Origin of the sequence: Serratia sp. root2, assembly GCF_031931805.1 — a bacterium.
Taxonomy (GTDB): domain Bacteria; phylum Pseudomonadota; class Gammaproteobacteria; order Enterobacterales; family Enterobacteriaceae; genus Serratia; species Serratia inhibens.
Window position 1 is genome coordinate 456,353 of sequence record NZ_JAUJXB010000001.1, and the last position, 56,088, is coordinate 512,440.

Genomic DNA, 56,088 nt, shown 5'->3' on the forward strand with positions numbered 1-56,088 from the left:
TCGTTACCCAATCCGGATCGCTCAGCAGGGCGCGGCCCACAGCGATGAGATCAAACTCTTCACGCTCCATGCGTTCGATGAGCCGCTCCAGGCTTGCAGGAGCCGATCCCTTTCCGGCGAAAGCATGGGTAACATCGTTATCCAGGCCAACCGAGCCCACGCTAATCGTCGCGGCTCCGGTCACTTTTTTCGCCCAACCCGCACAGTTCAGGCCGTTTTCACCGTCAATCTCAGGGAATTCCGGCTCCCAGAAACGCCGTTGCGAACAGTGCAGGATGTCGACGCCGGCCTCAACCAGCGGCAATAACCATGCTTCCATCGCTGCCGGGGTTTCGGCAATTCGTACCCCGTAGTCCTGCTGCTTCCACTGGCTAACACGCATGATAATCGGAAAATCAGGACCGACGGCATGGCGAACAGCAGAGACAATCTCACTGGCAAAGCGCGTACGTTCTTTGATGGTGGGGCCACCGTAGCGATCGGTACGCAGATTGGTGCCGGCCCAGAAGAACTGGTCGATCAAAAATCCATGAGCGCCATGGATTTCGACCGTGTCGAAGCCCAGACGTTTGGCATCTGCCGCCGCCTTTACGAACGCCGAAACCGTATCAGCGATATCTTCTTCGTTCATTGCCACGCCGCGCGGGTCTCCGGGCGCATCGAAACCTGACGGGCTTTCCACAGGGGCATCCGGTTCCCAGCCGTTGATATAACGCGCTGCACCGGTATGCCAGATCTGTGGCGCCATGCGGCCACCCGCATGATGTACGGCGTCAATCACGTTTTTCCAGCCAGCCAGTGCCGCTTCTCCGTGGAAAAAAGGGATGCCGGAATCGTTTCGTGACGCCGGGCGATCAACGACGGTGCCTTCCGAAAGGATCAGACCAACACCCCCCTCTGCGCGACGCCGGTAGTAGGCCGCATTTGCTTCTCCCGGTATACCGTCCGGTGCAAAAAGTCGCGTCATGGGCGCCATTACGATCCGGTTTTTCACTTGAAGAGAACGCACGGAAAAAGGACTGAAAAGAATACTGGATGTATTTTGAGACATACAAATTAACTCCATTGTGTTGGGAGCTCTATTAGGTATATTTTATATACCTGATGTCAATTAGGCACCTTGAGTAGCCTAGGTATACCAAAGGAAACCCCGCATGCTGACTTTACACCCACAGTGCTTCTCGTCGGATTGCCCAAGCCGGGCATTGTTCGATCAAATCGCAGACAAATGGTCGATGATGGTTCTGGCTGTCGTTGATGATGAACCACAGCGCTTCAACGCCATCAGACGTCGTCTTGAGGGCGTTTCACAGAAGGCCCTGACGCAATGCCTGCGGCGGCTGGAACGTAATGGACTGATCTCGCGACAGGTTATCTCTTTCTCGCCGGTGGCCGTGCAATACGAAATTACGCAACTGGGCCGAACCTTGCAGAAACCCTTTCGTGAACTGCACCTATGGACGCTCGATAAATTGCCTGAAGTCGAAGCCGCCAGACTGCAGTTTGACCAGGCTGCCGGGATGAAGTGAAAAGGGGGGAATCAGCGTTTGTCGTTTAAGTGAAATGCCGGCGCTATCCATTCCCGTTCCTGAACGGCGGGAAGTAGGAGCCCCGGTATCATTGATGCTGCCTATTCAGGTTGTTCCATCAGAACCTGGATGGGTAATCTCGTTTTTTGGCCATGCCGACATCGCAATATCAATGAGCTGTGAAAGCGTCTGTCGGCTTGCTCCGGCGGAGGGGAGATTCACAACGGACTGCAGTATTCCGAAGTAATGCCAGGCCAACAGGTCCAGATCGGCATTCGGCCCGATTTCACCCGTCCGTTGCCCCTTCGCCAGAAGGTTTGACAATACCTGCCGCTGTTGGCAAATCCCCGAGTTCATCGTCATTTTCCCCGCGGCTGTAAGGTCTGCTTGCTCGGTGAGGCTGCGAGACAGCAGGCAACCCTTGGGGTTATCTATACCAGCGCTATCCGGGAGAAATTCACGCAGCAATGCATCCACGCTGGCTCTGGAGGACTCGGATTGAATCGAATTCATGCGCGTCAGGACGCGGTCCGTATACAGTTTGAGACACTCGTTGAATAGCCCGTCCTTATCCCCAAATCGCTGATAAAGGCTGGACCGGGAAAGACCTGTTGCTTCAGTGAGATCGCTGATGGATGCGTTCGCATAACCATGCCCCCAGAAAACACCTATCGCTGCATTCAGCACGGCGCTTTCGTCGTATTGCGGTTTACCGCTCATAAATCCTCCGTTGACAATCTGGAATGATCGTACCAGGATAGTTGGACTGATCGTTCCAGCATATAATAAGGATTCATCATGCTTAATCAATCGAATACTCAAGTGCCTAAACTTCGCATCGCTGTAGCGGGGGCGACAGGTCGGGTCGGTTCGCACTTGGTCAATACGCTTGCGGCAGACCCAGTGGAGGTGATTTCACTCACGCGGCAGAAGACAGCTGAAAATATTTCCGACAAGGTATCCTCTGTTGTTGTGGATTTTGATAAGCCCTCAACGTTAGAAACGGGGCTGGCAGGTGTCGATAAGCTTTTTATTGCCCAGGGTACGTCCCCCCAGCAGGTTGCTAATGAGATAGCACTCATTGACGCTGCGGTAAAAACAGGCGTGCGGCATATCGTTAAACTTTCGGTGATGGGGCCGGCGACCCCCCTTAACCCTTTTGCATGGCATGCAATAATAGAGGCTCATCTGGCCCAACAACCCGTGGCCTCAACCCTATTGAGACCGACCACTTTCATGGATGTACTCAAGCGTGCAGGAAGTCAGGTCGCTGCTGGAACCTGGGCTGGTGCGGCAGGTCACGGGCGTGTCAATCTGATTGACACTCGGGATGTCGCCGATGTGGCACGCGTTGCGCTACTTGAAAAGGTTGCAGATAACTCCCAACGCGCTTATCACCTGACGGGGCCGCGCAATTGGACAATGCATGAGGTTGCAGAAAAATTGTCCCCTCTTTTAGGCCGTACGGTCACCTATATTGACCGCTCGCCCGATGAACAGCGCGCTGCATTACTTGCGGGCGGTTTTTCATCATTTGTCACTGAACTGCTTGTTGGACTGGATCGCGTTTTCAACCATTCGGTTCTGATTGAGCGAACTCTGACGGTCGAAGCATTAACGGGATCGCCTCCGCGCTCATTGTCAGATTGGCTTCAGGAAAATATCGCGTTTTTCAAAGGCTAGATACAGGTCATCCTCAAGTTGAAAGGTTTTGGTCAGGTCATTTCTCGCACGCAAAAGAGCAAAAAGCCCGCTCAGGTTTCCCTGAGCGAGCTCTTCTAAAATCTCTCTTCTGTCAGTTAAAATCGCACTTGATATATATTTGTCAGTAAATTCGTTCAGCATCCATAGTACAAATCACTCATAGCACGCAATGAATGATCATTCATTCACTGATGTACTATGATTCACCTTTTATCAGTAAAACTTCTGAAGGCTAAAAACCTGACTGTAATGCAATGATTTTAAGACTATTAAGTAAAGGCAGGTAATGTATGACTAAGAAAACTCTTCGACTCTCTTTTCCCCAGTGGCAGGGAGGAAACAATCCTCCTTATCACCTCGGCTCCCTTCTGCTTTCCTTCCTTTCGCCGGAAGCCAGAGGCCCCGTCGAAACAGTTCCGGTCGCTTTACCGGGTGCTGAACCTCTGAATGAGGTGGACGGCATAACTGCCAAACCTCAGCTCCTCAGGCAGCTTGGCGATGCAACTGCCCTGATTGAAAAGCATGACCCCGATACCGTTGTCGTTTTGGGCGGAGACTGCCTGGTTTCTCTCGCCCCTTTTGCGCACCTGCTGAATAAATATGGTGAAAAACTCGGCGTGCTCTGGATTGACTCACATCCTGACGTGCAAACGACAGAACAGTATTCAAATGCCCATGCACATGTACTTGGGGCATTGATAGGTACCGGTGACAAAGATTTAGTCAGTCATGTTCGGCACAAATTATCACCGTCGAAAATTATGATTGCTGGCATTCATGACCCGCTGGATTATGAGCGTGACTACCTGGCCAGCCATCAGATAGCAACCTCCGGCCCGGAGCAGATCAAAGCTGGAGGCGGTGAGGTTATGGAATGGATTGCTAAAGAGAAAATCGAATATCTGGCCATCCATCTTGATCTTGACGTACTGGATCCGGCGCTGTTCCGCTCGGTTCTGTTTGCACAACCCGGCAGAGGTGAACATGATTTTGGTGATGTTGCTGAAGGGAAACTGACCATTGAGGATGTGCTTAAGCTGATTAATCAGGCCACGTCTGAAGCAGAAGCTGTCGGGCTGACCATAGCTGAACATATGCCGTGGGATATGATTAATCTTAAGAATTTGCTCAGCGCCTTACCGCTTATGAAGTAATTGGATAAAACCAATTCCAGGGCAGGTAATTGCTGATCTGGCTCGCGGTTTTAAAGCGGGTTAAAATCCGCTTTTCAATGTTGAACCAAGGTGATCATGTTAAAAGATACGGATACCTACCATAAGCTGATTACCGCTTCCGCCGCTTGTTTTGCTGAAAAAGGCTTTAGTGCAACCAGCGTACGTGAAATTTCCACCCGGGCCGGTATCAGTCAGGGTGCGATGTATACTTATTTTAAAAGCAAGAATGAGCTTATTGAGGCTATCGTGCTGGAAGAGCAAAACTCTGCCCTGACCGCGCATGATGTGCCTTATACCTGCTCGCACTTTGACAGAATTTGCACACAAGTTGCCTCCTGTATCAGCGATGTGGGGTACCCGGTTACGCATCTTTTGTGGGTAGAAATCATGGCTGAGTCATCACGTAATCAGGAACTGAAGAAAACCTTTATCTCCAGCGATAAGATTATGCGGCAAGGCATTGCGGCGATCATTGAGAAAGGAATTGCGGCAGGAGAGTTTCGCCGGGATATCAATACTGAAGAGATCACCATCATCTTGTTTGCTTTTATTGACGGACTAATCGCCCGTAAGGCTATCAACCCGGCGTTTTCCTTAATAAAAGATATTCCGACCTTCCGTGAGCTGATAGCGAAAATACTCATGTGATTTAACCTACAGCCTTTGCGACTAAGATCCCTTTCCTTATCGCTGAATCGCTGAGGTCCGCTTTTCGCTCATAGCCGCCGGTCAAAAAACCAAAAAGCCCACTTAAGTTTCCCTAAGTGGGCTTTTCCAATATGGCTCCTCTGGTCGGGAACGCCATTGCCACTAATTGTCTGATAACTAATAAAACATCCCGCCTGTCAAGATCACCCAAATGGCCGTCATTGGTCCTGCATCGGTGTTAGGCTCCGCTTGGACTGGCGCTTGCGGCTATCTCGGAGGCCCGCGCCAGTGCTGCTGGTGAAGCTGTGGTGTCTGATTCAGCCGATATCGACTTTCATGGCGATGTCCCAGCTGCCGGCGCCATTCTTGGCCAGGCCGATCATCATCAGGCCGAGCGACTCCAGTGTCTGGGCCATTTGCAGACCGCCGACATCGAACGGACGCAACCCGAGGCTTTCGAGAAAGGTCGATACGTGTGCCTTCGCCTGCGGATCGTCGGCTGCGATGAACGCGTCGAGGCGTCCACCTTTGGCCAGTACGTGGCCGAAGAGGGTATTGAACGCCTTCACGACATGCGCGTTGGCGGGGAGGAGCTTGGCGATCTCCTGTGCCGCGGAACTGCCGTGGGGAGTGACGAGGCCCGAGAGGCCGGGGGCAACCGGGTTCGTGATGTCGATGATCACCTTGTTGCCGAGCGTTTCGCCAAAGTCGGCCACCACCGCTGCAACGCTGCTGTACGGCACGGCGAGAATGACGATGTCGCCCGCCGGCGCCGCGCCGTACGTCCCTGTGGTCGCTCCGGCTGCCAGCTGGTCGGCCAGCGCCTGGGCCTTGGCAGTGTCGCGGCCGATCACCTCAAGGGTATGTCCAGCCGTGGCGGTACGCTTGGCGATAGCCGTGGCCATACCGCCTGATCCTATGATGCTGATAGTGCTCATATGCAGATTCCTCGTGAGTTGGGGTACTGCCCGTAATCGCTAAACGGGCCCCCCGGTTGATATGTCGTGTGCGTCGAGCCTCCCGCATCATCCCTGATGCCATCGCCGGGTCGGCAACGTCTTTGCCCGAACGGGCAGGGCATTGCGACACTGCCGTCTGCCAGGCTCGTTGCGATCCGGATCCCTGTCCCGGCTCAGCTCAACGGGCAGGGAAGTAATGGCCGTTGTCCAAATCGGCGAGCAACCCGGGCTGGGCGGGTTCCCAGCCGAGGGTCTGGCGGGTGATGAGGCTGGACGCCGGGAGGTTCAGCGTGACCAGATTCGCGAGGAACCCAAAGTATCCCGGCAGCATGAGTGTATCGATGGGAATGCTCACCGCGGGCAGGCCCAGACGGCTGCCAATGGCCTCGGCGATCTCGCGGAACGGGATACCCTCGCTTTCGAGCCCATGCCAGGTCTTGCCGGCCGGACCCTTCTCCAGCGCCAGGCGGAACAGCGAGGCGAGGTCGCGGGCATGCACGGCCGGCCACAGGTTTGCGCCGTCTCCAGGGTAGCCGATGACCCCCTTCTCCTTGGCGAGCCCAATCAGCAGCGGGAGGAACCCGGTATTGTCGGTCGTGCTGTGCGCGATAGTCGGGATCCGCACGATCGAGGATCGTACGCCGCGCTCCGCAAGGCCGATTACCGCGAGTTCCACGACGTTACGAACCCGCAGGGAACCCTTGTACGCATCGCCGCCGGGAAGGGCCGGGTCCTCTTCAGTCGCCGGTCGGTCGAGGAAGCTGGCCCCGGGTGCCGTCCAGCCCAGGTTCGTAGGCGAGCCAATGCTGCCCGAAACGACCAGCGGTTTTCCGGTTCCGGCCAATGCCTCGCCGTACGCGAGCATGACCTGGAGCTCTGCTGCGGCCACGGCGTCAATCCCGCCCGCGGGAAGCAGGTCTTGTCTGTGCGCGACGTGGATGACGCCATCGGACGCAGCCGCAGCCGCCTTGAGCCCATCCAGGTCGGAAATATCCCCGCGACGCACCTTGGCGCCGAGCGCGGACACCGCAGCGGCGGATTTATCCGACCTGGCCAGGCCGGTGACCTCGTGGCCGGCGGCGATAAGTTCGGGAATGATGTACGAGCCGATATGGCCGGTCCCGCCAGTGACTAAAACGTGCATGATATTTTCCTTTTAGGTGCGATATGAGTGGTGGTGCCGTGCGTTTAACCGAGAAGGCTGACGCCGATCGAGAAGTTGGCGTGCTTGATGGAGTGGGTCATGAGGCCCAGACACAGCATGCAGGCGTGCTCCAGCGTCCGGGCCATGAACAGCGGCCCGGTATCCAGCGGGCGCAGCCCGAGGCTCGCAATGAACGCCGAGGCGCGTGCCTTCGCCTGCGCGTTGTCCCCGGCGATGAACACGTCCAGCAGCTGACCTTTGACTGAACCAACGGCCAGCACGTGGGAAAATTGGGTGTTGAATGCCTTGACGATATCCGCATCGGCAGGGGCGGCCCTGGCGATCTCCAGCGCGCCGAAACTGCCTTCAGATGTCAGGAAGCCCGAGAAATCAGGTTTGATGGGATTGGTGATGTCGATAAGAAGCTTGCCCGCCAGCTTTTCGCCGTACTGCTTCAGCACGTCGAGAACGGCGGAGTAGGGAACCGCCAGGATGACGATATCCCCGGCCGGGATGGCGCCGAAGGTTCCCGTCGTCGCACCGGCTCCGATCTTCCCTGCCAGCGCCCGCGCCTTGGCAGCGTCGCGGCTCATTACCTCGACGATATGTCCGGCCCTGGCGGCAAGACCGCCGATCGCCGCCGCCATGCCGCCGGAGCCGATGATGCTGATAGTGCTCATGTGCAATTTCCTTACGGATAGGGGGTTAATCATTCATGGATTGCAGGTGCGATCCCACAACCGGACTCAACGTACAGGTCATGCTAGTCTTGTCACTTGCAATAAACAAGTAAAATTACTTGTAAAAAACAAGTGAGAAAAAGAGAGGGGTTTGCTTGCGATAGGCAAGCGATGTAAGATCTCGCCATGAAAACGACGAATAAAGAAATTCGGTCCCATTGCGCGGTAAATTACGGCGTGGAGATCTTTGGCGACCGGTGGTCGCTCTTGATCATTCGCGACATCGTTTTTACCGGTAAGAAGACCTATGGCGAGTTTATGAAATCGGAAGAGGGCATCGCGACCAATGTCCTGGCGTCCCGCCTTGCCTTTCTTGAGCAGCAGGGTGTTCTTGCGAGGGCGCCCAGCCCCGACGACGGGCGCAAGGATTTATATACGCTGACCGAGAAAGGCCTCGACCTCATTCCTGTCATGCTTAACATCGTCCTTTGGAGCGCGAAGCACGATTCGAAGTCGTACGTGCTGCATCGCAAGGAGTGGGTTGATCGATTAAGTCGAAACCCCGTGGAAGTGAGCGAAGAGGTGAAGGTGCTGGTTCGTAATGGCGGATGTATGTTTCCCGCTGGCAACGAATGAGCAAGAGGGCAAACGTGCCCTGTCACGCGTTCAGCTGTCCATACGAAGGAAGTAAAATGCTTTTGCCAGATTTGAGCTTTACAAAAACAGTATATCAATCGTCATTTCAAGAATGAGTCGTCAGCTGTTTGTTTCCCTGGATGGGCCTAAGGGAGCAGGTAAAACCACACTGTTGGAAGCCATTACGAAAGTACTCAGGGCAGACAACAAGAAGGTGATCCGACTTTGCGAGAAAAAAAGCGATCCCTACAGGGGGGAAACAATGGCCCTCGTTAACAAGCTCGCCAGAAATCCCACCCTGGATTTGGAATTGGAAGTTTGTGAGCGCTTTGCTGATAGCCGTGCCTGGATTTCCCGGCACGTGCTGACTAAACAGCCACCGGACAGCATTATCTTGATGGATCGCTGGTACCCGTCGGATGCCGCGTTTCGCCGGATGGTTCCATTTGCAGAGATTTTACAGCTTAACATTGAGCGAAACGTGCGAACGCCAGACCTGCATGTCGGGGTTGTTACTGCGCCTGATATTTCATGGGCGAGGGCCGCGGCCCGACCGCGAGGGTTAAGTAGTACTGTGATTTATAAGCTGGAAGAGCATGTTGCTTGTACCAAGGCATTCGAGCGAGAAATTGCAAATCACGGCTGGGTTTTATGCCGTAATGAAGGAACTCTCGAAGACGCAACGATGCAGGTGATTGCTGAGATCTACAAAGTGCTTGGATGCCCTATAGGCATCGGTTTTGCGAACAGAGCTTCCGCCGCATGCCGCCAGTAATGACGACCACGTATTCCGTCACTCTCCACTCCAGAGTGATCCTCAGATTTATGTGGCGTCTACAGAATCGATACTACTCAGTATCTTTCGGTCTTTGACTCGGGAAAATAAAACTCAGTGTTCTGACCTGCCACAGCTTATGGCAGAACTCCGGCACCGCCATATCCAGCTCGACCTGCTTCAGGGCAAAGAAAATCTGTTCTTCGGTAAATCGTGACTTTTTCATCGGCCCTACATCCGTTTCGGGGGGCATTTGTCATGCCGGAATTCTGTAATAAATGGGGCAGGATTTTGGGGTAGGGTCATGCACCACATCCTCGTCATAGGCAGTTTTGTGCCAGGAGCGGACGTTGACAAGGCGACCTAGTCACAGTGAATGCGTGGAAGATATATAATTTGAGGGCGCGATAACGGGTCTACTTGCGAAGAATCACTGTTGCTGGGTATGCTTCACTGAAGCATGTATCGGTGTCGAGCATATTGATGAATAGTATAGTAATATCAGGAGTAGAACGTAAAAAATGCATTTAAAAAAAAGGTATAGAAATGGGCGATTATTCACTTCTTGTTGGAAATGGTATAAATAATATTACAAATGGAAACTCTTGGCTTGATGTGCTAAATAATCTAGGGGAAACATATGGAATCAAGATTGACACACAAGAAAAACCATTTCCACTAGCCTATGAGGAGATTTATTTTAATATTTTAAATAAAAGCCAAAATGGGTTTTTAGAAAATGAAATAAAAAATTACATTGCATCAAAAATAAACAAAATAAAGCCAAATGAAATTCACCATAAAATAATAAAACTAGAGTGTGATAATATTTTAACAACAAATTATGACTTGACATTTGAATATTGTTTGGATGACAGTATCAGGCCTGAAGACTTAAAAAATGAAGGTAAAATAAAATAGAGCAAATACAATATCTTCAGGCATTACAAGGTGAAAAACAAAAAAGTATGGCATATACATGGAGCATTGAATAACCCAAACTCAATAATTCTTGGCTATGAGCACTACAGCGGTTATTTGCAAAGCATGCGGGGTTATACAACTACCGGAAGCCAGTATTCCAATGAGTCGTTCAACAAACCACTTACAAAACGGTTGAAAGAAAATGATGTTGGTAATAGTTGGATCGATGATTTTTTTACTAAGGATGTATATGTCTTAGGCTTAAGTTTGGATTTTGTTGAGATTGACCTTTGGTGGTTGCTTACATTCAGAGAAAGAAGTCGACTTACAAAGAAAATAAAATTACAACATGAAATAACATATTACATCCCTGATCATTTTTATGGTGATCCTGCTTCCAAATCAAAAGTCGATCTTTTGAAAAGTGTTGGAGTTAAAGTTAATCATGAGTTCGGAGCAGTGTTCAAAGGGAATGAGGAAAAGTATTATCTCGATATAATCAATGACATTTATAATAAAACCAATAGATAATATTTTATCTGTAAAGAGAACGGTCAAAGAAAAATATTCTTTGACCGTTGATATGAGCTTTTAGTCCGCTCTTCGCTCATGAGGGACAATCATACTTAAATCTCCCACATTGCAGGATATTTGAGCATGAACACGTCACCGTGGAACAAAGACCGTATCATCGGACAAAAAAGACCGCTTCAGATATCTCATATCTGGGGGATTCGAATTAGACTTGAATTGGAAGGCAAAACGCGCGATTTAGCCCTGTTCAACATGGCCTTAGACAGTAAACTCAGGGGCTGTGATCTGGTAAACCTCAAAGTATCAGATGTTGCATATGGCAGTTCTGTTTCGAGCAGAGCAACGGTGTTACAACAGAAAACCGGTATCCCCGTCCAATTTGAGATAACCAAAGGGACAAGAGAAGCAGTTGCAGCGCTAATAAAGCTGGGCAATCTGCACAGTAAAGAGTACTTGTTCCAATATAGGGTCGGTTCTTGCCAACACATTTCAACCCGGCAATACAACCGTATTTTTCATAGATGGGTAGGAAAGCTTGGTCTCGAAGATTCGCTGTACAGCACACATTCCATGCGAAGAACAAAACCTTACCTGATATACAAGAAGACCAAGAATCTCCGGGTCATCCAACTTCTGTTAGGTCATAAGAAACTGGAAAGCACTGTGCGTTATCTGGGCATTGAAGTCGATGATGCGTTAGAGATCTCTGAGTCGATTGAAGTCTAAGGTTGTCAGGGCTGCAACAGCAGCCTTGTGCCAGAGCGGACCGTCGAACAAAGAAATCTATCGGCTTTTGATACGCGCCTTAGAACTGATGCTTACTTGCAAAAACTGGACTGACCCCGCCCCGGTAGACGAGCCTGCCCTATAGTTTAAGCATAGGAAGAGCGTATGGGCACACCACGATTTACACCTGAATTTAAGGAAGAAGCCGTCCGTCAAATTGTTGAACGCGACTACTTCAAATAACGAATACGGTCTTCAATCTTCTGGATCGCGTTGAGTGCTTCATGACCTAGCTCCTCTTCGTCGCAAAGGCTGCGTAAACGTTGCAGGTCATCGGCGTCACCAAATTGCCCAATCACTTGAATGGAAAAGGAAGCTATGCTCGCCAGATCATTCATTAACCCGTGTTCGTGGTACGTTTTCTGCGACTCATGGTTGGTCAATGCATCGCGGCAGATAGCTAGGGCTGTTTTCGGATAGCGCGTCGCAACGTTAACTCTTGCACCATCCGTAGACAACATTCGTGATGTTGAAGACCATAGTGCTCCGGCACTTGCCGTAGCGGAGTAAGTCAGTAACGTAGTCCGCGCATTAAGAGTCTGAGGCGAGGACTCGAGTTCACCATTGTTCAGCTTGCAAGCCCAGTAAGTTAACTCCCCGCAGGCCTGCATAGCTTCATCGATATCGACAGGTGATGTCGTATTGGTAGGAAGTGGAAGGCCCAAAATCCCCATCGCTTCGTGCGCTGCAAAAAAAACTTCGACAGCATCTTGCGGCATGACCGACCTTTTGGCTGGCAACGTAAGCCATGGTTCAATAGCCTCGGAAACTGCTGGGTCACCGAATTTTGCGAGCTGACTAATTAGAGTACTGACAAACAAAACATACTCGGTACTCGCCCCTTTGAGTGACTTGAAGAGGAACTGCTGTTTCTGATCCCTGGCGAGATTGTTTATCTCTTCCCAATAAATGCTGTCATAGGGGTGATCGAACTGTCGAGAGAAGATATTCCATGCTCGCGTCTCGGACTGCGTTCCTGACTCGGAGAACACACTTTCGAGCTCCTTTAAGACCACCGCTCTGTAGTTTTCTTCTTCGGCATCTAGTCCACCTAAACCCTTAAGCGCATCCAAAATCAAAGAGTTCATAAATATGCCCAATTTGTCTATGGAATCTTCTAGTGCCAAGATCATCTTTGCCTTGACGGAATCATCCACATTATTTAAGTGGACACAAAAGTCTATCGTGTCTAGCTGAAGGTGGTAGGGCAAGCTTTTCAGATGTTCAAGAAGATTCAACACACATGGCGCTGCCCATGATGCTTGCTTCGTGAACTTGGTGATTCCGAGAAGGACGTAGAATTCGCTATGCGTGCTCGCTTCCTTCCATGATTTTTTCAGAGCTTTATCAAATTCGCTCTCTGGACTATGGCGAAAACTAAGGCCGCCACTATGAACGAAGGACACAAGCTGCGAAAGCGCGATCTTATGATTAAACACATAGGCTTGGCTAAATGTCTCGTGCCGAAGTGGCACCTTTTTGGCTATTGCTTCTTCATAGAGATCACGATTGGCTTCGGCAATTTTCTCGTCCATGACGCGACATGCTGTCATGATTTGCTCTAAGTAGACACCCTGCATTAAAAGCCAGCCGATAGCGGGAAGAAAAACTTCGAATTTCGAGAGGATTGGCCGATTAACGCCAGTTTCAATTGAACAGCTATGCCATCCCTCGCCATTTAGTAGGAAGCGCAGTTCAGAAATCTCTGCGATCATTTCGGCAATTATCACATCGAGCTTTGCTTTTACAATACGTCTCGCGGTATCTCCACACTCTCCCCGCACGCAAGACTCAAGGATGCCCCGATCAGTTGTCTTCTCCAAAATATCCCTTAGCGTCGAATCGTCTTCCATCGCGCCGACAATAAGAGTCTTAGAACCGTTGAATCGAGGAGATCGTAGAAAAGCTTGCACACGCTCAGAGTCTGTGCGCGCTACACGAATCGCAGATTCCGCTATGAAGGCATTGAAAAACATTTCATGAGAGAAACTAAGTCTGTGACCGCGCTGTAGCACAAGCCGTGAGTCAAGGATCGCGTGCCGAGTTGTGTCTGTCACGCTTGTTGCATCGCAAAATCTGTCGAACTCTCGAATGGACATACTAAACGCAGTTTGAGAGATTAGTTCTTCTGCAAACCCGGAAAGAGCCCTAATTCCCGCAGTTGCGAAACTGCCTAGGCGCATCCTGGCGACCGTGTCGAATAGAACAAACGTACTTGCCCCGGCAGGCAAAGATGTGGCCGCCTGCCCAATGAGTTCCGCTTCAAGCCCAGAGAGTGCTATCTCAAGTAGAGCTTGGCAGTTCATGAAGTTTTCATCTTCTTGGCTAAGTTTTGCGATCTGTGACTTCAGTGCATGTTGCGGCGGGCGGACTTGAATCTCTTCGATGGGCAAAAGCTCTTGTCTAGCCAATGCACCTTGTGAGGTGATAATGACGCCGGCACCATAGCGTAGTGAAAACGCTTGAATACTGCGTGTCAAAGCAATTTGCAAATGCTCTGGGCATTCGTTGTAGCCATCAATAAACAGGACAATATGCCTTACAAGGAGACGACTTGCTCTCAGTACATCGCGCACGGAAGCGCCGAGTAACATAAGCTCGGCATCAATTATTTTCTGAAGCTTGCCCTCGAAGTCTTTGCCTTGGATGTGGATAGGCAGTAAACCAGCCTGCATACATTCTGTGGCGATACGTGCACTCAGCAAGGACTTTCCACATCCTGATGGCCCCCTGATCAGAAGCGCAGATTGCGATGACATAGCCTTCTTTAGAATATTTGATGCCGAAATCAGTTTGTCATCAAGGAGGTATTGGTCTTGTAACAGTCGTGCACCAGTTGGCCCATGATACTCCAAGAAAGCGGATTCATAACAAGACACTGTTCGCTCCGATATGAGCACAGTTTCATCAATTGCTGCATCTATTCCCGATACGCCTTCAAGGTTTAAATGGGCTGCGAGTGCTTGGCATTGATCTTCACTTAGCAAGGCTCCTGATATTGAACCGAGAGCAATCTTGATCGCATCCAGTCCGCCAGATTTCACCTTGAAGTCACTCGGTGGCAATGAGGAGCCAGATGGAATCGCTGGCGTAATGGCTAATAAGGCGTTGGGATACCCGGAAAGAGTGCCGAATAACTCGACCATTGAATCACGCAATGCATTTTTGGCATCCAACGCTTGAGTGTACCCGTTGCGTAGCTTTCGGCTACCGTACGGTCCGACTTGCGTCCAGCGGCCGTTCACACCTCCCTTGATGGGCAGTGTGTATCCCTTAGCTTCAATAACGAGAGTAGTTGTGGCGGAAAAGACTGCAACATCAACCTGACGCCCGTTAACGTTGAAGTTGGCGAATATGTAGGCCCATCCAGTGCCCTTTTCTAGAACATCGCAAACGGTGACCAAGACATCGCGATCCGAGGCGTGTTCTATCCGTTCCCCGATAAATAGCCGAATGCCGTTCCCATAGTGACGTGCTGTACTCATAAGGTTGAATTACCTGTACGACGCGCTAAATATCGACATAGCACTCCACTCACCCCGACCATCAATTCCGCTTCTTCAAACTCAGGGGGCTTTTTTTCCATGAGATGCCTGCCGAAGTTGGAGGAGTAGGCCCATGCCTTCTCTACGATCTGATCTACAGGCTTGGGAAAAAGCCCGGGATTTCGCTGGATCAATTGACCAAGCGTGTCCTTACTTCCTATAACGTCTCGCGCCACGCATTCCAGAGCAGCCATCGCATGCTGGATCGCTCCACTAATTTCAGGTTGAGGCCTACGTGATAGATCCTGCAGAGCCTCGTGTAGCTCATATGCTGCGGTCGTGCGATGCTGCTGGGAGAGTAGTAATTGTCCTTCTTTCACTGCTATCTCGAAGGCTTCAGTACCTCGCATTTGAATCTTTTGATCGAGAAGCTGCCAACCGATGCCGGCCACCCTAAAATAGCTGTTAACTTCTCCCGAAAAGTCACTGCCCTTGTAAAGAGACTTTTCAGCCAAATGCTCAATGAAATCGTAGACCTCGAACCATTCAAGCTCGTCCATCAGGATTCTGACTTCGTCATCAATATTCGGATACTCTGACCAGTTGCTCTTATCTGGAGTTTTATAAAGGATGCCGCACAACCTATGACGAAGTTCGCTGGGGGCGAATCCACATCGGTATGCGATAGACACGATCGCTGCTCTCAGCGATTCTGGTGCTTCGTGTCTGATGCTGATTTCTGCGTCAGGTCTTGAATAACCCTGTCGCCTGGAAAATGAGTCCATAGTTCCCCCTTAACCGTACGCCCCAAGCTACCATATTACCTTTTAAATTTCTCAGCTGCTGAATCTGGTTTTCGCCGTATCCGGCTGATAATCATGCTGTTCACATTACTATCAAGCTAAGGACATTTTGTGACCTAGCATGATTTTCGCTACTCGCTGTTTGGTGCGCGTTGAGATGTTCGTCCTCGCCACACGCCTTAATTTACAGAGCAGAGTTCGAGGACGGATTTAAGCTTGATGTGTTAGGCAAAGGTCGGTATCACGTTTTCATTCTTGGCTAGCGAATATTGTGCAAAGCGATTCGCGTGGCAGAGACGCAAGGAAGTATTTCGTTTATTATATTTTTGTATTGACTTGTGGCTTTGGTTGCAAGATCGATTGGTGCAGCTACACCAAGGTGATCGGATGCAATTAAAAAGCCTGTTTTCCTTACGTAAGTATTTTGAATCAAACATGTTTTCATAAAAATTTCTCATGCTGAAATTATAATTAATTACTTCTATTGCAGGTGAAAAAATAGGATGCCAATAACCTTCAATCAGGCCTTAACTGCAGAGTGCGAGTTTTCAGAATGGACAATCAGTAATAAAAGTCGAGCTAAGCTGATTGAAGTGATTGCCTATTTATATTTACGGCAGGAAGAAAATGCTCAGAGAGTAATTGATGCTCTAGAGCCGCGACGGCGGGTTTCGAAAGGCAGGGTCGCCGAGAGTGTCGTGAGAAAACTGACGGCTCCGCGTGCTGAAGACGTCGAGCTACTCCAGTCAGGAACCGCAACTGAGAGGAAGGCAGCAAGTAAACGAATCAAAACGTCTATTATTCACCGGGACGGGCTTCTATTCCAGTATATCTCTTGGGTTGCCGCGCGGTTAGAGCTTCCAAACGGCTATATGACGTCACCCCACGTTCGGCAGGCGGATAAAGGTTTTGACGGCTTCATCATCGAACTAGATAAAAGTGTGCGTGAGATCAAACGAATTGTGCTCTGTGAGGACAAGGCTTCGAAATCGCCGCGCAACCTTATCACCTCTAGCGTGTGGCCCGAAATAGAAACACTTCGGCGTGGTGATCGCGATGATGAGATCCTAGCCGAGCTCGTAACATTGTTGAAGAGTGTCCCAGGTATCGACGCAGAAGAGGCAGTGGATGAAATTTTCTGGGAAGGTGCTCGCGAGTTCAGAGTCGCTGTAGCGACTGGTGAGAATCGGCGCAGAGCTGGGAGTTTTTTACACATCATAGCCGGTTTTAAAACGGTCGCTGGTGGTGAACTTGAAGCTCGAATGGCTGGCGTTCTGGCCTTCAAGGATGTGCGCACGGGTTTGGATCTTCTCGCCAGAGAGGTGGCTGCCAAAGTCGAGGAAATCGCCAATGTTTGACCCTAGTTCCCGCGCTCTTTTGCGACAGGCCCCTGATCTGCCTGGCCTTGATCCTGAAACGCTAGACGAGCTATTGACGGCTGCCCACATAGAACTAGCGACGGTGCGCCTTCTGTCTCGCGAAGGTGAACCTGAGGCTATAAGCGAGGTACTCGACCAAGTTCGACGCCTTGCTTCGACCTTCGAAGCCTATGTCGTACTCAATCTTCGACCTGAGCAAACGCGCGCTGCGGCTTTTGTCGCCGCGAGTGCTCATCAAATATTGAGCCGCATTCGAGAGAGAGCAATGGATCGCCCAACCGTTGTTTCGAGTGATGCAATAGGATCATCAATTTCAGCGACGCTTTTATTCCTGATTGCTGGTCGGGCAGCGGATGCGGCGGAAGTCGCGAGTCAACTCCGGGCTAAGGGCGAACGCCGGGCGGTGCGACGAACCCTGATCCTGAGCCTGCGGGAATTGGCAACTGGTAATCTCACGACGCTGATAGAGCGCGATCTTGAGGAAGACAACATTGCAATGCGAGATAGTCGTGAAGTAGCCACTGACCTTCTTTTAAGGGAATGTGCTTATGTGGTCCAGGGACTTGGACAGGAGGCGCGTGGTAGCGCTGTGTCCGACACTGATATACTCTCAAGGCTCAAGCGTGTTCTCCACTTGTCGGAGGCCTCAGCGGTAGAGATTAACGCAGCGTTGGAAGGGAAAGTTCATCATCAATTTGCCGGTCCGCATCATTTGGCTACTTTGTTGAGTCGGCTTATTGATGGAGTGCAGGCTGCGATGCTGATTCGACTGCCAGCGCCATCAGGAGCGCGACCAAAGGCATGGTCCGACTGGCTTCTGTCTCAGACACAATCTCGCCTTTTTTGTGGATTAATCATCTGAAAGCTATCGGGACAGGTTATCTGAACCGTGGCAGGTCTATGGTTATGACGTCGCCGACTGGTTCGGGAAAAACTACGCTATCCGTCCTGAAAATCGCAGCAACTCTATGTGCGGGCGAGAGCGTCGTTTACCTGGCTCCTACTCACGCGCTCGTTGATCAAGTCGAGACTGATCTCTCAGCACAAATCGGTGACTTAGAGGTGGTGAGCATCGTTGAAGACGTTGCACTCGAAGAGCTTGGGGAAAAGCTGCCACCATTCTCCGTCATGACACCTGAGCGTTGCCTTGCCCTCCTTGGTTTCGCGCCTGAGCTTTTTGACAAGGTCGGTCTCCTTGTATTCGATGAGTTTCACCTCATTAGTGCAGATGATCCCGCGACTTCATTGAAAATCAGTACACGCGCCATTGATTCGATGTTGGCGCTCCTGACGTTTCTCCGCCATCGTAAGGAAGCAGACCTACTACTACTGTCAGCTATGGTCGCTGACGGTGCGGAAATCGCACGTTGGTTGCGATCTGTAACGGGAAGGCAGGTTGAGTCGTTCGACGATCCTTGGAAGCCAACTCGACAGCTTCGTTCTTGCGTCATCTATGACCGCTCTGACGTGCGTGAGGCCGTACAAGTTGCATCAAAGGCAAAGACCAAAGCTGCAAGGAATCGGATTTACGCACAACCTCTTGGACTCTTTTCCCTGATTTCTGGGTGGCATCCTAAAAGGCCAGAGAAGCTGGTAATACAGGCGCTCACGGATCAAAGGCCGTCGCTTCTTAAAAATGCCAAAGGAAAATTGACATCAAACAGAAACGAAGTCGCTGCGCGAATAGCGGCAGACTATGCAGCCATAGGAAAGCGGGTGATTGTGTTCTGCAACGATACCAAAGCGTGCGGGAGCGTTGCAGGCCAGATCAATGAACTACTGGCGCCGGCCACCATCGCTCTGGATGTGACGCAGGAGGAAATGCGTAAATCAGTTATCAGGGATATTGGAGCGGCCGAAGCTACATTTGACCCTATGGGGAGCAGGGCTGCAGTTCATCATGGTGACTTGCTACCATTGGAACGGCGGCTGACCGAAAGCGTTTTTCGGGCTCGTAGGGATACTGATAGTGAGGACCTAGGACTTGATGTGGTCGCCGCAACATCCACAATTGCGCAGGGACTTAATCTGCCGTGTGATGTTGTGATTCTTGCTGGAACCGATAGAAGTGCGGTTGATGATCCCAGCGGGAACCCTCGTGCGGACTTACGTCCTCACGAGATACTTAATGCGCTCGGGAGGGCTGGTCGTGCGGCGTATGCCGCAACCGGCTTGGCAATCGTTGTTCCTGCAACACCTATCTGTGTGGAAATAGATAACCTCTCCCTTCCGTCGGATGGAATTATGAAGATCATTTTCTCGGAACAGGATGCCTGTGAAGAGGTATATGATCCGATAGAGTTACTTCTTGACCGGATCGAAATATCCGCTAATTCGGATCCTAAAGTGCAGTCAATTATCCGGCGTATGTCTGCTGTCACCACAACAGGAGAGAGCGGCTTCGACGATATCGTTTGCCGTTCATTAGGTTTTTTTCGGCGTAAGGAAACTAATGCTTTGCGAGCTGACCAGTGGCTCGAACATCGTCGAATAGCTCTCAAGGCTGCTGAGGAACAACTGGAAGACCCCCTCGTTCTCGATTGGCAACGGGAAATTGCTATCCGTAATGGTGTTCCACCAAAGCTGATCGAAAGATTGGTTGCAGCGTTTGATACAGCGCCAGTTGAAAAGACGGCGACAGAGCACTGGATCAACTGGCTACTGGATATAGTTACTGACCATCCTTTAGATTTAACAATTTTCGTCAGACAAACTGCTCTTGAATCCGTTTTTGGCCGTTCTTACACGAATACAACAAAACCCAGAGCTTCTTCTAAAAGAATATTGAGAGCACTCAAAACATTGGTATCAATGTGGTGCGCAGGGCGAACACTTATCGAGATTGAAGATTGGCTCCTAGTGTTCATTCGAAAGCACGAGGGAGAGGTAAAGCAGCAAGCAAACCAATCCACTACAGCACAACGGGCTCGCCGATTTGCTATACGCATTGCGCCTGATATTGGCTTTCTCTGCGGCGTGCTTGGACAGATAGCCGCTTACAAGGCCGCTGAACAAGGCGTGCCTATGCCTCCCGTGATTGAAATGCTTCCGCAGATGGTGAGGGCCGGTGACTATGATCGTCATCATATGGCTTTAAGACAAATGACCAAAATTGCCTCGCGAGTTGGAACCTTTGAAACGTATATCTCACTGCGTGACTCATTCAAAGCTGGAGCTTCCGCAGAAATGGATGTTGTTAGAGAGGAGGTTCAAGCCGCAATCTTGCTCCAGGCATTTACGGATTTGGATGATGAAGAGTAGGGTTTTGGGTCAGGGTCACCGGCGGTCATGACAATTGCGAACTTCCGCTCCTCGCTCATAACCGCCGGTCAAAAACTCCATAAAGCAAAAAGCCCGCTCAGGTTTCCCTGAGCGGGCTTCTCTAATATGGCTCCTCTGACTGGACTCGAACCAGTGACATACGGATTAACAGTCCGCCGTTCTACCGACTGAACTACAGAGGAATCGTGTGAACGGGGCGAATAATAGCGGCGTGGCCCGGGCTTGTAAAGCGTGAAAACGTCTCACCGTTCCGTTTGCTGCAAGATTATTCAACCTGCTGCTTTTTATCGCTTTTATTGGTGCAGTGCTGCACAACGGCCCACGGCGGGCCGCGAGATGCCTTATGGTGGTGCAAGCCTGCGTCATCGGCCGCCGGTTGCGTGGCGGCGTCAGGTCGCGCAAATATCATTTTTTCTTATTTTTCCTTCGATTAGTTAGCGCTTTCTCTTATTCCGTTACGCTGGCCCGGATTTTGCAGTTCTGTTGTCAACATGGCTTTGCCATACGCAGTTCAGCGGCTCGACGGAGGCAATATGAATCTCAGACGTCTAAAATATTTCGTGAAAATCGTCGATATCGGCAGCCTGACCCAGGCGGCGGAGGTGCTGCATATCGCGCAACCCGCACTCAGCCAACAGTTGGCGACGCTTGAAGGGGAGCTGAAGCAGCAATTGCTGATCCGCACCAAGCGCGGTGTGCTGCCTACCGAGGCCGGCAATATTCTCTATGCCCACGCCCAAACCATTTTGCGCCAGTGCGAACAGGCGCAAAGCGCGGTCATCGGCGCAGGCCAGGCGGTGAGCGGGCAGGTTTCCGTCGGGTTGGCGCCGGGCAGCATGGCTGCGCAACTGGCGCTGCCGTTGTTGCAGGCGGTGCGCGATCGTCATCCGGGGATTTTACTCAGCCTGAACGAAAATATCGGTTCGATGCTGGCCGGGCAGGTGGCGAGCCAGAGCCTGGATATGGCGGTGATCTACGGCGCTAAAATGCCCGACGGCCTGCAGGCCACGGCGCTGATGAAGGAAGATCTGTATCTGGTGGCGACGCGTGCGGTGCCAAGCCCCGGTAACAGCGTCGATCTGTTGGACGTGGCGCGGCTGAATCTGTTCCTGCCGCGCGAAGGCGATGTGGTGCGCACGCAGGTCGACGAAGCGATGGCGCTTCGCAAGCTGGCCGCCAACGTGATTGGCGAAATCGAATCCCCCGGCACGCTGAGCGCGGCCATCGCCAGCGGTCTGGGCGCGACCATTCTGCCGGAATCCGTTGCGCGGGCGATGATTGGCCCGGCCAAGGCGTGGATGGCGCGTATCGCCGCCCCGGCGCTGAGCGTGCCGCTTTCACTGTGCATTTCCAGCCAGCAATCGCTTTCCGCCCCGGCGTTGGTGGTGAAGGATATCTTGCTGTCGATTGCCGTTGGTCGCAGCCAGGAAAAACGCACGCTGGCGCTGGTGCAATAAGGCATTTAAAAAGGCCCACGCGCGGTGGGCCTGAAAGGCAGGTCAGCGGAACGGTGGCTCGTTGAAGGTGCGCAGCTTGCGCGAATGCAGCTTGTCGCCTTCGGCGCGCAACAGATCGATGGCGCAAATGCCGATCTGCAAATGTTCCGAGATCGCCCCCTCATAGAAGCGGTTGGCCTGGCCCGGCAGCTTGATCTCGCCGTGCAGCGGCTTGTCGGAAACGCACAGCAGCGTGCCGTAAGGCACCCGGAAGCGGTAACCCTGCGCCGCGATGGTGGCGCTTTCCATATCCACCGCCACCGCGCGGCTGAGGTTAAAGCGCAGCGCCGAGGCGGAGTAGCGCAGTTCCCAGTTGCGGTCGTCAGTGGTCACCACGGTGCCGGTGCGCAGGCGCTGTTTCACTTCTTCGCCCGGCATGCCGCTGACCATTTTGGTGGCGTCATACAGCGCGCGTTGCACTTCGGCGATGCTCGGGATCGGGATATCCGGCGGCAGCACCGCGTCCAGCACGTGATCGTCACGCAGGTAGGCATGGGCCAGCACGTAGTCGCCAATCGACTGGCTTTCGCGCAGCCCGCCACAGTGGCCAATCATCAGCCAGGCGCTGGGGCGCAGCACCGCCAGATGGTCGCAAATGGTTTTGGCGTTGGATGGGCCGACGCCGATGTTGATCAGCGTAATGCCCTGGCCGTTGCGGGAAATCAGGTGGTAGGCCGGCATCTGGTGGTTTTTCCAGGCCAGATCGGACACCGCCTGTTCCGGCGCGGTGGTTTCCGGGGTGATGTAGATGCCGCCGGCGCTGGACAGCGCAATATAAGGGCTGTCCGGGTTGGCTATCTCGGCGCAGGCCCAGCGGACAAATTCATCTACATAGCGGGTGTAATTGGTGAACAGCACGAAGGGCTGGAAATGCTCCACCGGAGTGCCGGTATAGTGCCGCAGCCGCGCCAGCGAGAAATCGGCCCGCAGCGCGTCGAAGTGCGACAGCGGGAAGGTGCTGGTGGCATTGAACAGGCCGTCGGCGGTTTCATCGCCGATTTGCGCCAGCTCGGTGGTGGGAAAATGCTGCGCGAGACTGGCGCTCATCGAGCGATCCAGCATCAGGTTAGAGCCGTCAATCACATACGGAAAAGGGATCTCCTGCTGCGAAGGCGCCACTTCGATATGGGCGGCGTAGTCGTGCTCCAGCATCGCCAGTTGCTCGGCCAAATAGCTGCGAAACAGCTGCGGGCGGGTAATAGTGGTGGTGTAGCGGCCGGTATGGGTAAAACGGCCGAAAGCGCGGGTTTTGCTCTGGCCGGTTTTTTTGCCGTCCCAACTTACGCGCAGCTCGGGGTAGACGAACAGCCCAGCGGCGCGGGTTTGTATGTCGGGCACGCTGCCGTGGCTGATAAAATCGCCCACCGCCTGGCGCAGCGCGGTCACTGAAGCGTCATACAGCGCTTCCAACTGGTCGATCGCCTGAGCGGGGGTGAGGCCGGTGCCGGATTGGTGACTACTCATTCTCTCTCCTTGGTTCTCCCGTCCCTGCGGCGGGAGGCATGCGGATATCAATTCACCGCAACAGGTTAGCTGAAGATGGGCGCAAAAGCTTTGCCGAAATAGAACCGGGGAAAAGTAAAGCGCAGCGGCAGGGCTACCGCTGCGGCGTTGCGATCAGGAGGCCGGCTCGGCCTGTTCCACCTTTAGCGAAACCAGGCCAATGCCGCGTTTTTTCGGGGTAAAGCCGCCGCTGGCACCTTCCTGAGGTTCGGTCGGGGCCGGTGGCGTGATACTGATGTTTTGCGCGCCGCCGGGGTTGTTGAAGCGCAGGGTGACGGTGGTGTCCTGTTCGCCGAGCGACACGAACTGCTCTTGGTCGCCCACGCGCACCGAGATTGGCGCGCCGACGTTTTTGCCGTAGGCGCGGGCGCGCAGCACCAGATCGAAGGTCGGCGGCAGCGGGGCGAGATAGTCGATGTTGACCGCCGGCGCGAGGTTGGCGTCCGACCAGCGGCCCCAGTCCTCGACGCTGGACACGCCGGTGATTGCCTTCACCTGCTGCGGCATGCCCGGCAGCATAAAGGCGATGGCGTCCGCCTGATATTTAACGTTGGCGTCGTCCACCTTCAGTTTCTCGACGGCGTTCTGGTAGGCGGCAACGCTGTCCGCCGCCGGCTCGGTAAAGCTGACTTTGCCGCGGTAGCTGCTGCCCTTGGCCTGCACGATATGCGGCGGAGCGGCCAGATTGCCGGAGGCCACGCAGGTGTCGGTGCTCAGCGCCAGTTCGGGCGCCCACACCCGGCCAATCTCATAGCATTTATCTACCCAGACAAACTTTTCACCCGCACCCAGGCCGGCGAGCTGCTTTTTCAGCGGTGTGGAAAGATAGACGTTAAACATGGGTTCGATTTTATTGTCCGTCACCTTGAGGATAAACGGCACCTTGAAGGTGATGCCGGAGAAGGTGAAGCTGTTGCGCTGGGCATCCAGCTGGTAGTCGGAAATGCTGTTCGGGAAGCCCCATTGCTTCACCACCGCCGGTTTCCAGCCGTTGATTTTTTCTTCGATATTCAGGAAGACGGTAGCCAGCGTGGGGCTGGACAGGCTGCTGCGGCCGAGGCCGATATAGTTGTCGCCGCCCATCACGTCCAGCACAGTGGCGCCGTTGTCCAGCGTGCTGCGCTTTTCGTTATGCTGCGCGCTTTGCGGCTGCCGGCCGTCGATGATAAAGAACAGATTACGGCGTTTTTGCTTGGTCAGAATATCGTAGGCGGTGTTGTTCATCGCCAGATGATCGGAGGACACCACGATCACGGTGTTTTTGAAATACGCCGACCCTTTGATTTTGTCGATCAGGGCCGCGATATGCTGCTGGCTACAGGCCACCGCGCTCAGCGAACGGTTCTCTTTGTTCTGCCAACTGTAGGATTTTTTACTGCAACCGGCGGAGATAAAGCCATCCGGATGGTGGGTGTCCACGGTCAGCGCAAACAGCGAGAACTTTTTATTCTGCTGCGACAGTTCGACGAACTTGTCGAAAACCACGTCCAGCACGGTATCGTCGTACCAGCCCCAGTCATTCTTGTAACCCGGATCGCGGACCTGCTCGCGTAATTCCTTGTAGCCGTAAGCGTGGTCAAAACCGTGCGATCTCAGGAAGGTGTCTTTCCCGGCGAAGGCCAGTTCGGCCCCCTGATAGAAATAATTGTCGTAGCCGGCGGCTTTCAGCACGTCGCCCAGGCAGATGTTTTCCGGGTAAAAGGTAGAAACGGCGCTGGAGGCGTTGCCGTCGAACGGGGCAAACAGCGGAATGCCGCACTGCGAAGCCACCATGCCGGCAATGGTATAGCCGGTGCCCGGCAACTGCTGGGTATTGCTGAAGTCGATGCCGTTTTCTCGGTGCTGATTCAGCTCGTCGGCGAGGTCGGGAAAGAGTTCCGGGTCGAAATAGGTGCGCTCAAGGCTTTCGGCATAGATGTACACCAGGTTCGGCGCTTTGCCCTGCAGGCTCTTTTTCGGCGCTTTGTAGTAGGTGTAAAAATCGGCGGTGTCGCCGGTGATCTGGCTTCTGAGCAGCAGCGAAATATCCTGAAAAGCCGGGGTGGTGCCGACGGAGAACAGCGCCAGCAGCACGGCGAGCACGCTGTAAACCACGCTGCTGCTTTTCGCTTTGTGGCGCACCAGGCTCCAGGCCAGCACGGCGAAAATCAGTGCCAGCACCGCCAACAGGCCAATAAACGGCAGCACGTATTTGCTGACGCCGGCCCCTTTCATGCTGCTGGTGAGGGTGTAGATCACCGCATCGGTGATGCCGTCGCCGGTAAAATAGTTACTGGCGATCAGAATAACGTTGAGGATCAGATAGCTGCCCAGCAGGATCAGCAAAATGGAAAGCCACCAGCGGTTGGCGGCGGCCTTGTTCCGGTAGATCAAAATTGAGGCTAAAAAAAGTGCAAACGAGACTAATGCTGAAACCATCCACCGTACCCTGTCTGATTAAAAAGAAAATCTTAACTGTCCTGGCAAAGGCTGCCGATCCTGCCGCAGCGCGAAAGAGGAAGGGTATAGCGCATTGAACGCGGCAGGGTCAATGCGCGTTTGCACAGCGGGGTGGCCGCCAGGCGTGAATGAACAATTTTGTGACAATATTGTGACCCTGGTCACTACTGAGAGGCGTGGGTCGCTGAAATATTGCTCACCGGGCATTTGGCTCTACCATTAATGAATGGCGCTGATTGCAGACCGGCGAGGCGCATTAACCTGTTCAGGAGAAAACATGCAGAGCATTTCCGCCACCGTACTCGATGATTTGGCACCGCAGGGCGTGCTGCGCGCGGCGATCAATTTAGGTAATCCGGTGCTGGCGCAATGGGGGCCGGATGGGGAACCGCAAGGCGTGTCGGTCACGCTGGCCGGCGCGCTGGCGCATGAGCTGGGCGTGGCGCTGGAGTTGGTGACCTATGATGCGGCGGGCAAAGTTTTTGCCGCGTTGGAAACCGCCGCCTGGGATGTCGCCTTTATGGCCATCGAGCCGGTGCGGGCGGAGCAAATCGCCTTCAGTGCGCCTTACGTCATTATTGAAGGCACCTATCTGGTGGCGCAGGAGGCGCCTTATCGGCAGGTTGCCGAGCTCGACAGGCCTGGCATACGCATTGCGGTGGGCCAGGGCGCGGCCTATGACCTGTATCTTTCGCGCACCTTGAAGCAGGCGCAGCTGGTGCGCGCGGAAACCTCGCCTGCGGCGATCACCTTATTCTTCGAGCAGGGATTGGACGCCGCTGCGGGCGTGCGTCAACCGCTGCTTGCCGCCGCTGCGGCGAACCCGGGTTACCGGGTGCTGGACGGGCATTTTACCGCAATTCATCAGGCGATGGCGGTGCCGCGCGGTAAAGAGCAGGGGGCGGCGTATGTGCGCTGTTTTGTGGAAAGATGCAAAGCCAGCGGGTTGGTGCAGCAGGCACTGAAACGCAGCGGGCAGGGAGAGGTGACGGTGGCGCCTGCGGCGTGAGGCGGTTGGCAACGGTTTTTTGTGGTTCAAGGGTAGGGGCGCTGCATACAGCGCCCTTGCGGATAACCCTTAATGCAGTTCCACGGCGTATTGTTCTACCGGGGTGATTTTCTTGATCAGCTTATTGTCGAACAGGAATTGTTCGTAAGCCTGGTAGCGCGCAGTGTCCAGCCTGGCCGGATCGGTGGCGAACAGCGGCAAGCTCGCCTGCCACGCCTGCTTGTTCAGTTCGGTGTTCAGCTCCGGATGGGTTTTGGCGAATGCCAGCCAGGTTTCCTGTGGGTGAGCCTGCAGGTAATCGTTGCCTTTTTTCAGCGCAGCGAGAAATTTCCTGATCTTCGGTTCGGCTAGCGCGTCGCGGTTGGCGACGATGATCAGTTCGTCATAGGCCGGCACGCCGTAGTCCTCGACGTTGAACACCACCGGATTTTTCCCCTGCAGTTTCAGCTCCAGCGCTTCGATGTTGCGATAACCGCCGATCACCGCGTCGACCTGGCCCGCCAGCAGGGCGCTGGTCAGTTGGAAATTGACGTTAATCAGCGTCATGTCGTTCGGGTCGATATGCGCATGTTTGGCCATGGTTGCCAGCGTGGCCTGTTCGATGCCGCTGACGGAATAGCCGATTTTTTTGCCTTTGAGATCCGCCGGCGAGGCGATGCTTTTATCCAGCGTCATCAGGGTATTGAGCGGCGAGTTAATCAGGGTGCCCACGCGCACCAGCGGCAGGCCCTGATCGGCGAAGAAGTGCAGTTGCGGCTGATAGGTGATGGCGAGGTCGGCCTGTTTTGCCGCCACCAGGCGCGGCGGCAGCGCCGGATCGGAAGGGGGCACAATCTTGACCTCGAGGCCTTCGGCCTGGAAGGCGCCAATCTGCTCGGCCACCATGATGGGCGCGTGGTCGGGATTGATATACCAGTCGAGCACCAGCGTCAGTTTTTCGGCGGCGGCAGCGTGGCCGGCCAAAGCGGCGCTGAGCATCAGCCCGCAAAAGGTTTGCTTGATCATTTTTTACCCCAGTCGTTAAAAAGTTATCAGTCGTTTTCAGGCGCCCAGTCGATCAGGCGCAGCAGCAGCGCATCCACCGTCACCCACAACAAGACGGTCATCAGCACCAGAATAAACAGCGCGGCAAAACAGACGTCGGTCTGCATGCGCGCGTTGGCGTTCAGCATCACGTAGCCCAGCCCTTCCGCCGAGCCGACCCATTCGCCGATAATCGCGCCGATGGGCGCGACGGCGGCGGCCATGCGCAACCCGGAGCCAAAGGCCGGCAGCGCCGCCATCAGCCGCACATGCCGCAGTTGCGCCCAGGGGGAAGCGCTCATGGTGCGGGCCAGATCGAGATAATCGTTATTGACCCGGCGCAGCCCATCAAAGAACGCGGAGGTGACCGGGAAGAAAATCACCAGTACCGCCATCGCCACTTTGGCGCTCATGCCGAAGCCGAACCACAGCACCAGCAGCGGCGCCAGCGCAAACACCGGTATCGCCTGGCTGGTCAGCACCAGCGGCATCAGCCAGCGTTGCAACCGGGGCGAATAGATCATGCACAGCGCCAGCACGGCGCCGAGCAACACCCCAATCCCCAGCCCGCAGGCAATCTCCGAGGCGGTGATCAGCGTGTGATAGGCGAGGTAGGCGCGCCCGCTCCACAATGCCTGCGCTACCGCAGAGGGCGAAGGCAGCAAAAAAGCGGGAATATCACCCAACGTGATGAGCCACCACAGCAGCAGCAAACCGGCGAACACCGTCAGGCTGCGGCGTACCCGCGACAGGCGATTTTCAATGGGCGGCGTCATTCGGCGGCCCTCATCAGTTGCTGCAACAGCTCGCCCTGGCTTTTCAGCAGATGGGGATCGTCCGGCGCGCGAGGCGGCAGGCCGCTGATGACATGCGTATCGTCAATGCCGGCGGGGTAGCGGGAAAGCACCAGCAGGCGATGGCTTAGCCGGCAGGCCTCCATAGGATCATGGGTAATCAGCAGCACGGTATGCTGTGCCAGCAGTTCGGCCGCCAGGGTTTGGATCATGGCGCGGGTGATGGCGTCCAGCGCCGAGAAGGGTTCGTCCATCAGCACAATCGGCTGGCGTTCATACAGCGTGCGTGCGATGGCGGCGCGCTGGCGCATGCCGCCGGACAACGCCGAGGGCAGGGCTTTGGCGTAACCGCTCAGCCCCACGCGTTCGAGCAGATGCCCGGCCCATTCCCGGTCGGCTTTTTCACCGCGTAGCCGCGCACCGAGGCTGATATTTTCGGCGATGGTCAGCCACGGATAGAGCAGGTCTTTTTGCCCCATATAGGCGATGCGGCCGGCTATCGGCAGGCCATCGCTGCCGATCACCTCGCCGGCGGTGGGCAGCATCAGACCGGCTATAATCTTCAGCAGGCTGGTTTTGCCTGCGCCGCTGGCACCGAGCAGGGCGACAACGCTGCCGCCGGCAATATCGAAACTCAGCCGATCGAAAATCACCTGCCGGCCAAAGCGCAGGCTGAGATCCCGCACCTGAATGCCGGGCGGCGCGATGCGGTCACTCATGAGGCGTTCAGCCCCATCTGCCAGAAGGCGGACTCCAGCCGGGTGGCGGTGGTGAAAATCGCCGCAAGCTCGGTAAAGCGGCTTTCCGCGCCGCGCTGGTGGCCCACGGTTTCCAGCAGATCGAGGGCCGCCTGCACGCCGGCCAGGTAGCTTTTATCGCCATAGTTGCGGATCCACGAGGCGTAAGGATTGCCCTCCATCACCGTCGCCGGGTCCTCAAGCAGGCGCAGGCCAATCTCGGCATAGCCTGCGACGCAGGGCATCAGCGCGGCCAGCAGATCCAGCGCGTCGCCAGAGTGGCCGATATCGAGCACATAGCGGGTGTAGTTCAGGGTTTCCGTCGCCTCGGGTTCGGCGGCAATCTCGGGTTCGCCCAGCCCCCAATCGGCGCAGTAAGCCAGATGCAAAGGCAGCTCGGCGACGATGGCATTGAGCGAAGCGGTGGCCGCGCGCATCTCCGGCAGCGTGCGCAGCTTGCTCACCAGCAGGGCGTAGGCGCGGGCGAAGTGGATCAGGAACAGATAATCCTGGGTCAGATAGCGGCGGAATGCGGATTCGGGCAGCGTGCCGGCGGCCAGTTGCCGAATAAAAGGATGAGCAACGTAGTCCTGCCAGTCCGCGCCTGCCTGTTGGCGCAGCCGTCCGTAAAGACCGTTATCGAAAAGGGGAGTAAACATGGGACCTCCAAAAGTGAGTGGAGATCCGGGCGCGCTGAGGTATGAACAGGCAATGACCGAGAGAGTGATTGCCGACCCGTCCCTTCGCTGGCATGACCCAGATCAGGTTCAAAGGGTTCGGCTTGCGCCATCTCAGCCCGTAACAGGACACCCCTCGGAGGAGCCTGTTATACGATATTTGCTTTTTGATTACAATGCTTGGGCGAGGTGGAACGGCGGGGCGGCAATCGGTTCGTTTAGTGCGGTCCGCGACGATTTTTCTGGCACCGGCGGCGGCATTTTTGCACTGTAATCCGGTAATGTTGACTCTGAGGAACACTCCCCATGAAGAAGATCGGCTTTCTCTCTTTTGGTCACTGGACGCCTTCGGCGCAGTCCGGTACCCGTTCGGCGGCGGATGCGCTGCTGCAATCCATCGATCTTGCGGTCGCCGCAGAGGAGCTCGGGGCGGACGGCGCCTATTTCCGCGTGCATCATTTCGCCCGCCAGCTCAGCTCCCCGTTCCCGCTGCTGGCCGCCGTCGGTGCCAAAACCCAACGCATAGAGATCGGTACCGGCGTGATTGATATGCGCTATGAAAATCCGCTTTATATGGTTGAAGACGCCGGGGCCGCCGATCTGATTTCGGGCGGGCGGCTGCAACTCGGCATCAGCCGCGGCTCGCCCGAGCAGGTTATCGAAGGCTGGCGCTATTTTGGCTATACGCCCGCAGAAGGCGAAACCGAGGCCGATATGGCCCGTCGCCACACCGAGGTGCTGCTCGATGCGCTGCGCGGTGAGGGCTTTGCCGAGCCGAACCCGCAGCCGATGTTCCCTAATCCGCCGGGCCTGTTGCGCATCGAGCCTTTCTCCGCCGGCCTGCGCGACCGCATCTGGTGGGGCGCCAGCTCCAACGCCACGGCGGTATGGGCGGCAAACCTGGGGATGAACCTGCAAAGCTCGACGCTGAAAAACGACGAAACCGGCGAGCCCTTCCACATTCAACAGGCCAACCAGATCCGCGCTTACCGCGCCGCCTGGAAGGACGCGGGGCACCCGCGTGAACCGCGCGTGTCGGTAAGCCGCAGCATCTTTGCGCTGATGAACCAGCAGGACCGCAGCTACTTCGGCGGCAGCGGCAAGGAAGGCGATCAGGTCGGGTATATCGACCAGCAAACCCGGGCGATTTTCGGCCGCAGCTACGCCGCCGAGCCGGAAGAGCTGATCAAACAGCTGGCGCAGGACGAAGCCATTGCCGAAGCGGACACCCTGCTGTTAACCGTGCCTAACCAGTTGGGCGTCGATTACAACGCGCACGTGATTGAGTCGATCCTCACCCATGTCGCCCCGGCGCTGGGCTGGCGTTGATGGTTCAAAAATAAAGGAGGCCAGGCATGTCTCGTATTTTCATTACCGGCTCGGCGGACGGGCTGGGGCGCGCGGCGGCGGAAACCCTGCTGGGCGAAGGGCATCAGGTGATCGTTCATGCGCGTGAGCCAGGCAGGCTCCACGGCGTGCGCGATTTGCTGGACCGCGGCGCGCTGGCGGTCACCGGCGATTTGTCCGATCTGCAGCAGACCCGAGAGGTGGCCGAACAGGTAAACCGCATCGGGCGTCCGGATGCCGTCATTCACAATGCCGGTGTCTTCACCGGGCCGCAGGTGCTGGCGGTCAACGTGATAGCACCTTATTTGTTGACGGCGCTCATCGCTCGCCCGGCGCGTTTGGTGTATTTGAGCAGCAGCATGCATTTTGACGGTCGCGCGGCGCTCGAAAAAGTGGACTGGCGTGGGCGCACCCCCGTCTCCTATTCGGACAGCAAACTGTGGGTGACGGCGCTCGCCGCCGCCGTGGCCCGCCGTTGGCCGGGCGTGGTCAGCAGCGCGGTCGATCCCGGCTGGGTGCCGACCAAGATGGGCGGCGAAAACGCCCCCGGCGATCTGCGGTTAGGCCACCTGACGCAGGAATGGTTGGTTACCGGCGAAGATGCACAGACCGGCGTTTCCGGCGGTTATTGGCATCACCAGCGCCGTCTGGAGCCACATACCGCCGCGCGCGATCCGGCTTTTCAGGATGCGCTGCTGGCGGAGCTTGAACGCGTGACGGGCGTTGCGTTGGCGACGCCCTGAGCGGAAAACCGATGGCGGCCAGGGTGGCATGAAATGCGCGTTATTGACTTATTTTGCTAAAATTGTATTTTAAGGCCATGCATACATTCCTGATTATCGTCCCCGAAGGGGGCATGCTGTTTGAGTCGGCGGGTATCGCCGACATCCTGATGCAGGCCAACCGCCTGAGGCCCAACGACGCTCCGCTCTATCGGATCGAGGTCGCCACCACGCAATCTCATCGGGTGGTGCATGGGTCGTCCGGATTGAATTTGCTGGCCGATCACCGTCTTGCCGATCTCGACCCTGAACAGAAACGTGACACTGTCATTGTTACCGGAAAGGGGGCGACCGAGGAAGAAGGCGCGTTTGTCGCAGGCTGGCTCCGCCGCGCAGCGCCCAACGCACGCCGCATTGCTTCCGTTTGCGGCGGGGCCTTGCTGCTTGCCGAGGCCGGTTTGCTCGAAGGACGCCGGGCGACGACGCACTGGCGCTTGCTGGATACCCTGCAATCTCGTTTCCCGAAGGTGAAGGTTGAAAACGGGCCGATCTACGTTCAGGACGGGCCCGTCTGGACCTCCGGCGGCGTCAGCTCCGGTTTCGATCTCACCCTGGCGCTGGTTGAAGAGGATTACGGTTTTATTCAGGCGCGCGAAGTGGCGCAAGACCTGGTGATGTTTCTCCGTCGCCCCGGCGGCCAGTTGCAGTTCAGCCGCTATCCGTTGAATCAGGCCAAAACGCCTGGCCCGATCCGCGATCTCCAGTCCTGGATCCTGGAAAACCTGGACGGTGATCTTTCCGTTGAGAAACTGGCCGAAAGGGTCGCCATGAGCCCGCGAAACTTTACGCGCGTCTTCACCCGCGAGACCGGCATCTCCCCCGCTAAATTCGTTGAAGAAGGGCGTTTGCATACCGCCAGGCAGCGTCTGGAGCAGAGCGCGGAGGGCATTGAGCATATCGCCGTGACCACCGGCTTCGGCAATGGCCTCAACCTGCGGCGCGTGTTCGAAAGAAACCTGCAGCTGACGCCGACCGAGTACCGCGATCGTTTTCACTCCCGCAATTTGGCTTAAATTGATCTATAAACGTCATTTACGCCATGTGTCTCTCCCGGCTAGATTGGCAGGCAGAGACAATAACGAAGGGGTAGATCATGGTCAAAGTAGGCATTAACGGTTTTGGCAGAATCGGGCGCAATGTTTTACGCGCGGCATTAGGGCGCAGTGACTTTCAGGTTGTCGCGATCAACGATTTGACCGACAGCAAAACCCTGGCGCATCTGCTGAAATACGATTCGCTGTCAGGCACCTTGGCCGCCAGCGTCGAGGCCGGTGAAAACCAGCTGCTGCTGGATGGCAGGCCGATTCATGTTTTCTCTGAAAGAGATCCGGGCGCAATTCCCTGGAAAAGCGTCGGCGTTGACATCGTGATCGAAGCGACGGGCTTTTTTACCGACAAAAGCCAGGCTGAAGTGCACATCACGAAAGGCGGCGCCAAGCGCGTTATCATCTCGGCGCCGGCCAAAAACGACGACATCACCATCGTGATGGGCGTTAACCACCAGGATTACGATCCGGCCAGACATCGGGTGGTCAGTAACGGCAGTTGCACCACCAACGGGCTGGCGCCCGCCGCGCAGGTGTTGCATCACACCTTCGGCATTGAATACGGCTTGATGAACACCACCCACGCCTACACCAATAGCCAGGCGCTGCACGATCAGCCGGAAAAAGATTTACGCGGCGCGCGGGCCGCCGCTCAGTCGATTGTGCCTTACTCCAGCGGCGCGGCCAAAGCGCTCGGCAAGGTGATCCCGGAGCTGGATGGCCGTCTGACCGGCTATTCGCTGCGGGTGCCTGTTCCTGTGGTGTCTATCGTTGATTTAACGGTGACGTTGAAACGCGAAGCGACCAGCGACGAGATCAACGCCGCCTTCCGCCAGGCGGCGGAGTCGGGGCCGCTCAAGGGGATCCTTGGCTACAGCGACGAACCTTTGGTGTCGAGCGATTATAAAGGTGATCCGCGTTCGTCCATTATCGACGGGCTGTCTACCTTGGTCATCGGCGGCAAGCTGGTCAAGATCCTCGCCTGGTACGACAACGAATGGGGCTTCTCTAACCGCCTGGTCGATCTCGCGTTGCTGATGGAAAAACGCGGATTGTAGCCGGTTGCCGGAGCAGGGGCGCAGCCTGTTGCGCCTGCCCGGTCAGACGCCAGAAAATCGTCCCCAGTGGGGACGATTTTTTTCAGCGCAGCATCACAACCGCGCGATACGCATTAACCCGTCTTTGGCCCCAGGGGCCACCGCCAGCACCGGCGCACCGCGCAACAACTGTTCCCCTTGCGCGTTAAACGGATGCGTCCAGCCGCCGGCCTCGTTCACCAGGCAATAACCCGCCAGACAATCCCAGGCGTGCATATAAGGTTCGTAATAGCCGACCAGTCGCCCAGCGGCGACCCATGCCAACATCATGGCACCGGAACCGTTGCGGAAGAAATTGCCGCCGACCGCCGTGATCTCGGCGGCGATTTCACCGACGCGTTCAGGCGCCACATAGCTGTTGGCGCCAAACCCGGTGATGTGGTTTTGCAAGGTACGTGCCGGATCCACATGCAGCGGTTTGCCATTGAGCGTGGCGCCCGCGCCTTGCGCGGCGACGAAGCACTCCTGTTGGCAGGGCGCCATGATCACGCCGATCACCGGCTCGCCCTGATAAATGACGGCAATGGACACGCACCAGTTCGGCATGCCGTTGACGAAGGGGCTGGTGCCGTCAATCGGATCGACCACCCAGTGATAACCCGAACCGCCGGGTTGCAGGCCGAACTCTTCACCGAGAAAACCGTCGTCCGGGAACGCCTGAGCGATCTGCCCGCGGATCAGCAGCTCGACCTCACGATCGGCGATCGACACCACGTCCTGCGCATCGCGTTTGGTTTCAATCACCAGGCTTTCGCGACGGTTGAAATAGTCCAGCGCCTTGGCTCCCGCCTCGCGCGCCACCCGTTCGGCCAGCGCCAGGCGCTGGGAGATTTGTTCGTTCATAGCAGATCCTTAATGTTGCGGGCCTTCACTGGGCAATCAGCGCCAGCCCCTGAGGTTTGAAATCAATGGCCACGCGTGTGGCCGGCGCCAGTTGGCGTTCCATCTGCACATCGACGATAAACAGGGCGCCGAGGTCGGTTTTCACTTCATACTCGATATGGTCACCGAGCCAGGTGCTGTGGGTCACCTCGCCGTTCAATGCGCCGGTCTGCTCCGCATGCAGAGTAATAAACTGCGGCCGTACGGACAGTTGCGCGGCGCCGGGGCGCGCTTTGGCACCCGGCACCCGATACTGGCGGCTGCCGAGGCTGATCAACGCCTCGCCGCCATCCACCCGTTCAATGTCGCACGGCAGGATATTGGCCTCGCCCATAAAGTCGGCGATAAATACCGATGCGGGCGAGTGATAAAGTTCTTGCGGCGCACCCTGCTGGGCAATATGCCCTTCTTTCATGACGATAATCTTATCGGACACCGCCAGCGCCTCTTCCTGATCGTGGGTCACGTACACCGCAGTGAACCCGAGGCGCTGTTGCAAATCGCGGATCTCGGTGCGCACGCGGCGCCGCAGCCGCTCGTCAAGATTGGATAAGGGCTCATCGAGCAGCAGCACCTGCGGCTCCAGCACCAGCGCGCGCGCCACCGCGATGCGTTGCTGCTGGCCGCCGGACAGCTCGGCGGGCAGGCGCCTGCCCATGTTTTCCAGCCCGACCAGCTTCAGTCCTTCGTGCGCCCGATCCTGTGCCTCTTTGCGCGACAGCTTGCTGGCGAGCAGGCCGTACATGACGTTGTCCAGCGCGGTCATGTGCGGGAACAGCGCATAGGATTGAAACACCATCGCCACGTCGCGTTCGTTGGCGGGCAGATGGGTCACCTCTTTGCCGCCGATCAGGATGCGCCCGGAAGTCGGGTGCTCCAGGCCGGCCAGCAGGCGCAGAGTCGTGGTTTTACCGCAGCCCGAGGGGCCGAGCAGCGTCACCAGCGTGCCAGGCTCGACGGTAAGCGAGAGGCCGGGCAGGGCGGTGAAGTCGGCAAACTGTTTGGTGACGTTTTCAAACACCACCGAGCCGGAACGAATGGCAGTCATACGGCTGTCTCCTGTTGTAAGGCCGGCGGCGATGCTACCGGCGGTGTGGCGATACGGGATACGCGGCGCAGGCGACGTTCGCCGACCAGTACCTGGAAAGTGAGGATCACCGCCAGCATCACCACGATAAGCACGGAGGAGTAGGCGATAGCCACGCCGTATTCCCCGTTTTCGACCAGCCCGACGATGTAGGAGGTGGCCATGTTGTACTGGGCGCTGACCAGAAAAATCACCGCGCTGATGGAGGTAATCGCCCGCACGAAGGCATAGACCAGGGCTGCGCTGATGGCGGGTTTCAACAGCGGTAAAATCACCTTGCGCAGAGTGCGGAAGCTGCCGGCGCGCAGCGTCAGCGACGCCTCATCCAGGCTGCGGTCCAGTTGGCTCATGGCGGCGATGCCACCGCGCACGCCAACCGGCATGTTGCGGAACACAAAGCAGGCAACCAGGATCAGGGCGGTACCGGTGATTTCCAGCGGCGGCAGGTTATAAGCCATGATGTAACTGACGCCGATCACCGTGCCGGGGATGGCAAAGCTGAGCATCAGCATAAACTCGAAGGTCTGGCGGCCGGCAAACTTTTGCCGCACGATCAGCCAGGCGGTGAGCAGGCCGACGATGGCCGTGAGCGGCGCGGCGATCAGCGCGATCTCCAGGGTGGTCCAGAACGAGTTCCAGGCGACGCCGGTCCAGAGTATCTGGCCACCGTTCCACTGGAAGCCGAATGCACGGGTGTAATGCGCCAGAGTCAGGCTGTTGTCCAGCCCCCACGACTGAACGAAACCGCCGATTAAAATCATGCCGTAAACCACCAGCGTGAACAGACCCCAGGGGATCACCAGCCCGTAGACGCCATAGCGCAGCCCGCGCGGCAGGCCGCAGTGCATGCCGGAGTCGCCTTTGCCGGTAACGGTGGCGAAGCTTTTGCCTGCCAGCCACAGGCGCTGCAACACAAAAGCGCTGAGGGTAAAGCACAGCAGGATGATCGCCAGCACCGCCGCGCGGCTCGGATCGTTTTGCGCCCCCACCACCGAGAAGAAGATCTCGGTCGAGAGCACGCCGTGGCTGCCGCCGAGCACCATCGGGTTACCGAAATCCGCCATGCTTTCGATAAAACTGATCAGGAAAGCATTGGCCAGACCTGGTGCCATCAGCGGCAGCGAAACGTAACGGAAGGTGCGCCAGCGGTTGGCGCGCAGCGTTTGCGAGGCTTCTTCCAGAGAAGGGCTGACACCTTCCACCACGCCAATCAGCACCAAAAAGGCGATGGGGGTAAAAGAAAGCACCTGGGCAATCCAGATCCCGGTCAGGCCATACAGCCAACGCCCCGGCTCGATGCCGAACAGGGTGGAAAGCAGCTCGGTGACGATGCCGGAGCGGCCAAACAGCAGCATCAGCGCCAGGCCAATGACGAACGGCGGCGTGATGATCGGCAGCACGCTGAGCAGGCGCAGTCCTTTCTTGAACGGCAGCGGCGTGCGGGTAGCGGCCAGCGCAAAGGCCAGGCCGAGCAGCGTCGACCCGCCTGCGGTCATCAGCGCCAGCCACAGGGTGCGCCAGGCGGTGCCGCAACTGCCGCCGTTCAGGCAACCGAGGCTCCAGATCGCCGGATCCTGCATATTGGCGATCAGGCCGTCCGGTTTAAATGCGCCGTCTGCGTCCTGCATCGAGGCGACGAACATGCTCATTACCGGATAAAGCACGAAGGTGCTGACCAACGCGACCAGCAGCACAATCGAGGACACCACAAAGGCGTCGCCTTTCAGCACGCCACGCTCGGCCAGCCCAAAAGAGAACAGCAGCAAAAATGCGGTGAGCAACGCAATAGCGCCGGCGCCAAAGGCGGGTTGGCCGTCGCCGAGTGCGCCAAGCAGCCGCTCGCTCCATTGCCAGTTCCAGCCGCTGTAACCGATGGCGTGGCCTTCAAACAGCAGGAAGACGATGCCGGTGGCGGCGGCAGACATCAGTAACTGCGAGCGCAGCCGGCCCACCTGCAGCAGGCGGCCCAGCGAACAAACCAGCAGCAACAGCAGCGCAATAGCCAGCCACGGGCGTTGAAAAACCAGGATTTGCCACAGCGCGGGGGCGCTTTCGCGATCCTGCCACAGCGTATTCAGCCAACTGAAGTCGAAGAATCCGGCTTCCTGGCTGTACCAGGGCAGCAGCAGCAATGCGAGCGCGCCCAGCACAAGAGCCACGTCTACGCGGCGGTTTTGAGCATTCATCGTAACCTCGATCGTTCATGATTCCTTCTCTGCATGCCGTGCGGGCGCGGCCTGCCACGCCCGGTTTACCGGCAACTGCAGAAAGTGCGAGAGGGAATGGACGGGAATTACTGTGCGCCGGCACCGATCTCTTTATCCCAGCGGCTGAGCAGCTCTTTGCGTTTTTCCGTGGCGCCGTAGGTTTTAAAGTCGTAGTCGATCAGTTTGATGTTCTCGAAGCGCGGCGCATACTCGGAGATCGCCGCTTCGCGGTTCGACGGCAGTTGGAAGGATTTGGCGTCTTTCATGTGCGACTGAGCTTCGGCGCCGAGCGCCCAGTCGTACCACAGCTTGGCATTGGCGAGGTTACGCGCGCCTTTGACAATCGACATCGAACCGATTTCAAACCCGGTGCCCTCGCAGGGGGCGATGGCTTTCACCGGGAAACCATCGACCTGCATCGCCACCGCATCGTGCATAAAGACGATACCCACGGTCGTTTCGCCGCGGGCCGCCGCTTTAACCGGTGCGGAGCCCGATTTGGTGTATTGCGAGATATTGGCGTTGAGTTTTTTCAGGTAATCGAAGGCCTTGTCTTCCCCCATGATCTGCACCAGCGTGGCGAGGGTGTTGTAGGCGGTGCCGGAGGAGTTCGGGTTGGCCATCTGGATCTCGCCCTTGTAGGACGGATCCAGCAGATCGGCCCAGCAGGCGGGGACCTTGAGTTTTTTCTCCGCCAGCAACCTGGTGTTGTAGCCCCAGCCCAGCGCGCCGGCGTAGACGCCCACGGTACGGTAGTCGGCACTCTCCGCCTGCTTGCGTGCCCAGTCGTGCTGTTGGTCAAGCAGCGGCGATTTATAGGGCTGGGTCAAGCCTTCGTTGGCGGCCTGCATATGGGGATCGCCGGTGCCCGCCCACCAAATGTCGGTGCGCGGGTTACGCGCTTCGGTTCGGATGCGTGCATAGGCTTCTCCGGCGGACAGGCGCACCATGCTGACGTTGACATCCGGGTGCTGTTTCTCGAAGAGCGTGGTCATCTGTTCGCAGACCACGACATCGGCGGAGCAGATCATATTCAGTTTTCCGGCGGCGTGGGCCGGCAGGGCCGAGAGCGCGGAGCCGGCGGCGAGGACCGCCATCAGGGTGACTCTATGCATGGTGTTCTCCTGGTTTTGTGTAGGGTGGCGATACGTTGTCGCCATTTTTTTGCACGTGCGTGCAAATAACTAGAGGATAAAAATTGTGCTGTCAATTGCGATATAGAACAATTCAACCTATTCGTCACAAAAATGAAACAAATTTTCTGCAATAAATTTGCACAGCTTTGCAAAGTGCGGCAAACTTTCTTTGGGCACGTAACGGACGGATGTGACGATGGCGGTAGACAAGGCAATGATCAGTGCCAAAGACGTAGCGGAGTTGGCCGGGGTGTCCCGTTCGGCGGTGTCGCGCACCTATACGCCCGGGGCCAGCGTCTCGGCGGCGACCCGCGAAAGGGTGATGCGGGCGGCGGAACAGCTGGGCTACCACGTTAATCACTTGGCGCGGGGATTGGTGCGCAATCGCAGCGGCATTGTCTGCCTGATCGTGTCCGAACTGGCGACGCCTTACCGGGCCAGCCTGGTGCGATTGCTGACCCAGCATTTGCAGGAGGCGGGAAAAATCGCCATGTTGATTAACACCGATCGTTCTGACGACAGCGTGTCCCAGGCGTTGCAGCAGGCGATCAACTTCCGCGCCGATGCGTCCTTTGTGCTCTCCGGCATGCCGGACAGCGCCATCGCCCGCCTGTGCCACCGGCATGGCCAGCGGCTGGTGCTGATTAACCGCAATGATGTGCTACCGGGTTCGCTCAGCATCAATCTGGATAACGAAGAAGCGGCCGGCAAGGTGGTGATGGCGTTTGCCCGCGCCGGTTGCCGGCGGATCGCCTTTGCCAACTCGCTGGCGGGTACGCCAAGCCTGATGGCGCGCGAGCGCGGTTTTCTCCTGGCGGCGGAAGCGGCGGGGTTGGCGGTGAGCGTCGAGCGCTTTGGCACTACCTCGTATGAGAGCGGACAAATTCTGGCGCACCGGCTGTTAACCCGTCGGGAGCGGCCCGATGCGGTGTTTTGCGTCACCGATCTGCTGGCCTGCGGTTTTATGGATGAGGCGCGCCATCGCTTTGCGCTGCGTATTCCGGAAGATCTTTGCGTGGCCGGGTTCGATGATATCCCGCAGGCGGGCTGGTCATCCTATAACCTCACCACCTTTACCCAACCGGTAGAGCAGTTCGCTCGGGAAGCGGTTGCATGGCTGGTGGCGGAGGAAGAGAACGAAGAAAATATAGCGCCCGCGCTGGGGCAGGAAATACCGGGCGAAACGCGCATGTATCATGCCGATTTTGTGTGGCGCGGCACCCTTCGCGGCGGCTGAGAGCGGCGCGATGATCCCCCGCTCAGCTTCAGTTCCAGACATGTTTTGCGATTTTCGGGCTTTCGGCGTCAGGTCATCGTGGTAGCCATCGGCCCATGCCGCTGTGCTGACCAGCCTTGCAGCCAGACCCGAGGATACCCGCGTAACATCCCGCTTCGGCCATCGATGGCCTGCAGCTCATACCAGGACGAGAGAAAGCCTGTCAGTCCGTCTGATCCTGCTCGGCAAATTGTCGCAACCCGGAAGGGTCGATGACGGTGATGGCGCGATAGCCGATTTCAACCCAGCCTGCCTCGACAAAGCGTTGAAGAGCGTTGTTGACCTGTTTCCGAGAGGTATTGGTGATGATGCTGAGATTTTCTTGCGATACGGACATGGGCGCCGTGGTCGACCAGGACATGCGATGCAGCGCGGAGGCGATCCTGGCGCTGACATTCTTTTTCTGCAGGCTATGCACAATTTTCAGCAGCGAATCGGACGCGATAATCGAAATAACGCCGAACGCGCGAATATAGCTCGGATCCGCGAGCGCCATCTGCTCCATGGTTTTCAGCGGGACGTGCATCAACCAGGTTTCACTTTTCACCACCAACTCTATCCGGCGGGGTTGCCCCGTCATGAAACAGTCTTCGCCCGTCCACCCACCCGGCACGGCAATGTGGATCAGGCGCGGTGTCGAATCGAGCGGGGCGGTGTTCACGATGACTGTCCCCGCGACAAGCCCATAAATACCGCCCGCCGGGTCGCCAGGCCGAAAGATGACTTGTCCCGGTTCGTACTTCAGGAGCTGCGCCTTTTGCAGTAAACCTTCCCTGAAATTTTCGGGCATCTGCGCCAGCCAACCGCGTTCACAGATGATGCGTTCGGCGTTTGCACGGGTCATGTATTTCACTTTTTCCCACCCAATGGAGCTGTTTGACACAATTTTATATAAGAAAAATCTGTATTAAAAGTGGCTCGGGAAAAATAGCGATGGATAACAGGGATAAAGCCGTCTCCGGGCGGGATCAATTTTCATGTCATCAGGGGGTTAAATGTCATATCTATCCACGGCCAGTATCGTCGCACTCGCGTTGGCAACATTGGGGAGCGCCAGTGCGCAATCATCTTCCGGTGATAGGGTATTGGTCGGTGTCGATAATTTTGTCCGCGCCGAGTCCGATCTTTATATGGGCAATATGGTGGCGGACGGCGGATTGGGGCGCTTTGTGCATAGCCGCGAACCGGTTGCCATTGACGCGCAGAGTGTCATCCGCATGAATCGGGACACGTTGTACTCGAGTGCGGTGTTCGATCTCGATGCCGGCCCGGTCACGATCACCTTGCCGGAGGCCGGTAACCGATTCATGTCGATGCTGGTGGTCAATGAAGACCACTACGTGCCCGCCGTCTTTTACGGCGCCGGCCGTCATAGGTTGACGAAGGAGGAGGTCGGCACGCGGTATGTTTTTGTCGCTATCCGTACGCTCGTCGATCCTGCCGATCGCAAAGACGTTGAACAGGTGCATGCGCTACAGGATGCCATCAAGGTCAGCCAGGCTCAGGCAGGGGAATTCGTCGTACCGAAATGGGATCCGGCGAGCCAGAAAAAGATGCGCGATGCCCTGCTGGTTCTCGGCGATACGCTCCCCGACTACAACCAGGCCTTTGGTACCAAGAGCACGGTCGATCCCATACAGCATCTGATCGCAACGGCGTCCGGATGGGGGGGGAATCCGAGCAAGGACGCCATTTATCTCGGCGGCGTGATGCCGAAGAATGATGGGAAAACCGTTTATCGGCTCAAGGTCGGGCATGTTCCGGTTAAGAGTTTTTGGTCAGTGAGCGTGTATAACGCCAAGGGTTACTTCGAGAAAAACCCGTATGACGCCTATTCGCTAAATAACCTTACCGCCAAAAAAAGTGACGATGGTTCGATTGCGATCCAATTTGGGGGTTGCGACGGCAAGATTGCTAATTGTCTGCCGACGATGCCCGGTTGGAACTACACGGTCAGGCTTTATCAGCCTGGCGACGAAATCCTGAAGGGTCAATGGCATTTTCCGCAGCCGCAGTGATCCGCCTGGCGTTTTCCCGGACATACTTTTTTACTTTTTCTCCCCTGATTGTGTCGTTTGACACAATCAGGGGTAAGAAAAATCTGTATTAAAAATACTTCAGGGAGAAACAGAGATGGGCAACAGGGATAAAGCCGTCTCTGGACATGACATTCGGCAATGACTGGGGCGGGAAGTGAGGGCGTGTTTTCACCCTCTCTTTTGTTTCAATCGCCCCCTTTGGCTTGCCGAATTGCACTTTGCGGCAGCGGGTGCGAAGACATAACGCATTTTCCAGCTGTGCGAGGGCTTTTAAACAGGCTCTCGCGCACCGGGGTGTTTTGCGCCCTTTTTCGGGCAAGGGAGGATATCTGCAGGCATAGGATTGGCTATGCCATGACTGAAAAAATGAAAAGTCATTAGTCGAAACCTATTTCCGGTCAGGGGAATGGCTGGCGGGAATATAAGTCGTAAGCATGCCGATGATTCAGGATAAAAACGAAAATAGAGAAAGGAACAAGGATATATGACAAGCAAAAAAAACGGGATTTATAAATCGTTCAGGCTTCCTGCCTTTGCGCTGATGGCGACGCTGCCGTTGTCCGTACAGGCCGCCCCCGATGCGAGCCCGAGCATGACATTGGGCGGTGGGGTAGCGGTGAGCCCGCTGTATGAAGGTTCCTCGCGTTATGCAGCTTTCCCCTCTCTGGCGGTGAAGGCGGTGATGCCGACGCAGAGCTGGGGAACCTTCACGGCGGGCTTTCCTGAAGGGTTGCGCTGGGACTTGCCGGGGTCTTCTTCCCTGGGGTTGGCGCTGCTGGCGGGTTATGACATGGGCCGCAAGGAAAAAATCCGTACCCTGGGAGGCAGCGATAACCACCTGAAGGGGATGGGCGATCTGGACGGCACTGCGATGATCGGCGCGGAAGCCTATTGGCGTCTGCCGGCCGGCCGGTTGTTCGTCCGTGGCTGGCAGGCTACCCGCAGCCGCGACTACGGCGGCGAGGATCTGGGGCACACCGCATACCTTGAAGCCGGTGCCGATTACTCGTTGCCGCTGTCTTCCTCACTGACGCTGGATTCCGCGCTGTACGGAACCTGGAGCGACAGAGACGACATGATGGCGCGTTTCGGGGTGACGGGCGAGCAGGCAGAACGCAGTGGCTTCAGCGAATACCATGCCGGCGGCGGCATGCGGAATGTGACGTTGAAAACCGGCCTGACCGTCCAGTTGCAACCCCATATTGCCCTGCAGGGTGGGATGAAGCTGTACGCCTTGACGGCGGATGCGCGCCGCAGCCCGCTGACGGATGAGACGGTGGGGGCGGGCTTTTACCTGAATGCGCTGTATCAATTCTGAGTGCCTCGATAGCGCTTTGCCCTCTGCGGCATCAACCGACTCTGGAGAGAATCGTTAATGAAAACATCATGCCACCCTCTGTACCTGATAGCGCCGTTGGCCGGGCTGTTGACTTCCTGCCTGGCAATGGCGAGCGATACCGGACCGACGGTGACGGACCCGCATTTCAAGCTGGCGCCGGGTTACCTTGAACCGGCCAGCCTGCCGGTGCGTCTGGCTTTGCTCGGAGCACCGCCAAAACCGGACTCTGCGGCATTCGCACGCGATGAAGAGGCGCGGCGGGCGGCATTGGCGTTACGTGGGTCTGCCCGTGAAAAACTGGCGGCAACGGATGCCGAATTGACCTTCCCGGCACCGGCAAAGTCGTTCTCGTGCGCGTTGGGCACCGATATCGACGAGAAAAAGACGCCGCACCTTTACGCTCTGATGCAACACGTTTTGACGGATGCAGGTGGCTCAACCTATGCGGGAAAGAACGCGTATAACCGGACTCGCCCGTTTGTGCAGCATGACGAGGGAACCTGTCGCAAAGACATGGAGCCGGTGCTGCGTACCGACGGCTCCTGGCCGTCCGGCCATTCGGCGGCAGGCTGGGCCTGGGGATTGGTGCTGGCCGAGGTGCAGCCTGCACGGGCGACCGAGCTGCTGGCACGCGGCCTGGCGTTTGGTCAGAGCCGCGTGGTCTGCAATGCGCATTGGCAGAGCGATGTGGATGCAGGGCGTATCATGGGCGCTGCCACGGTAGCCGTTCTGCATGACAATCCGGCGTTCCTGGCAGATTTGGCCGCCGCCAGGCGCGAAGTGCAGGACGCGGCCAAAGCGAACCTGAAACCCACCGAGGACTGTGCGGCCGAACGCGTTGCACTCTCCCTGAGTATGCACTGAGAAGAACATGGGCATGATGAACGGTGACAATGTGCGAAACAAACTCGCCTGGCGGGCTCTGCCTGCGGCATTTTTAGCGTCTGGCGTTTTAAGTCTCCCGGCAGCGGCGGCTCAAGTGGCACCGCCGGCTTATCAGCCGGCGGAGGAGTGGCAGTTCACCGTCTCTCCTTATCTCTGGGCGGCGGGCATTCGCGGAGATGTCGGCCATCGGTCAACGGGCACGCAATTCATGAAAACGGATTTCTCAGCCATTGCCCGTGACCTCGATATCGCGGTGATGGGGATGGGGGAAGCCCGCAAAGGGCCTTACAGCCTGTTGGCGGACCTGATGTTCATCGACACCACGACGCGTAACGGCCTGCCGGACGGGGCACCGGCCTCACGGCTGAAAGTGGATAGCCGGACGGTGTCCGGCTTCCTCGGCGGCGGATATACTTTGCTGGAGGAGGGCGACGCTCGCCTTGATGCCACCGGCGGCGTTCGGGTGTGGTACAGCAGCACCACCTTGCGTTTTCAGGGAGGGGTTATCGATGGGGCGTCGGGCAGTGACCGTGCAACCTGGGTGGATGGCGTTGCGGGGCTGCGCGGCCACTATGCGCTGACGCCAACCGTCAGTCTTTCGGCCTGGGGATTGGCCGGTGGCGGGCAGTCCCGACTGGACTGGGATGCGGCGGCGCTGGTGAGTTGGGCGTTTATGCCGGGGTTCTCTGCCGTGGCGGGATACCGGGCTATGGGAGTCGATTATCGTCATAACGGTTTTGTGTATGACGTGGTGCAGCAGGGACCGATAGTGGGGATGAACGGCAGGTTCTGAGGCCGCTGATACCACCAACAGTTTCGGGCGACCGAATTACAGGTATAATCCCGTCAATTATTCAACGGGTTCAGAAACGAAGATGACAAAACTTACCTTACAAGAGCAGATGCTGAAAGCGGGATTGGTGACCAGCAAAAAAATGGCCAAAGTCCAAAAAACGGCTAAGAAATCACGCGTGCAGGCGCGTGAGGCAAGAGAGGCCGTGGAAGAAAATAAAAAAGCGCAACTTGAGCGTGACAAACAGCTAAGCGAACAACAAAAACAAGCTGCGTTATCTAAAGAGTATAAAGCTCAGGTGAAGCAGCTCATTGAAATGAACAGAATCGACATTTCAAGAGGCGATATTGGTTTTAACTTCACGGATAATAATTTAATTAAAAAAATAATGGTGGATAAGCTTACTCAAGCTCAGTTGATCAGTGGCCGTCTCGCCATTGCTCGTTTGATCGTCGATAACGGTGACCGGAGTGAATACGCGATTATCCCCGCGAGCGTGGCCGATAAAATTGCGCAGCGAGATGCGAACAGCATTGTATTAAATAGTGCGCTGAGTCAGGAAGAGCAAGATGAAGAAGATCCGTATGCCGATTTTAAAGTGCCCGATGATTTGATGTGGTAATTAGCGTTCTGCCGCTGTCGGGGTTTACGAATAACATCATCTGATTGAGCATTTCCGTATGTACTTTGGCCCCACGCCGGGGCATCTTCGCGGCGGCATGGCTTCGTTTTCAGAACGGGCTGGCATTATGGGCTTTGATCCGCTCTTCGCCAATGGGATGAACGAAGTGCAGCTCACTGGCGTGCAACATCAGCCGTGGAGTCCGTTCGGTGCCGGGCAGCAGACGGCCGCCATACAGGTCACAGCCCAAAATAGGGTGGCCCAACAGCTGACAATGGATGCGGAGTTGATGAGTGCGCCCGGTTTCCGGGGTTAACCGAACCCGCGTCAATGGCAGTAACGTGCCGTCTTCCAACTCGTGATAAAAGCGCTCAACGACCCGATAGCGGGAGCGGGCGGGCTTACCGCGGAGTGCGCAAATCGACATCAGCGGGAACAGCGCCGGGTCTTTGGCAATCGCCGCGTCTATCACCCCTTCGTCGTCGTCCAGATGCCCGCAGAGCAGTGCGCTGTATACTTTGGTCACTGTACGTTGGCTGAACTGTTGGCAGAGGGCGGCGTTTATCGCCTTGTTGCGGGCGATCACCATCAGCCCGGAAGTGCCGAAATCCAGGCGATGGACCAGGGTGCAGCCAGGGAATATCTGTACCAGCCGATGATGTACCGAATCCAGATTTTGCGGATTTTTGCCCGAGAGGCTGAGTAGCCCGGCGGGTTTATTGATCAGTACCAGACTCTCGTCCTGATAGAGATTCTCGATCTTGTCATGGCATGGCGGGGCAATAAAGGTATCGATAATCTTGGACATCAGGCTACCCGGATGAAGAGTGGGAGCGGATGATAACCAATTTTAAACCGACTGGCGAATCCACGCTTGCCGACCTTCATGAGCTTTGCTTGGGTTAATCGCCACCGGTATTCTGATGATGGGTTAATCGAATCAGGAGAACACAAGATGTCTGACCATCCCACTCTTGCACTTATTGGTCCGGGTGCTATCGGCACCACCATCGCCGCCGTACTGCATGAAGTTGACCGAACGCCACTCCTTTGCGGGCGTACTGCGCATCCGCAGTTGATTTTACGTCACGATGAGGGTGACGTCGTGGTGCCAGGCCCGGTATTGAGTAACCCGGCGACTATCAGCCACCCGTTCGATCTGGTTTTTGTCGCGGTGAAAACCACCCAGATAGCCGACTGCGCCGCCTGGCTGGCCGCGCTGTGCGACGAGCATACCCTGGTATGCGCATTGCAAAATGGTGTCGAGCAGGAAACCCTGCTGGAACCCTACGTCAACGGCGCAAAGGTGCTGCCTTCGGTGGTGTGGTTCCCGGCACAGCGCGAGCCGGATGCCTCAGTCTGGCTGCGCGCCAAACCGCGTCTTACGCTGCCGGATGTCCCCGAGGCAAAACGAATCGCCGATGTGCTCAAAGGCACGCGCTGCGCGGTTGAGCTGTCAACCGACTTTACCTCCATCGCCTGGCGCAAACTGCTGCAGAACGCGGTCGCCGGTCTGATGGTACTGGCCAATCGCCGTGCCGGGATGTTCGCGCGGGGGGATATCACTGCACTGGCTCTGGCTTATTTGCGCGAATGTCTGACCGTAGCGCGTGCAAAGGGGGCGTTACTGAGCGATAAGGTTCCGCAGGAGATCGTTGAGGGTTTTCATCATGCCCCTGCGGATTTAAGCACCTCCATTCTCTCCGACCGCCAGGCCAACCGCCCACTGGAGTGGGATATCCGCAACGGCGTGGTACAGCGTTATGGGCACTCGCTGGGTATTCCTACGCCCATCAGCGACGTGCTGGTACCGCTGCTGGCGGCAGGGAGTGAAGGGCCGGGGTGAAGCCGTTAACGGCAGGGGATTTGCAAGGCAACGACAGCCGGAATCGCCGCAGGTGTGTGCGATAAATCTTGCCTATTAAAACGACTGAAAATAGTGCCCGCATGCAAGATGCGCCGGCATGTCCGCTCTCGCTGTTAGCCGACGTTCAGAAACCACAAATGCAAAAAGCCCGCTTAAGTTTCCTTAAGCGGGCTTCTCTAATATGGCTCCTCTGACTGGACTCGAACCAGTGACATACGGATTAACAGTCCGCCGTTCTACCGACTGAACTACAGAGGAATCGTGTGAACGGGGCGCATCATATCCAGCCACCCAGAGTGTGTCAACGCTAAATTCGCCGATTCGGTGCGACTGCTCAGTATGCGAGCAATGCGCGGTCGGTTATGGCGTTTCTGCACCGCCTTCGGCTTGCCAACGCTGCAGACGCGCCAAGGTATCTTGTTTATAGAAACGGCAAAAATGCTGATATAACACCGGAAAACGCTGGGCCAGCAGCTCGGGCGCGCTGAAAAAATACTCCGACAATACGGCAAAACACTCGGCCGGATCGGTGGCGGCATAGGCATCCATACTGGCGGCCTCTTCGCCGACCATGTCGATCTCGTCTTGCAGGTTTTCCATTGCGGCGTGCAGATCATGCTCCCAGGCGGCAATATCGCGCAGCGGGATCGGCGGTATCCCGGTGGCGCTGCCGCCGTTGCGCATATCCAGCTTGTGCACCGCCTCGTGGATCACCAGGTTAAAGCCGGAGAGATCGAAAGAGTCCTGCACGTCCTGCCAGTTGAGCACAATCGGCCCCTGTTCCCAGCTCTGTCCGGACTGCACCACCGGCCCGGTATGCACCAGGCCGATGTCGTCCTGCCATTCATCCTCCACCACGAACGGCGAAGGGTAGAGCAGGATCTCATTGAAACCGTCCAGGCATTCCGCCCCCAACTCGAGCACCGGCAGGGCGAACAGCAGGGCGATACGCGCCTGCATTTGCGACGTGAGTTCAAGCCCCTGCAGCGGGACGATGCGCTTTTGCTGCAAAATCTGCCCGGCAACGACGATCAGGCGCTGTTGTTCCTGCTCATCCAGCGGAGAGAGCAGGGGAATTGCCAGCGCGTCCTGCCACTGGGCAAGCGTTTCCGCTGGTGGTTGTTGCGTTTTCCACGGCCATTTAATCATCGCGTTGCTCGTAAAGTGGTCACTTGAACGTTCGGCTGGAGGCTAACTCTGTAAAAATGCCGCAAAAAGGGGCATGATGACAAGCACTATCAGGAGAGATGCCGGAGCGGCTGAACGGACCAGTCTCGAAAACTGGAGTAGGGGCAACTCTACCGGGGGTTCAAATCCCCCTCTCTCCGCCATTATTCAATCACTTACAGCAGATTTTATCTGTGATCCACGCCTCACATAACCCATCGTGAAAATATAACTGCCGTTATCGACCTTTCCCTGACCTTCTCGGCTTTACACCTTATAACCTCATTTGGCTTGAACGAAACCGCTTCTTTTTATCCTGAATGAAAATGCCCAGGCGATGACCAGGAAGGCGCACTGGAACAGAAAGAAAGGGGCAAACCATTGGTTATTGAGATAAACGTAATAACCGTTGTGGATGACGTCAACGGTGATGAGGGCTAACGTGGCCGGCAGCCCAACCTTTGGATTGACGATCAGCAAATACGCCACCAGCGGATCCAACAGGGTCAGGCTACCCCAAAAAAGGCGGCTGGCCAGGAGAGCCTGCTCACCGTAACCATAATCCCAGAGCAAGCCAAACTTCACGCCGGCGATAACATGATTGATGGTCGCTATGATTAAGCACAGTGCCAGAAAGCACCGCATTAAGGTGGCGTTTAGCATGGGTTTGATGTTCTTGATATGTTAACCACTTTCATGGAGCCTCCTTGACTTGCGGCCATCATGACACGGCGGTTATGCGGCTTCAATCGGCGATAAAACCCCCTCTCACCCGCCGCGTATTTTTCAGCCTCTCTCTTGCAAAAAATTCTTTGCAGGATAACGATCTGTCATTCATCCTTTGAAATGTTGTTTCACTTTTATCCGGGTTCATCTTGAATTTATATGCCGCCCTGCGCCAGCGTGTAGAAAAAACACCCTGGTATGCCAAACGAAAAAGCTACCGTGTGCTGTTCTGGCGTGAGATCACGCCGCTGGCGGTACCGATCTTTATGGAGAACGCCTGCGTCTTGCTGATGGGGGTGCTAAGCACCTTCCTGGTAAGCTGGATCGGTAAGGAAGCGATGGCCGGTGTGGGGCTGGCGGACAGCTTCAATATGGTGATTATCGCTTTCTTCGCCGCGGTGGATCTGGGTACCACGGTGGTGGTGGCCTTCAGCCTCGGCAAGCGGGATCGCAAAAGAGCGCGGTCGGCGGCGCGTCAGTCGTTGGTGTTGATGACTTTGGTCGCCCTGATATTGGCGGTGGGCATCCATCTGGCGGGCGAGCAGATTATTGACGTGATCGCCGGCGCCGCGACGCCGGAGGTCAAGGCGCTGGCGCTTTCTTATCTGCAAACCACGGTGTGGAGCTACCCGGCCGCCGCCATTGCCCTGATCGGCAGCGGCGCGCTGCGCGGGGCGGGCAATACCAAGATCCCGCTGCTGATCAACGGCGGCATGAATATCCTTAACATCATCATCAGCAGCATTCTGATTTACGGCATGCTGGGCTGGCATGGGCTGGGCTTTGTCGGCGCCGGGCTGGGGCTGACCATTTCCCGCTATATCGGTGCCATCGCCATTATTTACGTGCTGATGATTGGGTTTAATCCGGCGCTGCATATCACGCTGAAAAGTTACTTTACGCCATTAAAACTGAACATCCTCTGGGAAGTGCTGGGGATCGGTATCCCCGCCAGCATCGAATCGGTGTTGTTCAACGGCGGCAAATTGCTGACCCAGATGTTTGTCGCCGGCATGGGGACCAACGTCATTGCCGGTAATTTTATCGCCTTTTCCATCGCCTCGTTAATTAACCTGCCGGGCAACGCCCTGGGCTCTGCATCAACCATTATCGTGGGAAAACGCCTGGGGAAAGGGCAGATAGCCCAGGCGGAGCGGCAACTGCGCCACGTTTTTTGGCTGGCGACGATTGGGCTGACGGTGATCGCCTGGGGAACGGCGCCGCTGGCCGGGACGTTCGCCTCGTTTTATAGCCAGCAGGACGATGTTAAAGAGGTGGTGAAGGTGCTTATCTGGCTCAACGCCGCCTTTATGCCGATCTGGGCCGCCTCCTGGGTGCTGCCCGCCGGGCTGAAAGGCGCGCGCGACGCCCGCTTTGCCATGTGGGTGTCGATGCTTGGCATGTGGGGTTGCCGCGTGGTGGCCGGTTACACGCTGGGCATTGTGTTGGGGATGGGCGTGGTTGGCGTTTGGCTCGGCATGTTTATGGATTGGGCGGTACGCGGCGCACTCTTCTACTGGCGCATGGTCAGTGGACGCTGGTTGTGGAAATACCCGCGTATAAAACGGGCAGAGGCTGCGGAAAAAGCAATCACCCGCGCCGGGCGAACGGGAGGCTGAAGGTTACGTGCCAGGCTAAGGTGCCTGGACGTTTTCTTGTCGCCACCTGGCCGGCGATACGCCGTGTACCTGCTTGAAGGCTTTTGAAAAATGCAGTTGGTTTTCATAACCGACCGAAATGCCCACCACTTTGATCGCCGTATGGCCATTGCTCAGCAGGCTGACGGCGATACTCATGCGAAAATTAAGCAAATACTCCTTGGGGCCGATGCCGTAGGCGTTTTTGAACAGCCGGCACAGGTAGCTGCGGTTGATATTGCAGTAGGCGGCCAGGCTCTCAATCGTCAAATGTTCATGGTAGCGGTTTTCAATTTGCTTGACCGCTTTACGCAGATGCTGCGCCTTGTCATCAGGCTGTGCCGCCGTACCCTGCAGCCTGTTGCCGATCAGCGCAGAAAAGAACAGGTAACTCAGCCCGAGCACCTTCAGCCGGTGTTCATCGCCGTGGGCGACGATCTGCCGCAGATAGCCCAGGGCGCTGGCGTTATCGTCCCGCCGAGTGGGCCGATAAATCGGGAATTGACGGCTCAGATGGCACTCTTCGAAGATCTTGCCGGCGATAAGCCCATCGACCTCCAGCCAGATATAGTGCCAGGGATCCCGTTTATCGGCGCAGTAGGTGGTCACGTCGTGCGGGTGGATCAGAAAACCTTCGCCTGCCACGACGGGAAACGAACCGTATTCGCTGTGCAGCACGCCGGTTCCGCTTATCACATAATGAAATAGATAGTGCTGGCGCACGGCGGGGCCAAAACTGTGCCCTTTATCACAATTCTCCTCCCCATACTGGTACAGGTTCAGCTCAATATTGTCGGTGCGATTGAGGGTGAAACTCTTGTGCATCAGGCATGCCCTCCGTTTTCTGCCCACTGTATCAGCGCAGTTGCGGCAGCGTCGCTCGGATATGGCCAGATCCCGACCTGGCTCACACTTTTTGCGGTGCGTCATTTTTCGCCATAGTAAGGTCACATTCATCCATATCTCGTGCAGGCATTGCAGGGTAATTTCAGCGTATCAACAACAGCAGCAGCGGAGAAATACGATGATTAAAGTGACATTTATGGGCGCAGGCAGCACCATCTTCGCCAAGAACGTACTCGGCGACATCATGGCGACGCCGGCATTGAAAGAAGTGGATATTGCGTTGTATGACATCGACAGCGCCCGTCTCAATGAATCTTTCGCCATGCTGAGCAATATCAACCGCAATACCAATGCGGGCAGGGCGAAAATCACCCCTTACCTCGGCGTGGAGAACCGCCGCGCGGCTTTGAAGAACGCCCATTACGTGGTGAATGCCATTCAGGTCGGTGGCTACGATCCTTGCACCATTACCGATTTCACCATTGCCCGAAAATACGGTTTGCAGCAGACGATTGCCGATACGCTGGGGATTGGCGGTATCTTCCGCGCGCTGCGCACCATTCCGGTGCTGTTTGACTTTGCCCGGGATATCGAAGCGGTCTGCCCGGATGCCTGGTTGCTTAACTATACCAACCCGATGGCGGCGATAACCGGCGCCATGCTGCGCCATACCGAAGTGAAAACGGTGGGGTTGTGCCACAGCGTTCAGGTTTGCGCCGAGACGCTGCTGAAAAGCGTGGATATGCCGACCGACGATGTGCAGTTCCACATCGCGGGCATTAATCATATGGCCTGGCTGCTGGACGTTCGCCGCCACGGCGAAGACCTGTACCCGGAAATCAAGCGCCGCGCCAATGCCTTGCAGGGCAAGCATGATGACATGGTGCGCCATGAAATCATGAAAACCTTCGGTTATTACGTGACGGAATCTTCAGAACACAATGCCGAGTACATGCCTTACTGGATCAAACGCAACTACCCGGAACTGATTGAGCGCTTCAATATTCCGCTGGATGAATACCCGCGCCGATGCATTGAGCAGATTGAACAATGGCAGCAACAGAAAGTGGCGCTGACCCATGATGCCAGCCTGACCCACTGCCGCACCCATGAGTATGCTTCTTACATTATCGAAGCGATGGAAACCGATCGGCCATACAAGATTGGCGGTAACGTGCTCAACACCGGCCTGATCACCAACCTGCCTGCGGAGGCCTGCGTCGAAGTGCCTTGCCTGGTTGATGGGCAGGGGATCACGCCATGCTACGTCGGCAACTTGCCGGAGCAACTGGCGGCGCTGAACCGCACCAATATCAATACCCAATTGTTGACCATCGAAGCGGCGGTCACGCACAAACGCGAGGCAATCTACCATGCGGCGCTGCTGGATCCGCACACCTCCGCCGAGCTTTCGATTGATGACATCCGCAAACTGTGCGACGAACTGATTGAAGCGCACGGCAACTGGCTTCCCGCCTACCACTAATCGCCGATTACCCCTATACCTCCTCAAAACGCACAAGGCGCGGGGTTTCCCGCGCCGTTAAAAATGGGATGGTGAGCCATGTTTTATTTGAAAAACAAGAACTTTTGGATCTTCGGTGCCTTCTGTTTTTTCTATTTCTTTATCATGGGCGCGGTGCTGCCGTTCTTTCCGATCTGGCTGCATGACGTCAATCATCTCGATCAGCGACAAACCGGGCTGGTGTTCGCCTGCATGGCGCTGTTTGCCCTGGTGTTCCAGCCGATTTTCGGCTTCGTCACCGACAAGTTTGGCCTGAAAAAACACCTGCTGTGGATGATTATCTTCCTGCTGCTGTTTCTGGCACCGCTGTTCATCTATGTGTTCTCGCCGCTGCTGCAAAGCAACTTTTTGCTGGGCGCGTTGCTGTGCGGCATTTATCTCGGTTTGGTGTGCAGCGGCGGTTCGCCGGCGATTGAAGCCTATATCGAGAAGGTGAGCCGCCGCAGCCGGTTCGAGTATGGCCGCGCCCGACTGTTTGGCTGTATCGGCTGGGCGATCTGCGCCTCGATCGTCGGCTATATGTTTACCATCAACAATCAATTCGCGTTTTGGCTGGCCTCCAGCTTCGCGCTGGTGTTGGCGGGCTTGCTTTACCTGTTCAAACCGGAAGAAAACAACACGCTGGCGGTGGCGGACGGTTTGGCGCTGAACCACAAACCCATCAAGTTGAAAGCGGCGCTGGGGCTGTTGAAAATGCGCAAATTCTGGTGTCTGGTGATGTATATCGTCGGGGTGGCCTGCGTGTACGACGTGTTCGATCAGCAGTTCGCCAACTTCTTCACCTCGTTTTTCCGCGATCGGCATGCCGGTACCCAGGCGTTTGGCTATGTCACCACGCTGGGCGAGTTTCTTAACGCGTTTATCATGTTCTTTGCGCCGTTGATCATCAACCGCATCGGCGGCAAGAATGCGTTGTTGATTGCCGGGGTGATTATGTCGGTGCGGATCATCGGTTCGTCGCAGGCGGACTCGGTGACCGCGGTGATTTTCCTCAAGACCCTGCATATGTTTGAGGTGCCGTTCCTGCTGGTGGGCATCTTCAAATACATCACCACCCAGTTTAACGTTAACCTCTCCGCGTCGATTTACCTGTGGGGCTTTTGCTTCTTCAAGCAGCTATCGGCCATCGGCATGTCCTATGCGGCGGGGATGATGTACGTCAATTACGGCTTCAAAACCTCTTACCTGATCCTTGGTTGCATCGCGTTGCTGTTTACCCTGATCTCGGCCTTTGCCTTGACCGGCAAGGCGCGGGTATTGAAGGGGGAAGGCACGCTGCCGCTGGCGGTGAGATAGCAAAAACCGTAGCAGGTGTTGCACCTGTGGCCCCCAAGGCTGCTATGGCCAGGGGGGCCATGTATTTGTTGGCAGCCATTCAGGCGGATGTCGTTAAGGGGTCGGCAAGCCGATACACCCTGGCGTTCCAGTAGCTGTTGCCTGACTGGCTGTGCAGCTTCCAGCCGGCCTTTTTCAATTTATTGGCAATCAGGCTGTTCATCACGCCGTGCCCCAACAGCAGTACCGCCCCCTGAGTCGCCGCGAGATCGGTCAGTTTGCCGCTGGCGGCCGTGGCGCGTTTTTTGGCTGATGACAAGGATTCGACATTTTTCGCGTAGCCGCACAGCCACAGAAGACGAAAAATCACCACCCAATGCAAGGGG

The 56,088-nt window shown here is 56.0% G+C and carries 52 protein-coding genes, 3 tRNA genes and 1 riboswitch (2 of these 56 only partly in view); of the genes, 29 read left to right on the plus strand and 26 right to left on the minus strand.

Annotated features, from left to right (window positions below; all coding sequences use genetic code 11):
- Positions 1-1,051: the 5' portion of an NADH:flavin oxidoreductase gene (locus QZQ97_RS02105; protein WP_311992034.1), read on the minus strand. The gene continues 68 nt to the left of window position 1, outside the view; only the first 1,051 of its 1,119 coding nucleotides appear in the window; it begins with the start codon at positions 1,049-1,051; the stop codon falls past the left edge of the window.
- A 103-nt stretch (positions 1,052-1,154) separates the two neighbouring features.
- Here QZQ97_RS02105 and QZQ97_RS02110 point away from each other — a divergent pair, with 103 nt between their 5' ends.
- Positions 1,155-1,529: a winged helix-turn-helix transcriptional regulator gene (locus QZQ97_RS02110; RefSeq protein ID WP_311992035.1), complete on the plus strand. Its 375-nt coding sequence runs from the start codon at positions 1,155-1,157 to the stop codon at positions 1,527-1,529.
- 105 nt (positions 1,530-1,634) lie between these two features.
- On the opposite strand, the gene QZQ97_RS02115 is transcribed toward QZQ97_RS02110, so the two are convergent.
- A complete protein-coding gene (locus QZQ97_RS02115) occupies positions 1,635-2,249 on the minus strand; it encodes a TetR/AcrR family transcriptional regulator (RefSeq protein WP_311992036.1) in 615 nt (204 codons plus the stop codon).
- Between the two features lie 78 nt (positions 2,250-2,327).
- Between QZQ97_RS02115 and QZQ97_RS02120 the strand changes: the two genes are divergently transcribed.
- The 3 genes from QZQ97_RS02120 to QZQ97_RS02130 all read left to right on the plus strand — a co-directional run bounded on the left by QZQ97_RS02120 (position 2,328) and on the right by QZQ97_RS02130 (position 5,056).
- Positions 2,328-3,212, plus strand: a complete 885-nt coding sequence (locus tag QZQ97_RS02120; protein WP_311992037.1) for an NAD(P)H-binding protein — start codon at positions 2,328-2,330, stop codon at positions 3,210-3,212.
- Between the two features lie 311 nt (positions 3,213-3,523).
- Positions 3,524-4,387, plus strand: a complete 864-nt coding sequence (locus QZQ97_RS02125; protein ID WP_311992038.1) for an arginase family protein — start codon at positions 3,524-3,526, stop codon at positions 4,385-4,387.
- A 96-nt stretch (positions 4,388-4,483) separates the two neighbouring features.
- A complete protein-coding gene (locus tag QZQ97_RS02130; protein ID WP_311992039.1) occupies positions 4,484-5,056 on the plus strand; it encodes a TetR/AcrR family transcriptional regulator in 573 nt (190 codons plus the stop codon).
- A gap of 317 nt (positions 5,057-5,373) precedes the next feature.
- On the opposite strand, the gene QZQ97_RS02135 is transcribed toward QZQ97_RS02130, so the two are convergent.
- From QZQ97_RS02135 to QZQ97_RS02145, 3 genes are all read right to left on the minus strand, one after another.
- Positions 5,374-6,000 (minus strand): NADPH-dependent F420 reductase, encoded by a 627-nt coding sequence (locus QZQ97_RS02135; protein WP_311993862.1) that lies wholly within the window; start codon positions 5,998-6,000, stop codon positions 5,374-5,376.
- Positions 6,001-6,193: 193 nt separating this feature from the next.
- A complete protein-coding gene (locus tag QZQ97_RS02140) occupies positions 6,194-7,159 on the minus strand; it encodes an SDR family oxidoreductase (RefSeq protein WP_311992040.1) in 966 nt (321 codons plus the stop codon).
- A gap of 44 nt (positions 7,160-7,203) precedes the next feature.
- On the minus strand, positions 7,204-7,839 hold the full coding sequence (locus QZQ97_RS02145) for an NADPH-dependent F420 reductase (RefSeq protein ID WP_311992041.1): 636 nt from the start codon (positions 7,837-7,839) through the stop codon (positions 7,204-7,206).
- Between the two features lie 186 nt (positions 7,840-8,025).
- Here QZQ97_RS02145 and QZQ97_RS02150 point away from each other — a divergent pair, with 186 nt between their 5' ends.
- The gene (locus tag QZQ97_RS02150) at positions 8,026-8,475 is read left to right on the plus strand and encodes a winged helix-turn-helix transcriptional regulator (protein ID WP_311992042.1); all 450 of its coding nucleotides are present in this window, start codon (positions 8,026-8,028) and stop codon (positions 8,473-8,475) included.
- A gap of 112 nt (positions 8,476-8,587) precedes the next feature.
- Positions 8,588-9,250: a dTMP kinase gene (locus tag QZQ97_RS02155; RefSeq protein WP_311992043.1), complete on the plus strand. Its 663-nt coding sequence runs from the start codon at positions 8,588-8,590 to the stop codon at positions 9,248-9,250.
- Between the two features lie 73 nt (positions 9,251-9,323).
- Here QZQ97_RS02155 and QZQ97_RS02160 read toward each other — a convergent pair whose 3' ends face one another.
- The gene (locus tag QZQ97_RS02160) at positions 9,324-9,476 is read right to left on the minus strand and encodes a hypothetical protein (protein WP_311992044.1); all 153 of its coding nucleotides are present in this window, start codon (positions 9,474-9,476) and stop codon (positions 9,324-9,326) included.
- 320 nt (positions 9,477-9,796) lie between these two features.
- Here QZQ97_RS02160 and QZQ97_RS02165 point away from each other — a divergent pair, with 320 nt between their 5' ends.
- The 3 genes from QZQ97_RS02165 (at position 9,797) to QZQ97_RS02175 (ending at position 11,434) form a co-directional block, all read left to right on the plus strand.
- Positions 9,797-10,171 (plus strand): hypothetical protein, encoded by a 375-nt coding sequence (locus QZQ97_RS02165; RefSeq protein ID WP_311992045.1) that lies wholly within the window; start codon positions 9,797-9,799, stop codon positions 10,169-10,171.
- Between the two features lie 30 nt (positions 10,172-10,201).
- On the plus strand, positions 10,202-10,705 hold the full coding sequence (locus tag QZQ97_RS02170) for a hypothetical protein (RefSeq protein ID WP_311992046.1): 504 nt from the start codon (positions 10,202-10,204) through the stop codon (positions 10,703-10,705).
- A 126-nt stretch (positions 10,706-10,831) separates the two neighbouring features.
- Positions 10,832-11,434, plus strand: coding sequence for a site-specific integrase (locus QZQ97_RS02175; protein WP_311992047.1), 603 nt, complete (start codon positions 10,832-10,834; stop codon positions 11,432-11,434).
- 230 nt (positions 11,435-11,664) lie between these two features.
- Here QZQ97_RS02175 and QZQ97_RS02180 read toward each other — a convergent pair whose 3' ends face one another.
- Together QZQ97_RS02180 and QZQ97_RS02185 are read right to left on the minus strand one after the other, a co-directional pair.
- Entirely contained in the window at positions 11,665-14,979 is a 3,315-nt protein-coding gene (locus QZQ97_RS02180) for an NERD domain-containing protein (protein ID WP_311992048.1), read from the minus strand.
- The gene (locus QZQ97_RS02185) at positions 14,976-15,764 is read right to left on the minus strand and encodes an AbiJ-NTD4 domain-containing protein (RefSeq protein ID WP_311992049.1); all 789 of its coding nucleotides are present in this window, start codon (positions 15,762-15,764) and stop codon (positions 14,976-14,978) included. Before QZQ97_RS02185 ends, QZQ97_RS02180 begins: the two co-directional genes overlap by 4 nt.
- 521 nt (positions 15,765-16,285) lie before the next feature.
- Here QZQ97_RS02185 and QZQ97_RS02190 point away from each other — a divergent pair.
- Genes QZQ97_RS02190 through QZQ97_RS02200 form a run of 3 tightly spaced genes read left to right on the plus strand, consistent with a single transcriptional unit; the run spans position 16,286 to position 20,422 of the window.
- Positions 16,286-17,140, plus strand: coding sequence for a hypothetical protein (locus QZQ97_RS02190; RefSeq protein WP_311992050.1), 855 nt, complete (start codon positions 16,286-16,288; stop codon positions 17,138-17,140).
- On the plus strand, positions 17,133-18,023 hold the full coding sequence (locus QZQ97_RS02195; RefSeq protein WP_311992051.1) for a hypothetical protein: 891 nt from the start codon (positions 17,133-17,135) through the stop codon (positions 18,021-18,023). The genes QZQ97_RS02190 and QZQ97_RS02195 overlap by 8 nt, the downstream gene beginning before the upstream one ends.
- Positions 17,963-20,422, plus strand: a complete 2,460-nt coding sequence (locus QZQ97_RS02200; protein ID WP_330695770.1) for a DEAD/DEAH box helicase — start codon at positions 17,963-17,965, stop codon at positions 20,420-20,422. The genes QZQ97_RS02195 and QZQ97_RS02200 overlap by 61 nt, the downstream gene beginning before the upstream one ends.
- Positions 20,423-20,549: 127 nt before the next feature.
- Here the strand turns inward: QZQ97_RS02200 and QZQ97_RS02205 are convergent.
- Positions 20,550-20,625: transfer RNA gene (locus QZQ97_RS02205), tRNA-Asn, on the minus strand.
- Positions 20,626-20,976: 351 nt separating this feature from the next.
- Here QZQ97_RS02205 and nac point away from each other — a divergent pair.
- The gene (gene nac, locus QZQ97_RS02210) at positions 20,977-21,900 is read left to right on the plus strand and encodes a nitrogen assimilation transcriptional regulator NAC (protein ID WP_311992053.1); all 924 of its coding nucleotides are present in this window, start codon (positions 20,977-20,979) and stop codon (positions 21,898-21,900) included.
- A gap of 42 nt (positions 21,901-21,942) precedes the next feature.
- Here the strand turns inward: nac and QZQ97_RS02215 are convergent, their stop codons facing one another.
- Both QZQ97_RS02215 and opgB read right to left on the minus strand, forming a co-directional pair.
- Entirely contained in the window at positions 21,943-23,403 is a 1,461-nt protein-coding gene (locus QZQ97_RS02215; protein WP_311992054.1) for an AMP nucleosidase, read from the minus strand.
- Between the two features lie 153 nt (positions 23,404-23,556).
- Positions 23,557-25,860: a phosphatidylglycerol--membrane-oligosaccharide glycerophosphotransferase gene (opgB, locus tag QZQ97_RS02220; RefSeq protein ID WP_311992055.1), complete on the minus strand. Its 2,304-nt coding sequence runs from the start codon at positions 25,858-25,860 to the stop codon at positions 23,557-23,559.
- 298 nt (positions 25,861-26,158) lie between these two features.
- On the opposite strand from opgB, the gene QZQ97_RS02225 reads away from it, so the two are divergent.
- Positions 26,159-26,890, plus strand: coding sequence for an ABC transporter substrate-binding protein (locus QZQ97_RS02225; protein ID WP_311992056.1), 732 nt, complete (start codon positions 26,159-26,161; stop codon positions 26,888-26,890).
- 69 nt (positions 26,891-26,959) lie between these two features.
- Here QZQ97_RS02225 and QZQ97_RS02230 read toward each other — a convergent pair whose 3' ends face one another.
- From QZQ97_RS02230 to QZQ97_RS02245, 4 genes are read right to left on the minus strand one after another with little or no spacing between them, the layout of a single operon-like run.
- Positions 26,960-27,895 carry an ABC transporter substrate-binding protein gene (locus tag QZQ97_RS02230; protein ID WP_311992057.1) on the minus strand — a complete coding sequence of 312 codons (936 nt, stop codon included), beginning with the start codon at positions 27,893-27,895 and terminating at the stop codon, positions 26,960-26,962.
- Positions 27,896-27,921: 26 nt separating this feature from the next.
- Positions 27,922-28,689 carry an ABC transporter permease gene (locus QZQ97_RS02235; protein WP_311992058.1) on the minus strand — a complete coding sequence of 256 codons (768 nt, stop codon included), beginning with the start codon at positions 28,687-28,689 and terminating at the stop codon, positions 27,922-27,924.
- Positions 28,686-29,426 (minus strand): ABC transporter ATP-binding protein, encoded by a 741-nt coding sequence (locus QZQ97_RS02240; protein ID WP_311992059.1) that lies wholly within the window; start codon positions 29,424-29,426, stop codon positions 28,686-28,688. Before QZQ97_RS02240 ends, QZQ97_RS02235 begins: the two co-directional genes overlap by 4 nt.
- A complete protein-coding gene (locus tag QZQ97_RS02245) occupies positions 29,423-30,103 on the minus strand; it encodes a TenA family protein (RefSeq protein WP_311992060.1) in 681 nt (226 codons plus the stop codon). The genes QZQ97_RS02240 and QZQ97_RS02245 overlap by 4 nt, the downstream gene beginning before the upstream one ends.
- Before the next feature lie 62 nt (positions 30,104-30,165).
- Positions 30,166-30,268, minus strand: a riboswitch (TPP riboswitch).
- Positions 30,269-30,427: 159 nt separating this feature from the next.
- On the opposite strand from QZQ97_RS02245, the gene QZQ97_RS02250 reads away from it, so the two are divergent.
- From QZQ97_RS02250 to gap, 4 genes are all read left to right on the plus strand, one after another.
- Positions 30,428-31,450, plus strand: coding sequence for an LLM class flavin-dependent oxidoreductase (locus QZQ97_RS02250; protein ID WP_311992061.1), 1,023 nt, complete (start codon positions 30,428-30,430; stop codon positions 31,448-31,450).
- Between the two features lie 26 nt (positions 31,451-31,476).
- Positions 31,477-32,211 (plus strand): SDR family NAD(P)-dependent oxidoreductase, encoded by a 735-nt coding sequence (locus QZQ97_RS02255; protein WP_311992062.1) that lies wholly within the window; start codon positions 31,477-31,479, stop codon positions 32,209-32,211.
- 77 nt (positions 32,212-32,288) lie between these two features.
- Positions 32,289-33,263, plus strand: a complete 975-nt coding sequence (locus tag QZQ97_RS02260) for a GlxA family transcriptional regulator (protein WP_311992064.1) — start codon at positions 32,289-32,291, stop codon at positions 33,261-33,263.
- An 80-nt stretch (positions 33,264-33,343) separates the two neighbouring features.
- Entirely contained in the window at positions 33,344-34,354 is a 1,011-nt protein-coding gene (gene gap, locus QZQ97_RS02265) for a type I glyceraldehyde-3-phosphate dehydrogenase (RefSeq protein ID WP_311992065.1), read from the plus strand.
- 93 nt (positions 34,355-34,447) lie between these two features.
- Here the strand turns inward: gap and QZQ97_RS02270 are convergent, their stop codons facing one another.
- From QZQ97_RS02270 to QZQ97_RS02285, 4 genes are all read right to left on the minus strand, one after another.
- A complete protein-coding gene (locus QZQ97_RS02270; RefSeq protein WP_311992066.1) occupies positions 34,448-35,236 on the minus strand; it encodes an inositol monophosphatase family protein in 789 nt (262 codons plus the stop codon).
- Positions 35,237-35,261: 25 nt separating this feature from the next.
- A complete protein-coding gene (locus QZQ97_RS02275) occupies positions 35,262-36,323 on the minus strand; it encodes an ABC transporter ATP-binding protein (protein WP_311992067.1) in 1,062 nt (353 codons plus the stop codon).
- Positions 36,320-38,548, minus strand: a complete 2,229-nt coding sequence (locus tag QZQ97_RS02280; RefSeq protein ID WP_311992068.1) for an ABC transporter permease — start codon at positions 38,546-38,548, stop codon at positions 36,320-36,322. The genes QZQ97_RS02275 and QZQ97_RS02280 overlap by 4 nt, the downstream gene beginning before the upstream one ends.
- 107 nt (positions 38,549-38,655) lie before the next feature.
- Positions 38,656-39,684 carry an ABC transporter substrate-binding protein gene (locus QZQ97_RS02285; protein ID WP_311992069.1) on the minus strand — a complete coding sequence of 343 codons (1,029 nt, stop codon included), beginning with the start codon at positions 39,682-39,684 and terminating at the stop codon, positions 38,656-38,658.
- A gap of 217 nt (positions 39,685-39,901) precedes the next feature.
- Between QZQ97_RS02285 and QZQ97_RS02290 the strand changes: the two genes are divergently transcribed.
- Positions 39,902-40,942 carry a LacI family DNA-binding transcriptional regulator gene (locus QZQ97_RS02290; protein ID WP_311992070.1) on the plus strand — a complete coding sequence of 347 codons (1,041 nt, stop codon included), beginning with the start codon at positions 39,902-39,904 and terminating at the stop codon, positions 40,940-40,942.
- Between the two features lie 202 nt (positions 40,943-41,144).
- Here the strand turns inward: QZQ97_RS02290 and QZQ97_RS02295 are convergent, their stop codons facing one another.
- A complete protein-coding gene (locus tag QZQ97_RS02295) occupies positions 41,145-41,825 on the minus strand; it encodes a Crp/Fnr family transcriptional regulator (RefSeq protein WP_311992071.1) in 681 nt (226 codons plus the stop codon).
- A gap of 151 nt (positions 41,826-41,976) precedes the next feature.
- Here QZQ97_RS02295 and QZQ97_RS02300 point away from each other — a divergent pair, with 151 nt between their 5' ends.
- The 5 genes from QZQ97_RS02300 to QZQ97_RS02320 all read left to right on the plus strand — a co-directional run bounded on the left by QZQ97_RS02300 (position 41,977) and on the right by QZQ97_RS02320 (position 46,659).
- Positions 41,977-42,999 carry a DUF1254 domain-containing protein gene (locus QZQ97_RS02300; RefSeq protein ID WP_311992072.1) on the plus strand — a complete coding sequence of 341 codons (1,023 nt, stop codon included), beginning with the start codon at positions 41,977-41,979 and terminating at the stop codon, positions 42,997-42,999.
- A 505-nt stretch (positions 43,000-43,504) separates the two neighbouring features.
- Complete coding sequence (locus QZQ97_RS02305) at positions 43,505-44,338, plus strand: MipA/OmpV family protein (RefSeq protein ID WP_311992073.1); 834 nt, start codon at positions 43,505-43,507, stop codon at positions 44,336-44,338.
- Between the two features lie 57 nt (positions 44,339-44,395).
- Entirely contained in the window at positions 44,396-45,223 is an 828-nt protein-coding gene (locus QZQ97_RS02310) for an acid phosphatase (protein ID WP_311992074.1), read from the plus strand.
- Between the two features lie 31 nt (positions 45,224-45,254).
- Entirely contained in the window at positions 45,255-46,037 is a 783-nt protein-coding gene (locus tag QZQ97_RS02315) for a hypothetical protein (RefSeq protein WP_311992075.1), read from the plus strand.
- A gap of 82 nt (positions 46,038-46,119) precedes the next feature.
- Positions 46,120-46,659, plus strand: a complete 540-nt coding sequence (locus QZQ97_RS02320; RefSeq protein WP_311992076.1) for a DUF2058 domain-containing protein — start codon at positions 46,120-46,122, stop codon at positions 46,657-46,659.
- 109 nt (positions 46,660-46,768) lie between these two features.
- On the opposite strand, the gene QZQ97_RS02325 is transcribed toward QZQ97_RS02320, so the two are convergent.
- Positions 46,769-47,467: an RluA family pseudouridine synthase gene (locus QZQ97_RS02325; protein ID WP_311992077.1), complete on the minus strand. Its 699-nt coding sequence runs from the start codon at positions 47,465-47,467 to the stop codon at positions 46,769-46,771.
- 147 nt (positions 47,468-47,614) lie between these two features.
- On the opposite strand from QZQ97_RS02325, the gene QZQ97_RS02330 reads away from it, so the two are divergent.
- A complete protein-coding gene (locus QZQ97_RS02330) occupies positions 47,615-48,505 on the plus strand; it encodes an oxidoreductase (protein ID WP_311992078.1) in 891 nt (296 codons plus the stop codon).
- A 203-nt stretch (positions 48,506-48,708) separates the two neighbouring features.
- Here QZQ97_RS02330 and QZQ97_RS02335 read toward each other — a convergent pair.
- A tRNA-Asn gene (locus tag QZQ97_RS02335) sits at positions 48,709-48,784 on the minus strand.
- Between the two features lie 102 nt (positions 48,785-48,886).
- The gene (mtfA, locus tag QZQ97_RS02340; RefSeq protein ID WP_311992079.1) at positions 48,887-49,675 is read right to left on the minus strand and encodes a DgsA anti-repressor MtfA; all 789 of its coding nucleotides are present in this window, start codon (positions 49,673-49,675) and stop codon (positions 48,887-48,889) included.
- Between the two features lie 92 nt (positions 49,676-49,767).
- Here mtfA and QZQ97_RS02345 point away from each other — a divergent pair.
- Positions 49,768-49,857 (plus strand) — tRNA-Ser (locus QZQ97_RS02345).
- Positions 49,858-49,975: 118 nt separating this feature from the next.
- Here QZQ97_RS02345 and QZQ97_RS02350 read toward each other — a convergent pair.
- The gene (locus QZQ97_RS02350) at positions 49,976-50,356 is read right to left on the minus strand and encodes a hypothetical protein (RefSeq protein WP_311992080.1); all 381 of its coding nucleotides are present in this window, start codon (positions 50,354-50,356) and stop codon (positions 49,976-49,978) included.
- A 212-nt stretch (positions 50,357-50,568) separates the two neighbouring features.
- On the opposite strand from QZQ97_RS02350, the gene QZQ97_RS02355 reads away from it, so the two are divergent.
- On the plus strand, positions 50,569-52,038 hold the full coding sequence (locus QZQ97_RS02355; protein WP_311992081.1) for an EmmdR/YeeO family multidrug/toxin efflux MATE transporter: 1,470 nt from the start codon (positions 50,569-50,571) through the stop codon (positions 52,036-52,038).
- Between the two features lie 15 nt (positions 52,039-52,053).
- Here QZQ97_RS02355 and QZQ97_RS02360 read toward each other — a convergent pair whose 3' ends face one another.
- The gene (locus QZQ97_RS02360; protein ID WP_311992082.1) at positions 52,054-52,881 is read right to left on the minus strand and encodes an AraC family transcriptional regulator; all 828 of its coding nucleotides are present in this window, start codon (positions 52,879-52,881) and stop codon (positions 52,054-52,056) included.
- Between the two features lie 199 nt (positions 52,882-53,080).
- Between QZQ97_RS02360 and QZQ97_RS02365 the strand changes: the two genes are divergently transcribed.
- Positions 53,081-54,388: an alpha-glucosidase/alpha-galactosidase gene (locus QZQ97_RS02365; protein WP_311992083.1), complete on the plus strand. Its 1,308-nt coding sequence runs from the start codon at positions 53,081-53,083 to the stop codon at positions 54,386-54,388.
- A gap of 78 nt (positions 54,389-54,466) precedes the next feature.
- Complete coding sequence (locus tag QZQ97_RS02370) at positions 54,467-55,723, plus strand: MFS transporter (RefSeq protein WP_311992084.1); 1,257 nt, start codon at positions 54,467-54,469, stop codon at positions 55,721-55,723.
- Between the two features lie 79 nt (positions 55,724-55,802).
- On the opposite strand, the gene QZQ97_RS02375 is transcribed toward QZQ97_RS02370, so the two are convergent.
- Positions 55,803-56,088: the 3' end of a phosphoglycerate mutase gene (locus tag QZQ97_RS02375; protein ID WP_311992085.1), read on the minus strand. 287 nt of this gene lie beyond the right edge of the window; the window shows 286 of its 573 coding nt (coding positions 288-573); its start codon lies beyond the right edge, outside the window; the stop codon is at positions 55,803-55,805.

Coding starts and splice junctions, on each gene's coding strand:
- QZQ97_RS02215 (WP_311992054.1), bottom strand. CDS start 23,403: ATGAGTAGTCACCAATCCGGCACCGGCCTCACCCCCGCTCAGGCGATC.
- QZQ97_RS02365 (WP_311992083.1), top strand. CDS start 53,081: ATGATTAAAGTGACATTTATGGGCGCAGGCAGCACCATCTTCGCCAAG.
- nac (WP_311992053.1), top strand. CDS start 20,977: ATGAATCTCAGACGTCTAAAATATTTCGTGAAAATCGTCGATATCGGC.
- QZQ97_RS02290 (WP_311992070.1), top strand. CDS start 39,902: ATGGCGGTAGACAAGGCAATGATCAGTGCCAAAGACGTAGCGGAGTTG.
- QZQ97_RS02330 (WP_311992078.1), top strand. CDS start 47,615: ATGTCTGACCATCCCACTCTTGCACTTATTGGTCCGGGTGCTATCGGC.
- QZQ97_RS02300 (WP_311992072.1), top strand. CDS start 41,977: ATGTCATATCTATCCACGGCCAGTATCGTCGCACTCGCGTTGGCAACA.
- QZQ97_RS02145 (WP_311992041.1), bottom strand. CDS start 7,839: ATGAGCACTATCAGCATCATCGGCTCCGGCGGCATGGCGGCGGCGATC.
- QZQ97_RS02320 (WP_311992076.1), top strand. CDS start 46,120: ATGACAAAACTTACCTTACAAGAGCAGATGCTGAAAGCGGGATTGGTG.
- QZQ97_RS02360 (WP_311992082.1), bottom strand. CDS start 52,881: ATGCACAAGAGTTTCACCCTCAATCGCACCGACAATATTGAGCTGAAC.
- QZQ97_RS02125 (WP_311992038.1), top strand. CDS start 3,524: ATGACTAAGAAAACTCTTCGACTCTCTTTTCCCCAGTGGCAGGGAGGA.
- QZQ97_RS02225 (WP_311992056.1), top strand. CDS start 26,159: ATGCAGAGCATTTCCGCCACCGTACTCGATGATTTGGCACCGCAGGGC.
- QZQ97_RS02350 (WP_311992080.1), bottom strand. CDS start 50,356: ATGCTAAACGCCACCTTAATGCGGTGCTTTCTGGCACTGTGCTTAATC.
- QZQ97_RS02120 (WP_311992037.1), top strand. CDS start 2,328: ATGCTTAATCAATCGAATACTCAAGTGCCTAAACTTCGCATCGCTGTA.
- QZQ97_RS02200 (WP_330695770.1), top strand. CDS start 17,963: ATGGTCCGACTGGCTTCTGTCTCAGACACAATCTCGCCTTTTTTGTGG.
- QZQ97_RS02285 (WP_311992069.1), bottom strand. CDS start 39,684: ATGCATAGAGTCACCCTGATGGCGGTCCTCGCCGCCGGCTCCGCGCTC.
- QZQ97_RS02165 (WP_311992045.1), top strand. CDS start 9,797: ATGGGCGATTATTCACTTCTTGTTGGAAATGGTATAAATAATATTACA.
- QZQ97_RS02250 (WP_311992061.1), top strand. CDS start 30,428: ATGAAGAAGATCGGCTTTCTCTCTTTTGGTCACTGGACGCCTTCGGCG.
- gap (WP_311992065.1), top strand. CDS start 33,344: ATGGTCAAAGTAGGCATTAACGGTTTTGGCAGAATCGGGCGCAATGTT.
- QZQ97_RS02295 (WP_311992071.1), bottom strand. CDS start 41,825: ATGACCCGTGCAAACGCCGAACGCATCATCTGTGAACGCGGTTGGCTG.
- QZQ97_RS02115 (WP_311992036.1), bottom strand. CDS start 2,249: ATGAGCGGTAAACCGCAATACGACGAAAGCGCCGTGCTGAATGCAGCG.
- QZQ97_RS02155 (WP_311992043.1), top strand. CDS start 8,588: ATGAGTCGTCAGCTGTTTGTTTCCCTGGATGGGCCTAAGGGAGCAGGT.
- mtfA (WP_311992079.1), bottom strand. CDS start 49,675: ATGATTAAATGGCCGTGGAAAACGCAACAACCACCAGCGGAAACGCTT.
- QZQ97_RS02305 (WP_311992073.1), top strand. CDS start 43,505: ATGACAAGCAAAAAAAACGGGATTTATAAATCGTTCAGGCTTCCTGCC.
- QZQ97_RS02280 (WP_311992068.1), bottom strand. CDS start 38,548: ATGAATGCTCAAAACCGCCGCGTAGACGTGGCTCTTGTGCTGGGCGCG.
- opgB (WP_311992055.1), bottom strand. CDS start 25,860: ATGGTTTCAGCATTAGTCTCGTTTGCACTTTTTTTAGCCTCAATTTTG.
- QZQ97_RS02110 (WP_311992035.1), top strand. CDS start 1,155: ATGCTGACTTTACACCCACAGTGCTTCTCGTCGGATTGCCCAAGCCGG.
- QZQ97_RS02310 (WP_311992074.1), top strand. CDS start 44,396: ATGAAAACATCATGCCACCCTCTGTACCTGATAGCGCCGTTGGCCGGG.
- QZQ97_RS02185 (WP_311992049.1), bottom strand. CDS start 15,764: ATGGACTCATTTTCCAGGCGACAGGGTTATTCAAGACCTGACGCAGAA.
- QZQ97_RS02260 (WP_311992064.1), top strand. CDS start 32,289: ATGCATACATTCCTGATTATCGTCCCCGAAGGGGGCATGCTGTTTGAG.
- QZQ97_RS02270 (WP_311992066.1), bottom strand. CDS start 35,236: ATGAACGAACAAATCTCCCAGCGCCTGGCGCTGGCCGAACGGGTGGCG.
- QZQ97_RS02140 (WP_311992040.1), bottom strand. CDS start 7,159: ATGCACGTTTTAGTCACTGGCGGGACCGGCCATATCGGCTCGTACATC.
- QZQ97_RS02190 (WP_311992050.1), top strand. CDS start 16,286: ATGCCAATAACCTTCAATCAGGCCTTAACTGCAGAGTGCGAGTTTTCA.
- QZQ97_RS02255 (WP_311992062.1), top strand. CDS start 31,477: ATGTCTCGTATTTTCATTACCGGCTCGGCGGACGGGCTGGGGCGCGCG.
- QZQ97_RS02370 (WP_311992084.1), top strand. CDS start 54,467: ATGTTTTATTTGAAAAACAAGAACTTTTGGATCTTCGGTGCCTTCTGT.
- QZQ97_RS02230 (WP_311992057.1), bottom strand. CDS start 27,895: ATGATCAAGCAAACCTTTTGCGGGCTGATGCTCAGCGCCGCTTTGGCC.
- QZQ97_RS02245 (WP_311992060.1), bottom strand. CDS start 30,103: ATGTTTACTCCCCTTTTCGATAACGGTCTTTACGGACGGCTGCGCCAA.
- QZQ97_RS02325 (WP_311992077.1), bottom strand. CDS start 47,467: ATGTCCAAGATTATCGATACCTTTATTGCCCCGCCATGCCATGACAAG.
- QZQ97_RS02275 (WP_311992067.1), bottom strand. CDS start 36,323: ATGACTGCCATTCGTTCCGGCTCGGTGGTGTTTGAAAACGTCACCAAA.
- QZQ97_RS02180 (WP_311992048.1), bottom strand. CDS start 14,979: ATGAGTACAGCACGTCACTATGGGAACGGCATTCGGCTATTTATCGGG.
- QZQ97_RS02240 (WP_311992059.1), bottom strand. CDS start 29,426: ATGAGTGACCGCATCGCGCCGCCCGGCATTCAGGTGCGGGATCTCAGC.
- QZQ97_RS02175 (WP_311992047.1), top strand. CDS start 10,832: ATGAACACGTCACCGTGGAACAAAGACCGTATCATCGGACAAAAAAGA.
- QZQ97_RS02195 (WP_311992051.1), top strand. CDS start 17,133: ATGTTTGACCCTAGTTCCCGCGCTCTTTTGCGACAGGCCCCTGATCTG.
- QZQ97_RS02160 (WP_311992044.1), bottom strand. CDS start 9,476: ATGAAAAAGTCACGATTTACCGAAGAACAGATTTTCTTTGCCCTGAAG.
- QZQ97_RS02150 (WP_311992042.1), top strand. CDS start 8,026: ATGAAAACGACGAATAAAGAAATTCGGTCCCATTGCGCGGTAAATTAC.
- QZQ97_RS02235 (WP_311992058.1), bottom strand. CDS start 28,689: ATGACGCCGCCCATTGAAAATCGCCTGTCGCGGGTACGCCGCAGCCTG.
- QZQ97_RS02130 (WP_311992039.1), top strand. CDS start 4,484: ATGTTAAAAGATACGGATACCTACCATAAGCTGATTACCGCTTCCGCC.